This window comes from Klenkia sp. PcliD-1-E (assembly GCF_024124375.1).
GTDB lineage: Bacteria > Actinomycetota > Actinomycetes > Mycobacteriales > Geodermatophilaceae > Klenkia.
This window is the reverse complement of the sequence record NZ_JAMXRZ010000016.1, coordinates 1-49,647: the sequence shown is the minus strand read 5'-3', so window position 1 is coordinate 49,647 and position 49,647 is coordinate 1. Positions and strand designations below refer to the sequence as shown.

Annotated in this window: 42 protein-coding genes; 13 read left to right on the top strand and 29 right to left on the bottom strand. The window is 74.1% G+C overall.

Translation table 11 applies throughout. The annotated features are described in order from the left end of the window. Positions 1-1,198 (top strand): SCO7613 C-terminal domain-containing membrane protein (locus tag NH342_RS05355; RefSeq protein ID WP_253012305.1); only part of this gene is annotated, 1,198 nt, incomplete at its 5' end. A 214-nt stretch (positions 1,199-1,412) separates the two neighbouring features. Here the strand turns inward: NH342_RS05355 and NH342_RS05350 are convergent. From NH342_RS05350 to NH342_RS05310, 9 genes are all read right to left on the bottom strand, one after another. Next, complete coding sequence (locus tag NH342_RS05350) at positions 1,413-1,742, bottom strand: metal-sulfur cluster assembly factor (protein ID WP_253012303.1); 330 nt, start codon at positions 1,740-1,742, stop codon at positions 1,413-1,415. Positions 1,743-1,779: 37 nt separating this feature from the next. Further along, positions 1,780-2,235 (bottom strand): Fe-S cluster assembly sulfur transfer protein SufU, encoded by a 456-nt coding sequence (sufU, locus tag NH342_RS05345; RefSeq protein WP_253012301.1) that lies wholly within the window; start codon positions 2,233-2,235, stop codon positions 1,780-1,782. Continuing rightward, positions 2,235-3,554, bottom strand: coding sequence for a cysteine desulfurase (locus NH342_RS05340; RefSeq protein WP_253012299.1), 1,320 nt, complete (start codon positions 3,552-3,554; stop codon positions 2,235-2,237). The genes sufU and NH342_RS05340 overlap by 1 nt, the downstream gene beginning before the upstream one ends. Then, positions 3,551-4,345 carry a Fe-S cluster assembly ATPase SufC gene (gene sufC / locus NH342_RS05335; RefSeq protein WP_253012296.1) on the bottom strand — a complete coding sequence of 265 codons (795 nt, stop codon included), beginning with the start codon at positions 4,343-4,345 and terminating at the stop codon, positions 3,551-3,553. Before sufC ends, NH342_RS05340 begins: the two co-directional genes overlap by 4 nt. A gap of 16 nt (positions 4,346-4,361) precedes the next feature. Next, positions 4,362-4,697, bottom strand: a complete 336-nt coding sequence (locus tag NH342_RS05330) for a non-heme iron oxygenase ferredoxin subunit (protein ID WP_253012293.1) — start codon at positions 4,695-4,697, stop codon at positions 4,362-4,364. Further along, positions 4,694-6,019, bottom strand: a complete 1,326-nt coding sequence (gene sufD, locus NH342_RS05325; protein ID WP_253012290.1) for a Fe-S cluster assembly protein SufD — start codon at positions 6,017-6,019, stop codon at positions 4,694-4,696. The genes NH342_RS05330 and sufD overlap by 4 nt, the downstream gene beginning before the upstream one ends. Further along, on the bottom strand, positions 6,019-7,455 hold the full coding sequence (gene sufB, locus NH342_RS05320) for a Fe-S cluster assembly protein SufB (RefSeq protein ID WP_253012287.1): 1,437 nt from the start codon (positions 7,453-7,455) through the stop codon (positions 6,019-6,021). The genes sufD and sufB overlap by 1 nt, the downstream gene beginning before the upstream one ends. Then, positions 7,452-8,246 carry a metalloregulator ArsR/SmtB family transcription factor gene (locus NH342_RS05315; protein ID WP_253012284.1) on the bottom strand — a complete coding sequence of 265 codons (795 nt, stop codon included), beginning with the start codon at positions 8,244-8,246 and terminating at the stop codon, positions 7,452-7,454. Before NH342_RS05315 ends, sufB begins: the two co-directional genes overlap by 4 nt. Positions 8,247-8,371: 125 nt before the next feature. Next, positions 8,372-10,810 carry an ATP-dependent Clp protease ATP-binding subunit gene (locus tag NH342_RS05310; RefSeq protein WP_253012281.1) on the bottom strand — a complete coding sequence of 813 codons (2,439 nt, stop codon included), beginning with the start codon at positions 10,808-10,810 and terminating at the stop codon, positions 8,372-8,374. 111 nt (positions 10,811-10,921) lie between these two features. Between NH342_RS05310 and NH342_RS05305 the strand changes: the two genes are divergently transcribed. Further along, positions 10,922-11,833 carry a heme A synthase gene (locus tag NH342_RS05305; RefSeq protein ID WP_253012278.1) on the top strand — a complete coding sequence of 304 codons (912 nt, stop codon included), beginning with the start codon at positions 10,922-10,924 and terminating at the stop codon, positions 11,831-11,833. A gap of 178 nt (positions 11,834-12,011) precedes the next feature. Here NH342_RS05305 and NH342_RS05300 read toward each other — a convergent pair whose 3' ends face one another. Continuing rightward, positions 12,012-12,929: a heme o synthase gene (locus NH342_RS05300; RefSeq protein ID WP_253012276.1), complete on the bottom strand. Its 918-nt coding sequence runs from the start codon at positions 12,927-12,929 to the stop codon at positions 12,012-12,014. A gap of 208 nt (positions 12,930-13,137) precedes the next feature. On the opposite strand from NH342_RS05300, the gene tkt reads away from it, so the two are divergent. The 5 genes from tkt to pgl all read left to right on the top strand — a co-directional run bounded on the left by tkt (position 13,138) and on the right by pgl (position 19,916). Continuing rightward, positions 13,138-15,351 (top strand): transketolase, encoded by a 2,214-nt coding sequence (gene tkt, locus NH342_RS05295; protein WP_253012273.1) that lies wholly within the window; start codon positions 13,138-13,140, stop codon positions 15,349-15,351. A gap of 16 nt (positions 15,352-15,367) precedes the next feature. Next, on the top strand, positions 15,368-16,471 hold the full coding sequence (gene tal / locus NH342_RS05290; RefSeq protein ID WP_253012271.1) for a transaldolase: 1,104 nt from the start codon (positions 15,368-15,370) through the stop codon (positions 16,469-16,471). A 73-nt stretch (positions 16,472-16,544) separates the two neighbouring features. After that, on the top strand, positions 16,545-18,059 hold the full coding sequence (zwf, locus tag NH342_RS05285) for a glucose-6-phosphate dehydrogenase (protein ID WP_253012268.1): 1,515 nt from the start codon (positions 16,545-16,547) through the stop codon (positions 18,057-18,059). A gap of 28 nt (positions 18,060-18,087) precedes the next feature. Continuing rightward, positions 18,088-19,188, top strand: a complete 1,101-nt coding sequence (locus NH342_RS05280) for a glucose-6-phosphate dehydrogenase assembly protein OpcA (RefSeq protein WP_253012265.1) — start codon at positions 18,088-18,090, stop codon at positions 19,186-19,188. Then, a complete protein-coding gene (gene pgl, locus NH342_RS05275; protein WP_253012262.1) occupies positions 19,185-19,916 on the top strand; it encodes a 6-phosphogluconolactonase in 732 nt (243 codons plus the stop codon). Before NH342_RS05280 ends, pgl begins: the two co-directional genes overlap by 4 nt. Positions 19,917-19,951: 35 nt before the next feature. Here pgl and NH342_RS05270 read toward each other — a convergent pair whose 3' ends face one another. The 12 genes from NH342_RS05270 to NH342_RS05215 all read right to left on the bottom strand — a co-directional run bounded on the left by NH342_RS05270 (position 19,952) and on the right by NH342_RS05215 (position 35,121). Next, positions 19,952-20,293, bottom strand: a complete 342-nt coding sequence (locus NH342_RS05270; protein WP_308200611.1) for an RNA polymerase-binding protein RbpA — start codon at positions 20,291-20,293, stop codon at positions 19,952-19,954. Between the two features lie 186 nt (positions 20,294-20,479). Beyond that, a complete protein-coding gene (gene secG, locus NH342_RS05265; protein ID WP_374209414.1) occupies positions 20,480-20,713 on the bottom strand; it encodes a preprotein translocase subunit SecG in 234 nt (77 codons plus the stop codon). A 51-nt stretch (positions 20,714-20,764) separates the two neighbouring features. Next, on the bottom strand, positions 20,765-22,495 hold the full coding sequence (locus tag NH342_RS05260) for an ABC transporter substrate-binding protein (protein ID WP_253012256.1): 1,731 nt from the start codon (positions 22,493-22,495) through the stop codon (positions 20,765-20,767). A 43-nt stretch (positions 22,496-22,538) separates the two neighbouring features. Next, positions 22,539-23,348: a triose-phosphate isomerase gene (gene tpiA / locus NH342_RS05255; RefSeq protein ID WP_253012253.1), complete on the bottom strand. Its 810-nt coding sequence runs from the start codon at positions 23,346-23,348 to the stop codon at positions 22,539-22,541. Continuing rightward, positions 23,348-24,556 (bottom strand): phosphoglycerate kinase, encoded by a 1,209-nt coding sequence (pgk, locus tag NH342_RS05250; RefSeq protein ID WP_253012250.1) that lies wholly within the window; start codon positions 24,554-24,556, stop codon positions 23,348-23,350. The genes tpiA and pgk overlap by 1 nt, the downstream gene beginning before the upstream one ends. Positions 24,557-24,558: 2 nt before the next feature. Next, entirely contained in the window at positions 24,559-25,560 is a 1,002-nt protein-coding gene (gene gap, locus NH342_RS05245) for a type I glyceraldehyde-3-phosphate dehydrogenase (protein WP_253012247.1), read from the bottom strand. A 203-nt stretch (positions 25,561-25,763) separates the two neighbouring features. Beyond that, positions 25,764-26,744, bottom strand: a complete 981-nt coding sequence (whiA, locus tag NH342_RS05240; protein WP_253012244.1) for a DNA-binding protein WhiA — start codon at positions 26,742-26,744, stop codon at positions 25,764-25,766. A 124-nt stretch (positions 26,745-26,868) separates the two neighbouring features. Then, complete coding sequence (yvcK, locus tag NH342_RS05235; protein WP_253012241.1) at positions 26,869-27,840, bottom strand: uridine diphosphate-N-acetylglucosamine-binding protein YvcK; 972 nt, start codon at positions 27,838-27,840, stop codon at positions 26,869-26,871. Next, positions 27,837-28,751: an RNase adapter RapZ gene (gene rapZ, locus NH342_RS05230; RefSeq protein ID WP_253012238.1), complete on the bottom strand. Its 915-nt coding sequence runs from the start codon at positions 28,749-28,751 to the stop codon at positions 27,837-27,839. The genes yvcK and rapZ overlap by 4 nt, the downstream gene beginning before the upstream one ends. Continuing rightward, positions 28,748-30,718: an excinuclease ABC subunit UvrC gene (gene uvrC, locus NH342_RS05225; protein ID WP_253012235.1), complete on the bottom strand. Its 1,971-nt coding sequence runs from the start codon at positions 30,716-30,718 to the stop codon at positions 28,748-28,750. Before uvrC ends, rapZ begins: the two co-directional genes overlap by 4 nt. Before the next feature lie 3 nt (positions 30,719-30,721). Further along, on the bottom strand, positions 30,722-33,613 hold the full coding sequence (uvrA, locus tag NH342_RS05220) for an excinuclease ABC subunit UvrA (protein WP_253012232.1): 2,892 nt from the start codon (positions 33,611-33,613) through the stop codon (positions 30,722-30,724). A gap of 62 nt (positions 33,614-33,675) precedes the next feature. Beyond that, positions 33,676-35,121, bottom strand: coding sequence for an amidase (locus NH342_RS05215; protein WP_253012229.1), 1,446 nt, complete (start codon positions 35,119-35,121; stop codon positions 33,676-33,678). 51 nt (positions 35,122-35,172) lie between these two features. Between NH342_RS05215 and NH342_RS05210 the strand changes: the two genes are divergently transcribed. Both NH342_RS05210 and NH342_RS05205 read left to right on the top strand, forming a co-directional pair. Continuing rightward, complete coding sequence (locus tag NH342_RS05210; protein WP_253012226.1) at positions 35,173-35,832, top strand: MBL fold metallo-hydrolase; 660 nt, start codon at positions 35,173-35,175, stop codon at positions 35,830-35,832. Positions 35,833-35,917: 85 nt separating this feature from the next. Then, positions 35,918-36,316, top strand: coding sequence for a VOC family protein (locus tag NH342_RS05205; protein WP_253012223.1), 399 nt, complete (start codon positions 35,918-35,920; stop codon positions 36,314-36,316). A gap of 41 nt (positions 36,317-36,357) precedes the next feature. Here NH342_RS05205 and pgi read toward each other — a convergent pair whose 3' ends face one another. The 3 genes from pgi to NH342_RS05190 form a co-directional block, all read right to left on the bottom strand. Next, positions 36,358-38,031, bottom strand: a complete 1,674-nt coding sequence (gene pgi / locus NH342_RS05200; RefSeq protein ID WP_253012220.1) for a glucose-6-phosphate isomerase — start codon at positions 38,029-38,031, stop codon at positions 36,358-36,360. Between the two features lie 37 nt (positions 38,032-38,068). Then, entirely contained in the window at positions 38,069-39,883 is a 1,815-nt protein-coding gene (locus NH342_RS05195; RefSeq protein WP_253012217.1) for a glycoside hydrolase family 15 protein, read from the bottom strand. Positions 39,884-39,946: 63 nt separating this feature from the next. Beyond that, on the bottom strand, positions 39,947-41,947 hold the full coding sequence (locus tag NH342_RS05190; RefSeq protein ID WP_253012214.1) for a S9 family peptidase: 2,001 nt from the start codon (positions 41,945-41,947) through the stop codon (positions 39,947-39,949). Positions 41,948-42,016: 69 nt separating this feature from the next. Here NH342_RS05190 and NH342_RS05185 point away from each other — a divergent pair, with 69 nt between their 5' ends. Further along, positions 42,017-43,252 carry an amidohydrolase family protein gene (locus NH342_RS05185; RefSeq protein WP_253012211.1) on the top strand — a complete coding sequence of 412 codons (1,236 nt, stop codon included), beginning with the start codon at positions 42,017-42,019 and terminating at the stop codon, positions 43,250-43,252. A gap of 4 nt (positions 43,253-43,256) precedes the next feature. Here the strand turns inward: NH342_RS05185 and NH342_RS05180 are convergent, their stop codons facing one another. From NH342_RS05180 to NH342_RS05165, 4 genes are all read right to left on the bottom strand, one after another. Next, positions 43,257-44,336, bottom strand: coding sequence for a TerC family protein (locus NH342_RS05180; RefSeq protein ID WP_253012208.1), 1,080 nt, complete (start codon positions 44,334-44,336; stop codon positions 43,257-43,259). A 123-nt stretch (positions 44,337-44,459) separates the two neighbouring features. Further along, a complete protein-coding gene (locus NH342_RS05175; protein WP_253012205.1) occupies positions 44,460-45,566 on the bottom strand; it encodes a TerC/Alx family metal homeostasis membrane protein in 1,107 nt (368 codons plus the stop codon). 264 nt (positions 45,567-45,830) lie between these two features. Beyond that, on the bottom strand, positions 45,831-47,186 hold the full coding sequence (locus tag NH342_RS24095; RefSeq protein WP_253012202.1) for a cell wall metabolism sensor histidine kinase WalK: 1,356 nt from the start codon (positions 47,184-47,186) through the stop codon (positions 45,831-45,833). After that, entirely contained in the window at positions 47,183-47,863 is a 681-nt protein-coding gene (locus tag NH342_RS05165) for a response regulator transcription factor (protein ID WP_253012199.1), read from the bottom strand. Before NH342_RS05165 ends, NH342_RS24095 begins: the two co-directional genes overlap by 4 nt. Positions 47,864-47,998: 135 nt before the next feature. Between NH342_RS05165 and NH342_RS05160 the strand changes: the two genes are divergently transcribed. The 3 genes from NH342_RS05160 to NH342_RS05150 form a co-directional block, all read left to right on the top strand. Beyond that, on the top strand, positions 47,999-48,805 hold the full coding sequence (locus NH342_RS05160; RefSeq protein ID WP_253012196.1) for a hypothetical protein: 807 nt from the start codon (positions 47,999-48,001) through the stop codon (positions 48,803-48,805). After that, the gene (locus NH342_RS05155) at positions 48,802-49,338 is read left to right on the top strand and encodes a CvpA family protein (RefSeq protein ID WP_253012193.1); all 537 of its coding nucleotides are present in this window, start codon (positions 48,802-48,804) and stop codon (positions 49,336-49,338) included. The genes NH342_RS05160 and NH342_RS05155 overlap by 4 nt, the downstream gene beginning before the upstream one ends. Beyond that, positions 49,335-49,647 (top strand): hypothetical protein (locus tag NH342_RS05150; protein ID WP_374209413.1); only part of this gene is annotated, 313 nt, incomplete at its 3' end. The genes NH342_RS05155 and NH342_RS05150, both read left to right, overlap by 4 nt.

Sequence of the window (49,647 nt, the reverse complement as noted above, 5' to 3'; positions counted from 1 at the left end):
GGTCGCCGTCGCCGCGTCGCGCGGGCCGGACTGGGTGCCCCGGGACGCCGGCCTGGCCGCCGCGGCCACCCTGGTGCTGCTGGCCGCCGTCGGCACGGGGCGGGCCGGTCGCTGGGCCGACCTGGGTCTGCTGATGGTCACCACGGCGGCCGCGGCGGTGCTGCTGTCGGTGCGCAACCGGGACACCCGACCCTCCACCGTGCCCATCGCGGTCGGCACGGTGGCCCTGGCCGTCGTCCTGCTGACCAGCGAGGGCCCGGTGTCCGGCGCGGCCGTGGGGGCCGCGCTGGTGGCGGTCGCGGTGGCCGCGCTGGCCGAGGCGGTCGTCCTCGCCGTGGTGCTGCCGTGGTGGGCCGACCAGCGGGTCCGGGCCTGGGTGCGCAGCCGGGTGGGGCGCGGGTCCCCGCCGGTCACCGGGCCGGTGGACGACGTCCGCGACGCGTTCCGCGCCGCCGACACCGGGCGCTCGGCCGAGCCGGTGGGCGCCACCGAGCTCGACGCGGACTCCCCCGACGTGCGGGCCGCGGGTTCTGCGGCGGTCACCGGCTCGGTGGTGGGCCTGCTGGGCGTCGGCCTGGCCATGGCCGCCGGCCGGCCCGGGGTGACCGCGGTCCTGCTGGCCGTGCTCGGGCTGGCGCTGATGGGCCACGGCGACGTCACCCGCGGCACCCGGCCGGCCGACGTCCCGCTGGAGGAGCAGGACACCCGGGGTCGCGGCACCCGGGTGCTCGGCGGGGCGTGCCTGGTGGTCGCCGCGTGGTCCGGTGCCGCGCTGGCCGGGTGGAGCGTGGTCGAGGTCGTGCCGGTGGCCGCGGGCGCCGTCCTGCTGGCCGGGACCTGGCGGGCGCTGCCGCACGGGCCGAGCTGGTCCGCGTGGGGCCCCGGCCTGGCGACGGCGCTCGTGCCGTCGGTGATGCTGGCCGTGGTCGACCCCACCCCCGCCCGGCAGGTCGCCACCCTGGTCGCGTCGCTGGTGCTCGTGCTCGGTGGGCTGGGCTGGGCGGTGCGGGCCCCGTTCGTGCTGGGGCTGGCCGGGGTGCTGGGGGTGACGATCGGGTGGCTGGCCGACGGCGCCCCCACGCCGTGGGTGGTGACGCTGTTCGGGGTGGGTGCGGTGCTGCTGCTGGTGGGCGCGGTGCGCGAGCGCCAGCGCCGCCGCGGCGACCCGGTCCCCGCCCGGGTGCGGACCTTCCGCTAGCTGCCGAACAGCTCCCCGCGTCAGGTAGCGCCCGGCGGTGCACAACGGTGCGGTGACGGTGAGCCGCTGCACCCGCGGGTGGTCGACTGCCTGCAGTGGCTGCAACCGGTGCCACCCACGACGACGGCCGGCGCCCCGAGGGGTGCCGGCCGCGTCGTCATGCTGCCGTCGGCGGCGGGGTCGTCCCCGCGCGCCCACCGGTCGAGGGGCTCGTTCAGACCCGGAAGCCCAGGGCCCGGAGCTGCTCCCGGCCGTCGTCGGTGATCTTGTCCGGGCCCCACGGCGGCATCCAGACCCAGTTGATCCGGATGTCGTCGACCAGGCCGGGGCCGGGGCCGCCGGTGAGGGCCTGGCGGGCCTGGTCCTCGATGACGTCGGTCAGCGGGCAGGCCGCCGAGGTCAGCGTCATGTCGATGATGGCGACGTTGTCGTCGTCGACCTCCATGCCGTAGACGAGGCCGAGGTCGACGACGTTGACGCCCAGCTCGGGGTCGACGACGTCGCGCATGGCCTCCTCGAGCTCTTCGAGGTCGGCCTTGACCACGGGCGCGGCGGGGCGCCGGCGGTCGGGGTGCTCTCGGTCATGCTGCGGGTCCTCCCCAGGCTCGGGCGCTGGCGTCCTTGAGGGCCATCCAGCTCATCAGCGCGCACTTGATCCGCGCGGGGTACTTCGACACCCCGGCGAACGCGACCGCGTCCTCCAGGCTGTCCTCGAGCTCGTCGGCGACCGACTGGTCGCCCTTGGCCTGCATGAGCTTCATGAAGTCGTCACCGGTGGCCAGCGCGTCCGGCACGCTCCTCCCGACGACCAGGTCGTACATCGCCGACACCGATGCCTGGCTGATCGAGCAGCCCATGCCCTCGTAGGACACGTCGGTGAGGGTGTCGCCGTCGACCTTGACGCGCAGGGTGACCTCGTCCCCGCAGGTGGGGTTGACGTGGTGCACCTCGGCGTCGAACGGCTCGCGCAGACCGCGGCCGTGCGGGTTCCGGTAGTGGTCCAGGATGATCTCCTGGTACATGTCCTGCAGCTTCATCAGGCCTCCTCACCACGGTCAACGCCGAAGAAGCGCTGCGCATGCCGCACGCCCTCGACCAGCGCGTCGACGTCGTCGTACCCGGTGTGCACGTAGAACGTGGCCCGGGTGGTGGCCGGCACGCCGTACCGGCGGACGACGGGCCAGGCGCAATGGTGCCCCACCCGGACGGCGATGCCCTGGTCGTCGAGGACCTGGCCGACGTCGTGCGGGTGGATGCCGTCGACCGTGAAGCTGATCGCACCGCCGCGGGCCACGCTGTCGACCGGGCCGATGACGGTGACGCCCGGGATCGCCTGGAGCTGCGCCAGGGCGTACTCGGTGAGTGCGTGCTCATGCGCCTCGACGGCGTCCATGCCCAGGGCGGTCAGGTAGTCGCAGGCCGCGGCCAGGCCGACCACCTGCGCGGTCATCGGGACCCCGGCCTCGAACCGCTGCGGCGGCGGGGCGAAGGTGCTGCCCTCCATCCGCACGACCTCGATCATCGAGCCGCCGGTGAGGAACGGCGGCAGCGCCGCCAGCACCTCGGCACGGCCCCACAGCACGCCGACCCCGGTGGGCCCGAGCATCTTGTGCCCGGAGAACACCAGGAAGTCCGCCCCCAGGGCCGCGACGTCGACCGGCTGGTGCGGCACCGACTGCGCGCCGTCCACCATGACCAGCGCACCGACCTCGTGCGCCCGGTCGATGATCGGCTGCAGCGGCGGCATGGTGCCGAGGATGTTCGACTGCTGGGTGACCGTGACCAGCTTGGTCCGCTCGTTGACCACGGTGCCGAGGTCGGAGAGGTCCAGCCGGCCGTCGTCGGTCAGGCCGAGCCAGCGCAGGGTGGCCCCGGTGCGCTCGCACAGCTGCTGCCAGGGCACCAGGTTGGCGTGGTGCTCCATCTCGGTCACCACGACCTCGTCGCCCTGGCCGACCGCGTACCGGCGGAACTCCGGCTCCTTGGCCGTGGCCGCGTTCGAGAGCGCGTAGGCGACCAGGTTGATCGACTCGGTCGAGTTGCGGGTGAACACGACCTCGTCGGGCCGCCCGCCGATGAACGACGCGATGGTCGCCCGGGCCGCCTCGTAGGCCTCGGTGGCCTCCTCGGCGAGGGCGTGCGCGCCGCGGTGCGGGGCGGCGTTGACGTTCTCGTAGAACCACCGCTCGGCGTCCAGCACCTGGCGGGGCTTCTGCGAGGTGGCGCCGGAGTCCAGGTAGACCAGCGGCTTCCCGTCCCGGACCGTCCGGGCCAGGATCGGGAAGTCCGCGCGCACCGCCTCGACGTCCAGCGGGAGCGGCGCGCGCTCCGTGGCGCGCGAGGCGGTGGCGGTCATGCCGTCGCCGCCGCCGCGTCCGCGTCGGCCTTGAGGTAGGCCGCGTAGCCCTCGTTCTCCAGCTTCTCGGCCAGCTCCGGGCCGCCCTCCTCGACGACCCGGCCGGCCACGAAGACGTGCACGAAGTCGGGCTGGATGTAGCGCAGGATCCGGGTGTAGTGCGTGATCAGCAGGACGCCGACCGAGCTGGTCGCCTTGGCCCGGTTCACGCCCTCGGACACCACGCGCAGGGCGTCGACGTCCAGGCCGGAGTCGGTCTCGTCGAGGATCGCGATCTTCGGCTTGAGCAGGCCCATCTGCAGGATCTCGTGGCGCTTCTTCTCACCGCCGGAGAAGCCCTCGTTGACGTTGCGCTCGGCGAAGGCGGAGTCCATCTCCAGCGCCTCCATCTCGGTGCGCACGTCCTTCACCCAGGTGCGCAGCTTCGGCGCCTCACCCGAGATGGCGGTCTTCGCCGTCCGCAGGAAGTTCGACACCGACACGCCGGGGACCTCGACCGGGTACTGCATGGCCAGGAACAGGCCGGCCCGGGCGCGCTCGTCGACGCTCATCCCCAGGACGTCCTCGCCGTCGAGGGTCACCGTGCCGCCGGTGATCGTGTACTTGGGGTGCCCGGCGATCGAGTAGGCCAGGGTGGACTTGCCCGACCCGTTGGGGCCCATGATCGCGTGGGTCTCGCCACCGCGGATCGTCAGGTCGACCCCGCGCAGGATCGGCTTGGCCTCGTCGCCCTCGCCGACGCTGACGTGCAGGTCGCGGATCTCCAGCACGCTGCCGGTGCTCTCGGTCATCTGGGTGGTGCCTCTCTCAGTTCGCGGCCGCGGAGGTGTCGACGAGGACGTCGTCCCCCTCCACGCGGACCGGGTGGGTGGTGACCGGCTGGTTCGCCGGCAGGTTGGTGGGCGCACCGGTGCGCAGGTCGAAGCACGACCCGTGCCAGGTGCACTCGATGGTGGGGACGCCGTCGACCATCTCGACCTCGCCCCCGTCGCTGAGCGGGTAGTCCTGGTGCGAGCACAGGTCGGTGAGGGCGTAGACCTCGCCGTCGTGCCGGGCGAGCACGAGCTCGACGTCCCCGACCACGACGGGCACGGCTTCGCCCTCGCCGATCTCGCTCAGCGCGCAGGCCCGCTGGAAGCTCATGCCGGCTGCAGCTCCGACTCCGGGGTCTCCTGCTCCTCGAGACCGGGCAGGGCACCGAGCCGCTGCTCGATGGCACCCATCAGCCGGTCCTGCAGGGCCGGGACGCCGATGCGCTGGACGACGTCGGCGAAGAAACCGCGCACCACCAGGCGGCGGGCGGTCTCGGCGTCGATGCCGCGCGAGCAGAGGTAGAACAGCTGCTCGTCGTCGAACCGGCCGGTGGCGCTGGCGTGGCCGGCGCCGACGATCTCGCCGGTCTCGATCTCCAGGTTCGGCACCGAGTCGGCGCGGGCGCCGTCGGTGAGCACGAGGTTGCGGTTGAGCTCGTAGGTCTCGGTGCCGGTGGCCGCCGGTCGGATCCGGACGTCGCCGACCCACACGGTGTGCGCCTGCTCGCCCTGCAGCGCGCCCTTGTAGACGACGTTGCTGCGGCAGTTGGGCACCGAGTGGTCGACCCACAGCCGGTGCTCCTGGTGCTGGGTCTCGTCGGCGAAGTAGACGCCGAACAGGTCGACCGAGCCGCCGGGGCCGGCGTAGGTCACGTTGCTGACCAGCCGGACCAGGTCACCGCCCAGGGTCACCACGACCTGGGTGAACTGGGCGTCGCGGCCGACGACGGCGTCGTATTGCCCGCCGTGCGCCGTGCCCGGCGCCCAGTCCTGCACGCTGACCAGCTCGACCTGCGCGCCGTCCCCGAGGACGACGGCGACCGCACCGGAGTAGCGGGCCTCGCCCTGGTGGTCCAGCACGATCGTGGCCTTGGCGAACCGGCCGACCTCGATCACCGTCTGGCCCCAGACGACGTCCTCGCCGCCCTGGCCGCGCAGGGTCAGGGTGACCGGGGCGTCGAGCTGGGCCTCGGCCGGCACGCGGACGACGGTGGCGCCCCCGGCCCGCACCCGGGTGAGCGCGGCGAGCCGGTCGACCGGCTCGGGCAGGCCCTTGAGCAGCGGGTCGTCGGCGCCGACGGTGGTCAGCTCGACGCCCTCGGGCAGGTCGGCGTCCCAGTCGGGGCGCAGCCCGGACTCCGCCCCCTCCAGCAGCGGGCGGACCCGCTTCATCGGGGTGAAGCGCCAGTCCTCCTCGCGCCCGGTGACGACGGCGAAGTCGTCGGGGTCGGTGGAGGTGAAGCGCTCGGCGGGGGAACCGGTCGGGACCGGGCCGCCGTGGCTGTGCGACCCGGCCGGGCCGCCGGTGCCCGCAGCGGGCGTGGTCGGCGGGCCGGCCTGCGCGCCGACGCCGTCGGCGAACAGCTCGCTGGCCAACGCGGCGGACTCCGCGGGCCCGGCGATCGTGTCGGGGGTGTTGTTCGGGTCGGACATCAGCCGACGGCACCTTCCATCTGCAGCTCGATCAGGCGGTTCAGCTCGAGGGCGTACTCCATGGGCAGCTCCCGGGCGATGGGCTCGACGAAGCCGCGCACGACCATCGCCATCGCCTCGTCCTCGGACAGGCCGCGGCTCATCAGGTAGAAGAGCTGGTCCTCGCTGACCCGGGAGACCGTGGCCTCGTGGCCCATGGACACGTCGTCCTCGCGGACGTCGACGTAGGGGTAGGTGTCCGAGCGGCTGATGGTGTCCACCAGCAGCGCGTCGCACTTCACCGTCGAGGCGGAGCCGTGGGCGCCCTCGTCGACCTGGACCAGGCCGCGGTACGACGTGCGGCCACCGCCCCGGGCCACGGACTTGCTCACGATGGTCGAGGAGGTGTGCGGCGCGGCGTGCACCATCTTGGCGCCGGCGTCCTGGTGCTGGCCCTCGCCGGCGAAGGCGATGCTCATGACCTCGCCCTTGGCGTGCTCGCCGGTCATCCACACGGCCGGGTACTTCATCGTCACCTTGGAGCCGATGTTGCCGTCGACCCACTCCATGGTCGCGCCCTCGTGGGCCACGGCCCGCTTGGTGACCAGGTTGTAGACGTTGTTCGACCAGTTCTGGATGGTCGTGTACCGGCAGCGGGCGTTCTTCTTGACGACGATCTCGACGACCGCGGAGTGCAGGGAGTCGGACTTGTAGATCGGGGCGGTGCAGCCCTCGACGTAGTGCACGTAGGCGCCCTCGTCGATGATCATCAGGGTCCGCTCGAACTGGCCCATGTTCTCGGTGTTGATCCGGAAGTAGGCCTGCAGCGGGATCTCCACGTGCACGCCCGGCGGCACGTAGATGAAGGAGCCACCCGACCAGACGGCGGTGTTCAGCGCGGCGAACTTGTTGTCGCCGGACGGGATCACCGAGCCGAAGTACTCGCGGAACAGGTCCTCGTGCTCGCGCAGCGCGGTGTCGGTGTCCAGGAACAGGACGCCCTGCTCCTCGAGGTCCTCGCGGATCTTGTGGTAGACGACCTCGGACTCGTACTGGGCGGCGACGCCGGCGATCAGCCGCTGCTTCTCGGCCTCCGGGATGCCCAGCTTGTCGTAGGTGTTCTTGATGTCCTCGGGCAGCTCGTCCCAGCTGGCCGCCTGCGCCTCGGTGGAGCGCACGAAGTACTTGATGTTCTGGAAGTCGATCCCCGACAGGTCCGAGCCCCAGTCGGGCATCGGCTTGCGGTCGAAGAGCTTGAGGGCCTTGAGACGGCGCTCGAGCATCCACTCGGGCTCGTTCTTGCGGGCGGAGATGTCGCGGACGACGTCCTCGCTGAGGCCGCGCTTGGCCGACGCGCCGGCGGTGTCGGCGTCCGCCCAGCCGTACTGGTAGCGGCCGAGCTGGTCGATCTGCTCGTCCTGGGTCAGGGCCTTGGCGGGCTGCTGCGTGCTGGTCATGCGGGCGTCCTCTCCCGGGTGCTTCGTCGGGTGTGGCTCGGTGCAGGGCGGCCGGTGGCCGCCTGCTCGTCTGGTGAAGGGCGCGGGGCCCGGCTGGTGTTCCCGGGGACGCGACCCGGGATGTGGGTGGTGCAGATGCCGTCGCCGTGCGCGATGGTGGCCAGCCGCTGCACGTGCGTGCCGACCAGCCGGCCGATGACCGCGGTCTCGGCCTCGCACAGCTGCGGGAACTCCGCCGCGACGTGCGCCACCGGGCAGTGGTGCTGGCACAGCTGCCCGCCGCTGGAGATCGCCGAGGCCGAGGCAGCGTAGCCCTCGGCGGTCAGCGCCTCGGCGAGCACCTGCGCCCGGTCGACGGGGGCGGTGGAGGTGGTGGCGGCGCGCTCGACGGCGGTGGAGCAGCGCTCCTCCAGGCCGGCCAGCTGCTGCTCGGCGACGTCGCGGACGGCGTCGGGACCGCCGTGCGCGGCGACGAACCGCAGCGCGGTGAGCGCCAGGTCGTCGTAGGCGTGCGGGAAGCCGGCGCGGCCGGCGTCGGTGAGCACGAAGTGCCGGGCCGGGCGGCCCCGGCCGCGGACCGAGCCGGGCAGGGCCCGCTCCGCGATCCTCCCCTCGGCGACGAGGGAGTCCAGGTGCCGGCGGACGGCGGCCGGGGAGACGCCCAGGCGGCCGGCGAGCTCGGTGGCGGTCTGCGCGCCGTGCTCGAGCAGCAGGCCGGTGACGCGGTCGCGCGTGCGCCCGTCGTCGGGGCTCACCGACGGCCGGGCGGACGGCACCGCGCTGGATTCCACAACACGAGTGTGCGCTATTTCCCGGACCTCGCAAGCAAGGTCGCCCTAACCCGAACGCGCAGCCCACGGGGGGTGCCGGAGCTCTCCGGCACCCCCCGTGGCACCGCGTGCCAGGTGTCCGCAGGTCAGGCGGTCACCGGCGCCTCGACGGCGAGGTGCAGCTCGTCGTCGACCACCCCGACCCGCAGCCGCTGACCGCGCTGCAGGTCACCGGCGAGCACCAGCCGGGCCACCGGGTTGTCCAGCGCCCGCTGGATCGCCCGGCGCAGCGGACGGGCCCCGTACGCCGGCTCGTGGCCCCGCTCGGCGAGCCACGCCACGGCCTCGTCGTCCACCTGGACGTCGATGCCCTGCGCGGCCAGCCGGGCGCGGGTCTCGTCCAACAGCAGGTCGGTGATCCGGGCCAGCTGCGCGGGCTCGAGCTGCCGGAAGACCACCACCTCGTCGATCCGGTTGAGGAACTCCGGCCGGAAGGCCTCCTTCAGCCGGCGCATGACCGCGTCGCGGACGTCGCGGCCGCCGTCGTCGGCACCGGTGGTGAAGCCCAGCGGGCCGTGCGCCGCGTTCACGATGGCCTCCGAGCCCAGGTTGGAGGTCATCACCACGACCGTGTTGGCGAAGGAGACCGTGCGGCCCTGGGAGTCGGTGAGCCGGCCGTCGTCCAGCAGCTGCAGCAGCGTGTTGAACACGTCCGGGTGCGCCTTCTCGACCTCGTCGAGCAGCACCACCGAGTAGGGGTTGCGGCGCACCGCCTCGGTCAGCTGGCCGGCGTCCTCGTAGCCCACGTACCCGGGGGGCGAGCCGACCAGCCGGCTGACGGTGTGCCGCTCCTGGAACTCGCCCATGTCCAGGCGGACCATCTTGTCCTGGTCGCCGAACAGTGCCTCGGCCAGCGCCCGGGCCAGCTCGGTCTTCCCGACGCCGGTGGGGCCGAGGAACAGGAAGCTGCCGATCGGCCGGTCGGGGTCGCCCAGGCCGGCCCGGGACCGGCGGACGGCCTCGGCGACGACCTCGACGGCCTCGTCCTGCCCGACGACGCGGGCGTGCAGCACGTCCTCCAGCCGCAGCAGGCGGTCGCGCTCCTCCTCGGTCAGCTGGGCCACCGGGATGCCGGTGGCCCGGGAGACCACCTCGGCGATCTCGGCGACGCCCACCTCGGGGACGTCCGACGGGGCCTGGGCCAGACGCTCCTGCGCAGCGGTCAGCTCGTCCCGCAGCGCCGAGGCGCGCTCGTACTCCTCGGCGGCGACGGCGGCGTCCTTCTCCCGGCCCAACCGCTCGACGTCCTCCTGCAGGGCGCCCGGGTCGGTGGCCGGACGGCGCAGCCGCACCCGGGCGCCGGCCTGGTCCACCAGGTCGATCGCCTTGTCGGGCAGGTGCCGGTCGGCGACGTAGCGGTCGGACAGCTCGGCCGCGGCGACCAGCGCCTCGTCGGTGAACCGCACCCGGTGGTGCGCCTCGTACCGCTCGCGCAGGCCGCGCAGGATCTCCACGGTGTCGGCGACGCCCGGCTCGCCGACGAGGACCGGCTGGAAGCGGCGCTCCAGGGCGGGGTCCTTCTCGATGCTGGTGCGGTACTCGTCCAGCGTGGTGGCGCCGATGACGTGCAGCTCGCCCCGGGCCAGCGCCGGCTTCAGGATGTTCCCCGCGCCGGCCGAGCCCTCCGAGCCGCCCGCCGCCACCACGGTGTGCAGCTCGTCGACGAAGACGAGGACGGAGTCCGCGTGCTCGCGGATCTCGTCCATGACCTTCTTCAGCCGTTCCTCGAAGTCGCCGCGGTAGCGGGTGCCGGCGACCAGGCCGGTGAGGTCGAGCTCGACCAGCCGGCGGCCGCGCAGCACGTCGGGGACGTCCCCGGCCGCGATCTGGGCGGCGATGCCCTCGACGACGGCGGTCTTGCCGACGCCGGCCTCGCCGATGAGCACCGGGTTGTTCTTGGTGCGCCGGGCGAGCACCTCGATGGTCTGCTCGATCTCGTCGGCCCGGCCGATGACCGGGTCGATCTTCCCGTCGCGGGCCAGCGCGGTCAGGTCGCGGCCGTACTGGTCCAGCGTCGGGGTGGCCGAGGCCGGCTCCTCGGCGGGGGCGCCGGAGGCGGCGCGCTGCAGCGAGTCGGGGGTGACCCGGGCGTCGGAGAGCTCGCGGCCCGCGGGGGTGTCGGCGTGCAGGGTCAGCGCGAAGAGCAGGTGCTCGGGGCCGGTCGAGGTGGCGCCGCTGGCGCGGGAGACCTGGTGGGCGTCCAGCAGCGCGCGGCGGGCGGCGGGAGTCAGGGCGACCGGGCCGTCGGTGGGCTCGCCGACGCGCAAGGTCTCCTCCAGGCCGGCGCGCAGCCGGTCGGGGTCGGCGCCGGCGCGGGTGAGCAGGGTGCGGGTGGGCTCCTGGCCGGCCAGCGCCCACAGCAGGTGTGCGGCGTCGAGGTCGTGGGCGCCCCAGGCGGTGGCCTGGCGCGCGGCGGCGGCCAGCGTGGCGCGGCCCTCGTCGGAGAGCATCTGGGTGAGGTCGACCCGCTGCATGCCCCGGCGGGGGCCGAGGAAGGCGGAGAAGTCGTCGAGGGGAGAGGTCACGGGGTGCGCTCCTGTGGATCGGGGTCGTGCTCTGCCTCCTCCAGCGCTTCCCGGACCGGCGTCCTTCCCGTGTGCGCCCAGGGCGAACACGCAGCCACCTACCCTGGGTGCGTGCCGGTCTCCCCCGTCGTCGTCCGCCGCGTCGCCCTCGCCAACGCCGTCGCCAACGGCCTCATCGTCGTCACCGGCGGTGCGGTCCGGCTGACCGGCAGCGGGCTGGGTTGCCCCACCTGGCCCGAGTGCACCGACGGGTCGATCACCCCGACCGCGGAGCTCGCCGGGCACGGGCTGATCGAGTTCGGCAACCGGCTGCTGACCTTCGTGCTCGCGGTGGTCGCCATCGCCACCGTCGTGGTGGTCTGGCGCTCGGCCCGCCGCGACCTGCGGAGATGGGCGGTGGGCAGCTTCCTGGGCATCCCGGCGCAGGCCCTGCTGGGCGGGGTCACCGTGCTGACCGGGCTGAACCCGTGGACGGTCGCCGCGCACTTCCTGGTGTCGATGGTGCTGGTGGCGATCGCCACGACGCTGTGGCTGCGCTCACGTGAGCCCGGGGTGGGCGGCCTGCTCGTGCGCCGGCCGGTCGCCGCGCTGGTCACCGGCATCGCGGTCACCGTCGCCGCCGTCCAGGTCTTCGGGACCGTCGTCACCGGTTCGGGCCCGCACAGCGGCGACCCGGGCGCCGGGCGCACCGGCTTCGACCCCGAACTGGTCAGCCAGCTGCACGCCGACGTCGTCTTCCTGCTGATCGGGCTGACCGTGGCGCTCCTGGTGGCCCTCTACGCCACGGACTCCCCCGGCCGGGTCCGCCGGGCCGCCCGCGACCTGCTGGTCGTGGAGCTCGCGCAGGGCGTCATCGGCTACGTGCAGTACTTCACCGGGCTGCCGGTGGTGCTGGTGCTGCTGCACATGCTGGGGGCGGTGCTGATCACGGCCTTCACGGCGCGGCTGTGCTGGGCCGTCCGAGGCCCGCGCACCGAGGCCGAGGTCCAGCCCCCCGCCGACGCCTTCGCCACCACCCGCTAGCGCACCCGCAGCACCGCCGCGCCCCGACGCGGCCCCTGACGGGTCGGGGCGCGGCGATCAGCCGTGTGCCGCCGGCGGGGTGGCCTGACATCCCTGACGGTCTGTGCACCGCACGACGTCGGGCCACCGTCAGGGATGTCCGGCCACCCCCTGCCACGGGCGGCGCGAAGCACCGCGGTCAGAACAGGACGTCGAGGACCAGCGCGATCGACAGCAGGGTCATGTAGGTGATCGACACCGAGAACAGCCTCATCGGGCGGTCCGGGACGCCGGCCTTGATCCGGGCCAGCCAGGCGTGGGACTCGTAGACGTACCAGCCGCCCAGGGCCAGCAGCGGGACGAAGGCGATCAGCCCCAGCTGCGCGGTCACCGGCACCATCAGCAGCGAGACGGCCAGCGTCGCCCAGGCCCACGCCGCGGACTGCCGGGCCACCGTGACCGGGCCGGCCACCACGGAGAGCATCGGGACGCCCGCGCGGAAGTAGTCGTAGCGGTACCGGCTGGCCAGCGCCCAGAAGTGCGGCATCTGCCAGCAGAAGACGATGCCGAAGAAGACGACGGCGGGCCAGGCCAGCGAGCCGGTGACCGCGGCCCACCCGATGAGCACCGGCGCGGCACCGGGCAGGCCACCGAAGACGGTGTTGTGGTGGGTGCGGCGCTTGAGCACCATCGTGTAGAAGACCGAGTAGGCCAGCATCGCGCCGGCGGCGAGCGCGGTGGCCAGCGGCGTGGTGAAGACCCCCAGCACGACCAGCGAGATCCAGGCCAGGATGACCCCGAACGTCAGCGCCGCCCGCGGGGCGATGACCCCGGTGACCGTCGGCCGGTCACGGGTGCGCGACATGATCCGGTCGATGTCGCGGTCGTACCAGCAGTTGATGGTGTTGGCCGCGCCCGCGGCCAGCATCCCGCCCACCAGGGTGGCGACGACGAGGCCGGTGCCCGGCCAGCCGCCGGCGGCCAGCATCATCGCCGGCAGGGTGGTGACCAGCAGCAGCTCGACCAGCTTGGGCTTGGTCAGCGAGACGTAGGCCCCGACGAGTGCCAGCGGGGGGGTGCGCCGGACGACGGCACGCCGTTCGGCGATCGAGGTCACGGGTCGATCCACACCATTCGAGCCGGGGCGGGCGGAGGTCGGCCCCACTCTAGCCCCGACGCCGGGCCGGGACACCGGGCTACCACTAGGGTTCGGTCACGTTGATGGTGCGCACCCGGCGGGTAGTGCCCAGGTCGGCAAGGACGACGACCGGCAGACACACCGGCATCGCCCCGACGTTGGACCAATCCGAGGAGCACCCGCCACGATGGCAGACAAGAGCACCGAGTCCGAGGCCCCGGCCGAAGCCGCCTCCGACTCCCCCACCGGATCGCCCGCGCAGCCGAACCCCACGCTGCCCGAGGGCTTCGGCGAGCTGGACCGCACGGCCATCGACACCGCCCGTGTGCTGGCGATGGACGCCGTGCAGAAGGTCGGCAACGGCCACCCCGGCACCGCGATGAGCCTGGCCCCGCTGGCCTACCTGCTGTTCCAGAAGTGGATCAGGCACGACCCGTCCGACCCGAACTGGGTCGCCCGCGACCGCTTCGTGCTGTCCCCCGGCCACACCGCGCTGACCCTCTACACCCAGCTGTACTTCTCCGGCTACGGCCTCGAGCTCGACGACCTCGAGGCGTTGCGCACCTGGGGCTCGCAGACCCCGGGCCACCCCGAGGTCGGCCACACCAAGGGCGTGGAGACCACCACCGGCCCGCTGGGTCAGGGCGTGGGCAACGCGGTCGGCATGGCGATGGCCGCCCGCCGCGAGCGCGGCATCTGGGACCCGTCGGCCGGCCCGGCGGAGGACAGCGTCTTCGACCACACCATCTGGGCGATCGCCTCCGACGGCGACCTGCAGGAGGGCATCTCCGGCGAGGCGTCGTCGCTGGCCGGCACCCAGCAGCTGGGCAACCTGGTTGTGGTCTACGACGACAACAAGATCTCCATCGAGGACGACACGACGATCGCCTTCACCGAGGACGTCGCCGCCCGCTACGAGGCCTACGGCTGGCACGTGCAGCACGTGGCCGACAGCGAGGACCTCGCCGCGATGGACGCCGCCCTGGCCGCGGCGAAGGCCGAGACCACCCGGCCCTCGCTGGTCGTCAGCCGCTCGATCATCGGCTGGCCCTCGCCCGGCAAGCAGAACACCGGCGGCATCCACGGCTCCGCGCTGGGCGAGGAGGAGGTCGCGGCGACGAAGAAGGTGCTGGGCTTCGACCCGGAGCAGACCTTCCAGGTCGCCGACGAGGTCATCGCGCACACGCGCAAGGTCCTCGAGCGGGGCCAGGCCGCCCGCGCCGAGTGGCAGCCGGGCTTCGACGCCTGGAAGCAGGCCAACCCCGACCAGGCCGCGCTGTTCGACCGGATGCGCACCCGCACCCTGCCCGAGGGCTGGGCCGACGCGCTGCCGACCTTCGACGCCGACCCCAAGGGCATGGCCACCCGCAAGGCCTCCGGTGCGGTGCTCGCCGCGATCTACCCGGCGCTGCCGGAGCTGTGGGGCGGATCGGCCGACCTCGCGGAGTCCAACAACACCGCCGTCGAGGGCGAGCCGTCCTTCCTGCCGCCCAGCCGGCAGACCAAGATGTGGAACGGCGGCCCCTTCGGCCGCACGCTGCACTTCGGCATCCGCGAGCACGCGATGGGCTCGATCATGAACGGCATCGCGCTGCACGGCGGCACCCGCGTGTACGGCGGCACGTTCCTGACGTTCTCCGACTACATGCGCCCCGCCGTCCGGCTGGCCGCGCTCATGCAGCTGCCGGTCACCTACGTGTGGACCCACGACTCCATCGGCCTGGGCGAGGACGGCCCCACGCACCAGCCGATCGAGCACCTGGCCGCGCTGCGGGCGATCATCGGTCTGGACGTCGTGCGGCCCGCCGACGCCAACGAGACCGCGGTGGCCTGGCGGACGATCCTCGAGAACAACGACCGGCCGGCCGGGATCGTGCTGTCCCGGCAGAACCTGCCCGTCTTCGACCGGTCGGAGCTCGGCTCGGCCGAGGGCACCGCGAAGGGCGCCTACGTGCTGGCCGAGGCCAGCGGCGGCACCCCCGAGGTGATCCTGATGAGCACCGGGTCCGAGGTGCAGATCGCCGTGGCCGCCCGCGAGCAGCTGGAGGCCGCCGGCACGCCCACCCGGGTCGTGTCGATCCCCTGCCAGGAGTGGTTCGCCGAGCAGGGCCCGGCCTACCGCGACGAGGTGCTGCCCCCGACCGTGAAGGCCCGGGTCAGCATCGAGGCCGCCGTCGCCATGGGCTGGCGCGAGTTCGTCGGGGACGCCGGACGCATCGTGGGCCTGGACCACTACGGCGCCAGCGCCTCGTTCCAGAAGCTGTACGACGAGTTCGGCCTCACCGCCGAGGCCGTCGTGGCCGCCGCCCGGGAGAGCATCCAGGCCGCCGCCGACGGCGCCGGCCCCGCCTCGGGCGCCGACGTCCCCACCCACGAGAACGCCCACACGGCCGACCACTGAGCCCGGAGGCACCCAGATGAGCCAGAACGAGAACCTCGCCGCCCTGTCGAAGGCAGGAGTCGCGGTGTGGCTGGACGACCTGTCCCGCGACCGCATCCGCAGCGGCAACCTGCAGCAGCTGGTCGACGAGCACTCCGTCGTCGGCGTCACCACCAACCCCTCCATCTTCGCCGCCGCGATCAGTGGCTCGGAGTCCTACGACGACCAGCTGCACGCGATGGCCGTCCGCGGGGTCTCGGTGGAGGAGGCGCTGCGCACCATCACCGCCGCCGACGTCCGCGACGCCTGCGACCTGCTCGCCCCGGTCGCTGCCCTCACTGGCCGGGACGGCCGCGTCTCCCTCGAGGTTGCCCCCGGGCTGGCCCACGAGACCGACGCGACCGCCGCGGAGGCCGCCCACCTGTGGTGGCTGGTGGACCGGCCGAACCTGTTCATCAAGATCCCGGCCACCGTCGAGGGCCTGCCCGCGATCACCGAGTCGATCGCGAACGGCATCAGCGTCAACGTCACGTTGATCTTCAGCCTCGAGCGGTACCGGGCGGTCATGGAGGCCTACCTGGCCGGCCTGGAGAAGCGCGCCGAGGACCCCGACGCGAGCTTCGAGGGCATCGAGAGCGTGGCGTCGTTCTTCGTGTCCCGGGTGGACACCGAGATCGACAAGCGCCTGGACGACGCCGGCGCCGACCCCTCGCTCAAGGGCAAGGCCGGCGTCGCCAACGCCCAGCTGGCCTACCAGGCCTACGAGGAGGTCTTCTCCTCCGACCGCTGGGCGGCGCTGGAGGAGCGCGGCGCCAGCAAGCAGCGCCCGCTGTGGGCCTCGACCGGGGTGAAGAACCCCGACTACAGCGACACGCTCTACCTGTCCGAGCTGGTGGCCCCCGACACCGTGAACACTATGCCGGAGAAGACCATGCAGGCCTTCGCCGACCACGGCCAGGTCGGCCGCCCGGTGCCGGAGACCTACGCGGACGCCGAGAAGGTGCTCCAGTCGGTGCGCGACGCCGGGGTCGACCTGGACGACGTCTTCGCCGTCCTGGAGACCGAGGGCGTGCAGAAGTTCATCGACGCCTGGGACGAGCTCTCCGGCTCGGTCGAGGAACAGCTGAAGGACAAGAAGTAGCCCACCGGGGCCGGGTGCACCGCCGCACCCGGCCCCGCTGGTGTCCGCCACACGCACACCACCAGAGGGATCCATGACCAACCCCTTGCGCGACCCGAGGGACCGGCGGTTGCCCCGGGTCCCCGAACCCTGCGCCCTCGTCGTCTTCGGCATCACCGGCGACCTGGCCCGCAAGAAGCTGCTGCCGGCCGTCTACGACCTGGCCAACCGCGGCCTGCTCCCCACCAACTTCGCGCTGCTGGGCTTCGCCCGCCGCGACTGGGACGACGTCGACTTCGCCGAGCTGTCCCGCGAGGCCGCCCGCGAGCACGCCCGCACGCCGTGGCGGGAGGAGGTCTGGGAGCGGTTGAGCGGCTCGGTCCGCTTCATCCAGGGCTCCTTCGACGACGACGCGGCCTTCGACGAGCTGGCCCGCACCCTGGGCGAGCTCGAGGGCAGCCACGGCATCGGCGGCAACGCTGCGTTCTACCTGTCCATCCCGCCCTCGATGTTCCCGGTCGTGCTCAAGCAGATGCAGCGCACCGGCATGGCCGAGAGCACCCCGGAGCGCTGGCGCCGGGTGGTCGTGGAGAAGCCGTTCGGCTCCGACCTGCCCTCCAGCCGCGAGCTGAACGGGCTGGTCGACTCGGTGTTCAGCGCCGACGACGTCTTCCGCATCGACCACTACCTGGGCAAGGAGACCGTCCAGAACCTGCTGGCGCTGCGGTTCGCCAACACCCTGTTCGAGCCGGTCTGGAACGGCGCGCACGTGGACAGCGTGCAGATCACCATGGCCGAGGACGTCGGCATCGGCGGCCGGGCCGAGTTCTACGAACGCACCGGTGCGGCCCGCGACGTGCTGCAGAACCACCTGCTGCAGCTGCTCGCGCTCACCGCCATGGAGGAGCCCGTCGAGTTCTCCGCCGAGGAGATCCGCACCGAGAAGCTCAAGGTGCTGCGCGCGATCTCGGTGCCGGCCGACATGGCCCGCTTCGCCGTCCGCGGGCAGTACGAGCAGGGCTGGCTGGCCGGCCAGCGCGCCAGGGGCTACCGCCAGGAGGACGGGGTCGCCGAGGACTCCCGCACGGAGACCTACGCCGCCGTCCGGCTGGGCGTGGAGACCCGCCGCTGGGCGGGCGTGCCGTTCTACCTGCGCACCGGCAAGCGGCTGCCGCGCCGGGTCACCGAGATCGCGCTGTCCTTCCGGCGTGCGCCGCACCTGCCCTTCGCGCCCACCGACACCGAGGAGCTGGGCCACAACCAGCTCGTCGTGCGGGTGCAGCCCGACGAGGGGGTCACCCTCAAGTTCGGGTCGAAGGTGCCGGGCAGCGTCATGGAGGTCCGCGACGTCTCCATGGACTTCCTCTACGGCGAGCAGTTCACCGAGGCATCCCCCGAGGCCTACGAGCGGCTGCTGCTGGACGTGCTGCTGGGCGACGCCACGCTGTTCCCGCGCAACGCCGAGGTCGAGGCGTCCTGGGCGGTCATCGACCCGCTCGAGGAGTACTGGGCCTCCACCACGCCCTACCCCTACCGCGCCGGCGAGTGGGGCCCGCGCGCCGCCGACGAGATGCTGGCCTCCGAGGGCCGGGCATGGCGCCGACCGTGACCACCACCTGCCACGGGGAGGACCCGCAGTGAGCACCCTCTGGGACACCAACGGGTCGGCGATCGTCAAGGAGCTCGCCGCCCAGCGCCGCACCGGCGGCGCCGTCATGAGCGGCGTCGCGCTGACCCTCGTCGTCGTCGCCGACGAGGAGAAGGTCGCCGAGGCCGAGGCGGCCGCCGCCGCGGCGGCCGAGGTGCACCCCTGCCGGCTGCTGGTCGTGGTGCGCCGCCAGGTCGAGGCTCCCGCGCCGCGGCTGGACGCCGAGGTGCTGGTGGGCGGTCGGCTCGGCCCCGGCGAGGCCGTGGTCATGCGCATGTACGGCCGGCTGGGCCTGCACGCCGAGTCCGTCGTGCTGCCGCTGCTGGCCGCCGACGCCCCGGTCGTCACCTGGTTCCACGGCGCCCCGCCGGACCACCTGGACCGCGACGCCCTCGGCGTCATCGCCAACCGCCGGGTCACCGACAGCCTGATGGCGCCCGACCCGGTCGCGTCGCTGCACCGCCGGGCCGAGGACTTCGCCCCCGGCGACACCGACCTGGCCTGGACCCGCAGCACCTTCTGGCGCTCGGCGCTGGCCTCCACCCTGGACGCCGTGGTCGGCCGCCGCGGCGGTCCGGTGCGCGTGCTGGGCGGGCAGCTGCTGGGCGACCCGGAGAACCCGACCGCCCAGCTCGTCGCCGGCTGGCTGTCCGCGCGCTGCGGCTGCTCGATCACCGTCGAGCCCGGCCAGCGCAGCACCGGCACCAAGGGCATCGACACCGTCGTCCTCACCCTGGACCAGGACGAGGAGGTCCGGCTGACCGACGACCGCAAGGGCGGTGCGGTGATCAGCCAGCCCTACCGGCCCGACGCCACCGTGGCCCTGACCAGGCGCTCCCTCGGCGAGCTCATCGGCGAGGAGATGAAGCGGCTGGACAGCGACGAGCCCTACCGGGAGGCGCTGGAGCAGGCCACCGGCGTCACCGGCCTGGCCGACCGGTCGCCGGTGCGCGAGCACCACTGGTTCGACCCCATGCGCCCGCCCGCCCCGGCGGCCCCGACCGTGCCCGAGGACTCCGAGGGCACCGTGGCCGAGGTCGGCACGGGCGACGACGACGGCGGCGACGACGAGCCCGGGCAGACCTCGTGAGCGCCCCCGAGGTCGTCGTCCGGCCCGACGCCGACGACCTGGCGGCCACCGTGGCCCGTGAGCTGGTCGCCCGGCTCGCAGCCGCGCAGGCCGAGCACGGGACGGCGTCGGTGGTGCTCACCGGCGGCGGCATCGGCACCGCGGTGCTGCGGGCGGTCGCCGCGGTGTCCGGCGAGCTGGACTGGACCCAAGTGGACGTCTGGTGGGGCGACGAGCGCTGGGTGCCCGCCGCCGACGACGACCGCAACGAGAAGGGCGCCCGCGAGGCGCTGCTCGACGTCGTCGGGGTGCCGGCGGAGCGGGTGCACGCCATCCCGGCCGCCGACGCCGGCTTCGCCGAGCCCGAGGACGCCGCGGCGGCCTACGCGCAGGAGCTGGCCGCGGCCGGCGACGGCGCGGTGCCCCGCATCGACGTCCTGCTGCTCGGGGTCGGCCCGGAGGGGCACGTGGCCTCGATCTTCCCCGACTCCCCCGCCGTGGCCGACGAGCGCACGGTGGTCGCGGTGCGGGACTGCCCGAAGCCGCCGCCGACCCGGGTCAGCCTGGGCTTCCCGGTGATCACCGCCGCCGAGGAGGTGTGGCTGCTGGTCTCGGGCGAGGGCAAGGCCGAGGCCGTCGCGCGTGCGCTGTCGGGCCGGGAGACCCCGGCGTCGCTGCCGGCCGCCGGTGCGGTCGGTCGCCGGGCCACCCGGTGGATGCTCGACCAGGACGCCGCCGCCCAGCTGTAGGAGCGGGGCCCACCGCGAGGCGGGCCCCGCACCCCTCAGGCGCCGCGGCGGGCGCGCAGCCGCTGCAGGGCCTCCTCGAGGAGGGCCGCGCCGTCCTCGTCGCTGCGCCGCTCCCGCACGTAGGCCAGGTGCGTCTTGTAGGGCTCGATCCGCGGGGGCGGCGGGGGGTTGTCCTGGTCCTGCCCGGCGGGGAACCCGCAGCGCGGGCAGTCCCAGGTCTCCGGCACCTCGACGTCGTGCGCGAAGGCGATGCGGGTGTCGTGCCCGTTCGCGCACCAGTAGCCCACCCGCACCCGCGGGGCGGCCTCCCCGCGCTCGGACTCGCCCATCGGTCCCGCCCCGACCCGGCTGCCCCGGATCGCGCTGCCACCAGCCACGTGTGCCCCCACTCTGGAATGTGGATCGGTCCCCCGCGGTGCTGAGTCTAGGCACACCGTTGTTACGGCGGGCGCACAGATCCGCAGGTCAGAAGGGGTGTACGCGACCGAACCGCAGCCAACTGGAACGGCCCCGCTGCAGGGTCCCGCGACGTGCGGAGCGCGTCGTGGGGGGCAGCGGGGTCCTTACACCTTGAGCAGGATGCCCAGGGCGACGATGCAGACCGCCCAGATCGCGGCGGTGAACACGGTGATCCGGTTGAGGTTCTTCTCCACCACGGACGACCCGGACAGCGAGGACGACGCAGCTCCGCCGAACATCGAGGACAGCCCGCCGCCCTTGCCGCGGTGCAGCAGGATCAGCACGATCAGCAGCAGGCTGGTGAGCACCAGCAGGACGTTCAGGACGATCTCGATCACGGGTTCTCCAGTTCGAGCGGGCAGCCAGCGGTCCAGCCTACGGGACGGCGATCAGCCGCCGCCGACCCCGGCGGTGGCCGCGTCGTAGCCGGTCCAGGGCAGCATGACCACGCCGTTGTGCAGCCGCTGCCCGGCCAGCAGCTGCACCCGGTTCTCCGCCAGGGGGACCACGGCGTGGGTGGCCAGCGCGGCGTCGGCGACCGCCGCCCATGCCGACACGTCGTCCGAGGCGACCGCGGCGTCGACCAGCGCGTCGACCGCGGGGTCGGCGAGCAGGCCGTAGTTGGAGTTGCCGGGCTGCTGGCTGATCGAGCGGCTGTCGACCAGCGGCACCAGGAAGGACGCCGGGGTCGGCAGGTCCGACGTCCAGGTGGCCAGCAGCATCCCGTACTGCCCGTCGGCGATGGCCTGCGGCGAGCCGATGCCTGCGGTGTAGTACGTCGTGGGGTCCAGCGGGGCCACGGTGACCTGGATGCCGACCCGGGCCAGCTGCGCGACCAGCCGGTCGGCGACGTCCCGGCTGGTCGGGACGTCGGGCACGGCCATCGTCGTGGCGAAGCCGTCGGGCTGACCGCAGGCGGCCAGCGACTGCCGGGCGGCGTCGAGGTCGGCAGCGGGGTCGGCGTCGTCGGGCCCGCCGGGGAGGGAGCGCGGCCACAGCACCGAGGTGCGGACGGCGTCGCCGGCGCCGCCGAGGGCGTCCTGCACGTCGGCGCGGTCGACGGCCGCGGCGACGGCGGCCCGGCAGTCCGGCGAGGTCATCGGCGCGACGGTGGTGGGCAGGGCCAGCAGGCGCACCGACCCGGTGGTGACGTCGTCGACCCGGTCGGCGAGGCCCTCGTCGGCGTCGGTGCGGGCGGTGGTGGCCTCCTGCACGCCGGTGCCGGAGAGGTCGGCGTCGGCCGAGCCGGCCAGCAACGCCTGGTCGCGGTCGAGCCCGGTCAGCCCGGTCCGCACCACGACCCGGTCGGGCAGGGCCGTGCGGACGGGGTCGCTGTCCTGCGTCCAGGCCGGGTTGCGGTCCAGCACGATGCCGGTGACCGGGTCGACGGAGGTGATCGCGTAGGGGCCGGAGGAGACCGGGTCGTCCTGGTAGGCGGCACCGGTGTCGTTCTCCGCGGGCACCGGGGAGCCCAGCGGCAGCGCGAGGATGAACGGGAAGTCCGGGTCGGCCCGGGACAGCGTGAACGTGATCGTGGCGTCGTCGGGGGTGGCGATGCTGCCCAGGCCGAGCCGGTCGGGTGACTCGTCCTGGTAGGGCCCGGCGTAGAGGCTGTCGGGGTCGAGCAGGTCCAGGGCCAGCTTGGGTCCGCCGGTGAGCACGTCCACGGCGAAGGACCGTTCGATGCCGTACTTGACGTCCCGGCTGGTGATGGGTCGACCGGTCTCGAAGGTGGCGCCCGGCCGCAGCGTGAACGTCCAGGTGCGCCCGCCGTCCGGCGTCGTCCCGAGGTCGGTGGCGAGGTCCGGGACCAGCTGCTCGGTGCTGCCGGGCTCGGAGGAGTAGGTGACCAGCGTGCGGGTGTAGAGCCGCATGAGGTTCCACACCGCCGGCAGGTAGGAGCGCTGCGGGTCCAGGCTGTCCACCTGCGCGGTGACCAGCCGCAGCGTCCCCCCGGTGGCGTCGGAGGGGGCCCGGCGTCCGTCGACCCCGGCGTCCGGGGAGCCGGAGACCGTGGGCACCGCCCGGTCCGCGGGGTCCCCCCCGGTGCAGCCCGCCAGCAGACCGGCGAGCACGAGCAGGACGATGACGCGGCGGGAGCGGCGCGGGTGGGGCCTCACGGGGGCGGCGGTCCTCCGGGTGGGGGGCCGCCGCCCCTGCGGGTCAGCGGCTCTCGGCTGCGGTGCGGCAGATGGAGACGAACTCGTCGGCGTCCAGGCTCGCGCCGCCCACCAGTGCCCCGTCCACGTCCGGTCCGGCGAGGATGCCCGCGGTGTTGCCGGCCTTCACCGAACCGCCGTAGAGGATACGGACGACGTCGGCGGTCTCCCGCCCGAAACGCTCGGCGAGCCGGGCCCGGATCGCCCCGCACACCTCCTGCGCGTCCTCGGGGGTGGCCACCTCGCCGGTGCCGATCGCCCACACCGGCTCGTAGGCGATGACGATGCCCGCCACGGTGGCGGCGTCCAGGCCCTCGAGCGCCGCGTCGACCTGCGTGGTGGTGTGCGGGACGTGCTCGCCGGCCCGGCGGACGTCGAGCCCCTCCCCCACGCACAGGATCGGCACCAGCTCGTGCTCCAGCGCCTTGCGCACCTTCCTCGCCACGACCTCGTCGGTCTCCGCGTGCATCGCCCGCCGCTCGGAGTGCCCGACGACGACGTAGGTGCAGGCCAGCGCCTTCAGCTGCGCGCCGCTGACCTCGCCGGTGTAGGCGCCGGAGTCGGCGGTGGACAGGTCCTGGCCGCCGAAACCGATCTCGATCTTGTCGCCCTGCACCAGCGTCTGCACGCTCCGGATCGCGGTGAACGGCGGGACGACGACGACCTCGGCCGCCTCCAGCTCGGGCTCCTTGAGGCCGAACGCGACCTTCTGGACCAGGCCGATGGCCTCCAGGTGGGTCAGGTTCATCTTCCAGTTGCCCGCGATCAGCGGACGGCGGCCCTCGTGGACCTTCCCGGCCTTGGTGCGGGCCATCAGGCGGCCCTGTCCGACAGCACGGCCAGGCCCGGCAGCTCGCGGCCCTCGAGGAACTCCAGGGATGCACCGCCCCCGGTGGAGATGTGACCGTAGTTGTCCTCGGGCAGCCCCAGCTGGCGGACCGCGGCGGCGGAGTCGCCGCCGCCGACGACCGACAGCCCGTCGACGGCGGCCACCGCGGTGGCCACCCCCCGGGTGCCGGCGGTGAACGGCGCCAGCTCGAACACGCCCATCGGGCCGTTCCAGAACACCGTGCGGGCGCCGGCCAGCTGGTCGCCGAACAGCTCGACGGTGCGCGGGCCGACGTCCAGGCCCTTGAGCCCGTCGGGGATGGCGTCGACGCCGGTGACCGTGACCTGGGCGTCGGCGACCAGCGCCTCGGCGCAGACCACGTCGACCGGCAGGACGATCTTGTCCCCCGCCTCGGCCAGCAGCCGCCGGCAGGTCTCGACCTGGTCCTGCTCGAGCAGCGAGCCGCCCACCCCGTGGCCCTGCGCGGCCAGGAAGGTGAAGCACATGCCGCCGCCGACCAGCAGCCGGTCGACCTTCGGCAGCATCGCCTCGATGACGGCCAGCTTGTCGCTGACCTTCGACCCGCCCAGCACCACGACGTAGGGCCGCTGCGGGTCCTCGGTCAGCCGGGTGAGGACGTCGAGCTCGGTGGCGACCAGCCGGCCGGCCGCGTGCGGCAACCGGGTGGCGACGTCGTAGACCGAGGCGTGCTTGCGGTGCACGGCCCCGAAGGCGTCGTCCACGTACAGGTCGGCCAGCGCGGCGAACCGGTCGGCCAGCGCACCGCGGGCGTCGTCGTCCTTGCTGGTCTCCGCCGCCTCGAAGCGGACGTTCTCCAGCAGGCAGACATCGCCGTCCTCCAGCGCGGCCACCGCAGCCTGCGCCCCGGAACCGGCGGTGTCGGTGGCCAGCGGGACGTCGACCCCGAGCAGCTCCGACAGCCGGGCGGCGACCGGCGCCAGGCTGTACCGGGGGTCCGGCTCGCCCTTCGGCCGGCCCAGGTGGGCGGCGACGACGACGCGGGCGCCGGCCTCGCGGAGCGCCTGCAGGGTGGGCAGGCTGGCCCGGATCCGGCCGTCGTCGGTGATGACCGGGGTGCCGGTGGAGTCGTCCAGGGGGACGTTGAGGTCGGCGCGCAGGAACACACGCCGACCCTGCACACCCTCGGCGACGAGCTCGTCGACGGTGCGCATCGTCAGAGCTTCGAGCCGACGAGCGAGGTCAGGTCGACGAGGCGGTTGGAGTAGCCCCACTCGTTGTCGTACCAGCCCACGACCTTGACCTGGTCGCCGAAGACCTTGGTCAGGCCGGAGTCGTAGATGCACGACGCCGGGTCGGTGACGATGTCGGAGGAGACGATCGGCTCGTCGGTGTAGACCAGGTACGGGGCCAGCGGACCCGCGGCGGCGGCCTTGTAGGCGGCGTCGACCTCCTCGACGGTGACCTCGCGGGACAGCGTGACGGTGAGGTCGGTGGCCGAGCCGGTCGGGACCGGGACGCGCAGCGCGTAGCCGTCCAGCTTGCCCTTCAGCTCCGGCAGGACCAGGCCGATGGCCTTGGCCGCGCCCGTGGAGGTGGGGACGATGTTCAGCGCGGCGGCGCGGGCCCGGCGCAGGTCCTTGTGCGGGCCGTCCTGCAGGTTCTGGTCGGCGGTGTAGGCGTGGATCGTGGTCATCAGGCCGCGCTCGATGCCGAAGGAGTCGTTGAGCACCTTGGCCAGCGGCGCCAGGCAGTTCGTGGTGCAGGAGGCGTTGCTGATGATGGTCTGCGAGCCGTCGTACAGCTCGTGGTTGGCGCCCATGACGACGGTGATGTCGTCGTCGGTGGCGGGCGCGGAGATGATGACCTTCTTGGCGCCGGCCTGGACGTGCTTGCGGGCGTCGGCGCCCTTGGTGAAGAAGCCGGTGGACTCGATGACGACGTCCACGCCCAGGTCGCCCCAGGGCAGGTTCGCCGGGTCGCGCTCGGCGAGCGCGGTGATCGTCTTCCCGCAGACGGTGATGCCGTCGGAGCTGGAGGAGACCTCCTCGGGGAACTTGCCGAGGACCGAGTCGTGCTTGAGCAGGTGGGCCAGCACGTCGTTGCTGGTCAGGTCGTTGACCGCCACGACCTCGATGTCCTGGCCGCTGGCGGCGACCGCCCGGTAGAAGTTGCGGCCGATCCGGCCGAAGCCGTTGATGCCGACGCGTACCGTCACTGGGACCTCCGTGGGTGCCTTCGGGGTTGCTCTGCTGGGTGCCGAGCTGCGGGCGTGGGGGGTCGCGCAGGGGTGCGCGACACCGCCTCGTGGAGAACCCTAGCCGTCGGGGCCACGGCCGCAGGACGGGCCCGTCGCCGCAGGTCAGGACGGCAGCAAGACGTCCGGGACGTCTGCCGGGGTGGCACCGGGTGCCGGGCGCGTCAGGGCCCGATCATGTCGTCGGTGACGACGGACTCGGTGTCGGGGATGCCGAGGTCCTTGGCCCGCTTGTCGGCCATCGCCAGCAGCCGGCGGATGCGGCCGGCGACGGCGTCCTTGGTCATCGGCGGGTCGGCGCGCTGGCCGAGCTCCTCCAGCGACGCCTGGCCGTGCTCCAGGCGCAGCCGGCCGGCGACGAGCAGGTGCTCGGGGGCGTCGTCGCCGAGGATCTCCAGTGCGCGCTCCACGCGGGCGCTGGCGGCGACGGCCGCGCGCGCCGAGCGGCGCAGGTTCGCGTCGTCGAAGTTGGCCAGCCGGTTGGCGGTGGCCCGGACCTCGCGGCGCATCCGCCGCTCCTCCCAGGTGAGCACCGCCTCGTGGGCGCCCATCCGGGTCAGCAGCGCGCTGATCGCGTCGCCGTCGCGGACCACCACGCGGTCGGCGCCGCGCACCTCGCGGGCCTTGGCCGCGATGCCCAGCCGCCGGGCCGCGCCGACCAGCGCCATCGCTGCCTCCGGGCCCGGGCAGGTGACCTCCAGGGAGGAGGAGCGACCGGGCTCGGTGAGCGAGCCGTGGGCCAGGAAGGCCCCCCGCCACGCGGCCTCGGCGTCGTTGAGCCCGCCGGAGACCACGGCCGGGGGCAGGCCGCGCACCGGCCGGCCCCGCTGGTCGACCAGCCCGGTCTGCCGGGCCAGGCCCTCGCCGTGCTTGGCGATGCGGACCAGGTAGCGGACCCCGCGACGGATGTTGCCGCCGGCCAGCACGCTGACGCCGCTGGTGTAGCCGTAGACCTCGCTGATGTCACGGCGCAGCCGGCGGGCGACCGAACCGGTGTCGAGCTCGGCCTCGATGACCACCCGGCCGCCGACGATGTGCAGCCCGCCGGAGAAGCGCAGCAGCGCCGTCACCTCGGCCTTGCGCTCGGACGTCTTGGTGCACTCGACCCGCGAGAGCTCGTCCTTGACCATCGCCGTCATCGCCATGCGCTGTCCCTCTCCCCCTCGGCCGGCCCCCGGGTGACCGGGCGCCACCGGCGCGCCGGACCCGCTCCCGCGACCGTCGTCCCCCGATACTGCCGCACGCCGGAACCGTGCCGCGAGGGCGACCTCACGCCCGCTCCCCGCCGGTCAGCCGGGCCACGACCTGCGCCAGCGCGTCCCGGAGCAGCTCCGGGTCGTGCCGGGCCGCGCCGTCCCGGGCAGCCACCGGCGCAAGGACCAGTTCCGCCCCGCACGCCCGCACAGCTGACAGCAGACCACGCCGGTCAACAACCGCACCCGCATCCGCGACCACGGTGTGCAACGGCACGCCCTGCAGGTGCTCGACCAGCACCCGCAGGTGCTCCTCCGGGGAGAACCCGTCGGTCTCGCCCGCCTGCGGCTCCAGGTTGAGCACGACCACTACGTGCGCCGGGGTCGCGGCCAGCGCCTCGCGCAGCCGCGGCACCAGCAGGTGCGGCAGCACCGAGGTGTACCAGGAGCCGGGGCCCAGCGAGACGACGTCGGCCCCGGCGATGGCGGCCAGCACGTCGGGGTGCACCGGCGGGTCGGCCGGGGTGACCCGGATCGACCGGACCCGGTCCGGGCTGGCCGCGATGGCCACCTGGCCGCGGATGTGCCGCGACCGCTGCGGGTCGTCGGGGTCGACGGTGTCGACGATGGCGACCAGGTCGAGCGGGACGTCGGCCATCGGCAGCACCCGGCCCCGGGCGCCGAGCAGCTCGCAGAGGGTGTCCAGCGCCCGGACCGCGTCGCCGCGGTGCACCTCGGTGAGCCCGGTGAGCACCAGGTTGCCGACCGGGTGACCGGCCAGCACTCCGCTGCCACCCAGCCGGTGCTGCAGCAGGGTCGCCATCTCCTGGGTGCGCGGGTCGGACCCGGCGAGCGCGGCCAGCGCCATCCGCAGGTCACCGGGCGGCAGCACCGGCATCTCGCGGCGGATGCGGCCCGACGAGCCGCCGTCGTCGGCGACGGTCACCACCGCGGTGAGGTCGCGGGCCAGCGGCTGCCACGCCGCCAGCGCCGCGGCCAGCCCGTGCCCGCCCCCCAGCGCGACGACCGAGGGACCCTGGTCGCTCACTCCCGGCCCAGGTCGCGGTGGCGGGCGCTGGCGGTGACGCCGTCGCCGGACAGCCGCCGCGCGAACTCCTCGGCGATCGCCACGGACCGGTGCTTGCCGCCGGTGCACCCCACCGCCAGGGTCAGGTACTTCTTGCCCTCGCGCCGGTAGCCGGGCACCAGGATGCGCAGCACGTCCTGGTACCGGTCGAGGAACTCGGCGGCGTCGGGGGCGCCCAGCACGTGGTCGCGCACCGCGGCGTCGCGGCCGGTCAGCGGCCGCAGCTCGGGCACCCAGTGCGGGTTGGGCAGGAACCGGGCGTCGACGACGAGGTCGGCGTCCAGGGGCAGCCCGTACTTGAACCCGAAGCTCAGCACGGTCGCCGTCAGCTCGGGCGCCGCCCCCTCGCGCAGGAACGCCGCCTCCAGCGTGGCCCGCAGCTGGTGCACGTTGAGGTCGGAGGTGTCCACCCACAGGTCGGCGTCGCCGGCGATGCCGGTGAGCAGCGCCCGCTCGGCCGCGATGCCGTCGGACAACCGCCCGGACCCCTGCAGCGGGTGCTCGCGGCGGTTGGACTCGTAGCGTCGGACCAGCACCTCGTCGCGGGCGTGCACGTAGACCACCCGCGGCCGGTGACCGGTGTCCGACAGCGACCGGATCGACTCGGCCAGGTCGCTGGAGAAGGCCCGGCTGCGCACGTCGACCACCGCGGCGAACCGCCGCACGTCGCCCCGGGACCCCAGTTCGACCATCGGGGCGAGCAGCGCCGGTGGCAGGTTGTCCACGACGAAGAAGCCGAGGTCCTCCAGGACCCGTCCGGCGCTGTTCTTGCCGGCACCGGACAGGCCGGTCACCACGACCACCTCGAGGGGGACGGCGTCCTGCGGCTCGGTCGGGTCGGCCGGGGGTGGGGTCCCGGGCAGGTCGGTCACGAGGCGGCTCCGGTGGTCTGCGGGGTCGAGCTGCCATCATCGCCGGTCGGGGCGTCGTCCTCGGCGCTGGGTGGCTCGGCCACGGCCGCCAGTACGGCCTCGGCGGTGCGCCGGCCGATGCCCGGCACCCGTACGAGGTCCTCGACGGTCGCCGCCCGCAGCCGCTTGAGCGACCCGAACTCCTTCATCAGCGCCTTGCGCCGGGTGTCGCCCAGGCCCGGGACGTCGTCCAGCAGCGACACCAGCATCCCGGCCGACCGCTTCTGGCGGTGGTAGGTGATCGCGAACCGGTGCGCCTCGTCGCGGACCCGCTGCAGCAAGTACAGCGCCTCGGAGGTGCGCGGCAGGATGACCGGGTCGGGGTCGTCGGGCAGCCACACCTCCTCCATCCGCTTGGCCAGCCCGCACACGGCGACGTCGTGCACGCCCAGCTCGGACAGCGACCGGGCGGCGGCCGCGACCTGCGGCTGGCCACCGTCGACGACGAGCAGGTTGGGCGGGTAGGCGAACCGGCGCGGCCGGCCCTCCTCGGCGGCGATGCCCTGCTCGTCCCGGCGGTCGGCCTCCTCCTTGAGGTGCCGGGCGAACCGTCGGCGCACCACCTCGGCCATCGCCGCGGTGTCGTCGGTGCCCTGGGCGACCTGGAACCGCCGGTAGTCGCTCTTCTTGGCCAGGCCGTCCTCGAAGACCACCATGCTGGCCACCACGTTGGTGCCCTGGACGTGGCTGACGTCCATGCACTCGATGCGCAGCGGGGCGTCGGGCAGGTCCAGGGCCTCCTGCAGCTCGGACAGCGCGAGCGACCGGGCGGTGAGGTCACCGGCCCGCTTGACCCGGTGCCGGGCGAAGGCCTCCTGCGCGTTGCGCTCGACGGTCTCCATCAGCGACCGCTTGTCCCCGCGCTGGGGCACCCGCAACGACACCCGCGAGCCGCGCAGCTCCGACAGCAGGTCGGCGTAGACCTCGTGCTCGGAGGGCAGCTCGGGCACCAGCACCTCGCGGGGCACCGCGTCGGCGCTGACGTCGCCGGCCCCGCCGCCGTAGACCTGCAGCAGGAACTGCTCGACCAGCTGGCCGGTGGTGACCTCCTCGACCTTGTCGATGATCCAGCCGCGCTGGCCGCGCACCCGGCCGCCGCGGACGTGGAAGACCTGGACGGCGGCCTCCAGCTCGTCCTGGGCGAAGGCGACGACGTCGGCGTCGGTGCCGTCGCCGAGGACGACAGCCTGCTTCTCCAGCGCCCGGCGCAGCGCCCCGAGGTCGTCGCGCAACCGGGCCGCCCGCTCGTACTCCATCTCCTCGGCGGCGCGGGCCATCTCGCGCTCGAGCCGCCGGATGATCTGCTCGGTGCGCCCACCCATGAAGTCGCAGAAGTCCTCGACGATCCCGCGGTGCTCCTCGGCGGAGACCTTCCCGACGCACGGCGCCGAGCACTTGCCGATGTAGCCCAGCAGGCAGGGCCGGCCGATCTGGCCGTGCCGCCTGAACACCCCGGTCGAGCAGGTGCGCGCGGGGAACACCCGGGTCAGGGTGTCCAGCGTCTCGCGGATGGCCCAGGCGTGGGCGTAGGGGCCGAAGTACCGCACACCCTTGCGCTTGGGGCCGCGCATGACCTGCAGGCGCGGGAACTCCTCGTTCAGCGTGACCGCCAGCGAGGGGTAGCTCTTGTCGTCGCGGTAGCGGACGTTGAACCGCGGGTCGAACTCCTTGATCCAGTTGTACTCGAGCTGGAGGGCCTCGACCTCGGTGCCGACGACGGTCCACTCCACCGACCCGGCGGTGGTGACCATCTGCCGGGTGCGCGGGTGCAGCCCGGCGATGTCGGCGAAGTAGCTGTTCAGCCGCTGCCGCAGGCTCTTGGCCTTGCCGACGTAGATGACCCGGCCGCCGGGGTCGCGGAACTTGTAGACCCCCGGGGACTCCGGGATGCTGCCGACCGCCGGCCGGTAGGTGGACGGGTCCGGCACGGGTCATCTGGCCCTGGAGCGGACGCGCTTCTTCGGTGCCGCAGCCGCCGCGACGCGGTCGGGGTCGAGGATGTCGGCGAGGAACCGGCCGGTGTGGCTCTCGGGGATGCCGGCGATGACCTCCGGCGTCCCCTGCCCGACGACGGTGCCACCGCGGAACCCGCCCTCGGGGCCCATGTCGATCAGCCAGTCGGCGCTCTTGATGACGTCCAGGTTGTGCTCGATGACGATGACCGAGTTGCCCTTGTCGACCAGGCCCTGGATGACCAGCAGCAGCTTGCGGATGTCCTCGAAGTGCAACCCCGTGGTGGGCTCGTCGAGGACGTAGACCGTGCGGCCGTTCGAGCGCTTCTGCAGCTCGCTGGCCAGCTTCACGCGCTGCGCCTCGCCGCCGGACAGGGTGGTGGCCGGCTGGCCCAGCCGGACGTAGCCCAGGCCCACCTCGGTCAGGGTGCGCAGGTACCGGGAGATGGCCGGGATGGCGGCGAAGAAGTCCGCCGCCTCCTCGATCGGCATGTCCAGGACCTCGGCGACCGTCTTGCCCTTGTAGTGCACCTCGAGGGTCTCCCGGTTGAACCGGGCGCCCTTGCACACCTCGCAGGGGACGTACACGTCGGGCAGGAAGTTCATCTCGATCTTCAGCGTGCCGTCGCCGGAGCACGCCTCGCAGCGGCCGCCCTTGACGTTGAAGCTGAACCGGCCGGGCTGGTAGCCGCGGATCTTGGCCTCCTCGGTGGAGGCGAAGAGCTTGCGGACGTGGTCCCAGACGCCGGTGTAGGTGGCGGGGTTGGACCGCGGGGTGCGCCCGATCGGCGACTGGTCGACACCGACCACCTTGTCCAGGTGCTCCAGGCCGGTGACGGTGCGGTGCCGGCCCGGGACCATCCGCGCCCGGTTGAGCTGGTTGGCCAGCACCGTGTAGAGGATGTCGTTGACCAGGCTGGACTTGCCCGAGCCGGAGACGCCCGTGACGGCCACCAGCAGGCCCAGCGGGAAGGTGACGTCGACCCCGCGCAGGTTGTGCTCGCGGGCGCCCTTGACCACCAGCTCGCGGCCCGGGGTGGGCACCCGCCGCTCCGCCGGGATCGCGATCTCGGCCCGGCCGGACAGGTAGGCGCCGGTCAGCGACCGCTCGCTGGCCAGCAGCTCGGGCAGCGTGCCGCTGACCACGACCTCGCCGCCGTGCTCCCCGGCGCCGGGGCCGATGTCGACGATCCAGTCGGCGGTCTTGATGGTGTCCTCGTCGTGCTCGACGACGATGAGCGTGTTGCCCATGTCGCGCAGCCGCACGAGGGTCTCGATGAGCCGGATGTTGTCCCGCTGGTGCAGCCCGATCGACGGCTCGTCGAGGACGTAGAGCACCCCGACCAGACCGGAGCCGATCTGGGTGGCCAGCCGGATGCGCTGCGCCTCGCCGCCGGCCAGGGTGGCGGCCGGCCGGTCGAGGGAGAGGTAGTCCAGACCGACGTCGACCAGGAAGGACAGCCGGGCCTGGATCTCCTTGAGCACGCGGTCGGCGATGGCCCGCTCCCGCTCCCCCAGCATGAGCGCGCCCAGCCACTCGGACGCGTCGCCGATGGACAGGCCGGTGACCTCGGCGATGGACCGGCCGTCGAGCTTGACCGCCAGGATCTCCGGCTTGAGGCGGGTGCCGTGGCACACCGGGCACGGCACGTCGCGCATGTAGCCCTCGTACTTGTCGCGCATGAAGTCCGAGTCGGTGTCCTCGTGCCGGCGCTCGAGGAAGGGCAGCACGCCCTCGAAGGCGGCGTAGTAGCTGCGCTCGCGGCCGTAGCGGTTCTTGTAGCGCACGTGCACCTGGTCGGGCGAGCCGTGCAGCACCGCCTTCTGCACCTTGGCCGGCAGCCGCTCCCACGGGTCCTTCATGGAGAAGCCCATCTGGTCGGCGAGCCCGCCGAGCAGCCGGATGAAGTACTCGTTGCTCATCGACCCCGCCCACGGCGCGATGGCGCCCTCGGCCAGGCTCTTCTCCGGGTCGGGGACGACCAGCTCCGGGTCGACCTCCTTGCGGGTGCCGATGCCGGTGCACTCGGGGCAGGCGCCGAACGGGGAGTTGAAGGAGAACGAGCGCGGCTCCAGCGCCTCGAAGCTCAGGCCGTCGTCGATGCAGGCCAGGTGCTCGGAGAAGGTGCGCTCGCGCTCGGGGTCGCCCTCCTCGCGGTCGACGAGGTCGAGGACGACCAGGCCACCGGCCAGGCCCAGCGCGGTCTCCACCGAGTCGGTCAGCCGCCGCTTGGCGCTCTCCTTGACCGTCAGCCGGTCGACGATCACCTCGATGGTGTGCTTCTCCTGCTTCTTGAGCTTGGGCGGCTCGGTGAGCGGGTGCACGACGCCGTCGACCCGGACGCGGGAGAAGCCCTGGGTCTGCAGCGAGGAGAACAGGTCGACGTACTCGCCCTTGCGGGCCCGGACGACGGGTGCGAGCACCTGGAAGCGGGTGCCCTCGGGCATCTCCAGCACCTGGTCGACGATCTGCTGCGGGGTCTGCCGGGAGATCGGCTTGCCGCAGTTGGGGCAGTGCGGCTGACCGGCGCGGGCGTAGAGCAGGCGGAGGTAGTCGTAGACCTCGGTGATGGTGCCGACGGTCGACCGCGGGTTGCGGTTGGTGGACTTCTGGTCGATCGAGACGGCCGGGGACAGGCCCTCGATGAAGTCGACGTCGGGCTTGTCCATCTGGCCCAGGAACTGGCGGGCGTAGGCCGACAGGGACTCGACGTACCGGCGCTGGCCCTCGGCGAAGATCGTGTCGAAGGCGAGGCTGGACTTGCCCGACCCGGAGAGCCCCGTGAACACGATCATCGCGTCGCGGGGCAGGTCGAGGTGGACGTCCTTGAGGTTGTGCTCGCGGGCGCCGCGGACGACGAGCCGGTCCATGTGGGTCCCTGTCTGTGGTGGTGTGCGAGAGGCGTGCGGGGGTGCCACCGGCAGCGCTGTGCTCAGCTGCCGGCGGCGGGGTCGAAGACGGGGGCGTGCCGACGCCAGGGTCCGTGGCGTTCCAGCTCCGCAGCCAGCCAGAGTAGTCGCGTCTCGGCCCCGGGGGGGCCGACCAGCTGGACCGCCAGCGGGGTGCCGGTGCTGCGCAGGCCGGCGGGCAGGACGAGGGCCGGCAGCCCCGCCAGGTTCCAGGCCGACACCCAGGGCGCCCACCGCGCGTTGGCGGTCACGTTGGCCAGCCAACCGCGTTCGTGCCAGGGCCGGGCGGCCAGCGGCGGCCCGGTGACGACCGGGGTGAGCAGGACGTCGACCCCCGGGTCCGCGGTGGCGGCCGACCCGGCGAACCAGCCGGCGACGCGGGACCGGAACCGCTCGGCGTCCGCCGGCCGCAGCAGCCCGGCCCGCCGCACCCAGCGGCCCAGCCGGGCGTGCGCGCGGGTGCGCGGCTGCAGGGAGCGCGGGTCCAGGCCCCGGTGCTCGGCGTCGTCGGCGGCCCCGGCGAACCACCGGGCGAGCACGGCCAGCCCGGCCGACAGCGGGACCGGTGGGTCGCGGTGCACCACGGTGTGGCCCATGGCGGTCAGCCGGGCGGCCACGGCCTCCAGCGCGGCCCGGCCCTCGGCGTCCGGCCGGGAGCCGGGCACCGGGGTGGCCGTCGACAGCGCCACGGTGAGCGGGGTGGCGTCGTCGTCGGGCGGCTCGGTGGCCGCGCCGTCGGCGAGCACGGCGTGCGCCAGTGCCAGGTCGGCGACGGTGGTGGCCAACGCACCGTTCTCGGCCATGCCCGACCAGGAGTCGGCACCCAGCAGCGAGGGCACCGTGCCCCGGCCGGGCTTGAGGGTGACCAGGCCGCAGGCGGCCGCGGGGAGCCGCAGCGAGCCCAGCCCGTCGTTGCCGTGGGCCAGCGGCACACCGCCGGAGGCGACCGCGGCGGCGCTGCCGCCCGACGAGCCCGCCGGGGACAGCGCGGTGTCCCAGGGGTTGCGGCTGACCGTGCCCGGCCCGTCGGTGGTGGCGAAGACGCACAGCTCGGGCACCCGGGTGATGCCGACGACCACCGCCCCCGCGGCCCGCAGCCGCGCCACGACCGGGTGGTCGGTGGTGGCCGGCGCCCCGGCGAGCGCGGTGCCGTCCGTGGTCGCCTCGCCGGCCACCGCCACGTTGTCCTTCACCGCCACCGGCACGCCCGCGAGCGGCAACCGGGAGCGGTCGGCCCGGGCGTCGACCTCGGCCGCCTCGGCCAGCGCGGCCTCGGCGCGCAGCACCCGGTAGGCACCCACCCGGGCCTCGACGGCGGTGATGTGCGCCAGGTGGGCGCGGACCACCTCGACGGCGCTGACGTCGCCGCGGCGCACCCGGGCGGCGAGCTCGACCGCGGGCAGGCCGACCAGCCGCCGGGTGGTCTCCCGCGCGCCCCCGGCGCCCTCCGTGGCTAGGTTGGCGTCCACGCCGTCGAACCTAGACGGACCCACCGACACTCTCAGATCGGAGCGTGCAGCGTGAGCCAGTACACCGGCGACGTCGAGGTCGGCGGGCCCGCGGACACCCGCGACCTGGGGGCCCTGACGGTCACCAAGCTGGCGGTCAGCGAGATGGCGAACAACGCCTACCTGCTCACCTGCACGGCCACCGGCGACGGCGTCCTCGTCGACGCCGCGGCCGAGCCCGAGGCGCTCCGGGCGCTGGTCGGCGACACCCGGCTGACCGCTGTCGTCACCACGCACGGCCACTGGGACCACCACCGCGCGCTGCCCGAGCTGGTCGCCTCCAGCGGCGCCGCGACGATGGCCCACCCCGCCGACGCCGCCGACCTGCCGGTGCCCGTGACCCACCCCGTGGAGCACGGCGACACCGTCGCGGTCGGCGACCAGGTGCTCGAGGTCGTGCACCTGCGCGGGCACACCCCCGGGTCGATCGCGCTGGTCTGGCGCGGCGGCGAGGCCGGCACGCACGTGTTCACCGGCGACAGCCTGTTCCCCGGCGGGGTCGGCAACACGCAGAAGGACCCGCAGCGCTTCACCCAGCTGCTCGACGACGTCGAGGAGCGCCTGTTCGGCGCCCTGCCCGACGAGACCTGGGTCTACCCCGGCCACGGCGAGGACACCACCATCGGCGCCGAGCGCCCGCACCTGGCGGAGTGGCGCGCCCGCGGCTGGTGAGCACCTGCCCGACCGGGTAGTGGCGTCGCCGTCGCGGCGGGTGTCAGCTGGGGCGGTCCCGACACCGTCGTCCGGAGGTCCCGCCGTGCCGTTCCCCGCCCTCGCCCACGTGGCCGTCACCGTCACCGACCTGGCCCGCAGCACGGCCTGGTACTCAGCCCTGTTCGGCAGCGACCCCGTGCTGGACGAGGACGAGACCACCGGCGGCTTCCACCACACCGTCTACGCCCTCGACGGGGGCGGCCTCTTCGGCCTGCACACCCACGCCGCCGGTCAGACCGCCGACGCGTTCGACGAGAAGCGGACCGGGCTGGACCACGTGGCCTTCGCCTGCGCGGACCGCGCCGACCTGGAGCGGCAGGCCGCCCGGCTGGACGAGCTCGGCGTCCCGCACGGCGGGGTGGTCGACGCACCCTACGGCTCGGGGGTGTCGTTCCGGGACCCCGACGGCATCGCGCTCGAGTTCTTCGCCCCGCCCGCCTGACCTCGCGCCCCGGGCCGGTCCGGCCGGCCCGGGGACGCCGATCACGCCCGGTGGGCGAGGTACCAGTCGATCAGGCCCTGCGTGGAGGGGTCCTGCGACCGCAGGGCGTCGTCGTCCCCGGTGAGGGCGGGGGCGATCTGCAGGGCGAGCTGCTTGCCCAGCTCGACGCCCCACTGGTCGAAGCTGTCGATGCCCCACACCGCGCCCTCGGCGAAGGTGATGTGCTCGTAGAGCGCGATCAGCTGCCCGAGCACCGACGGGGTCAGCGACGCCGCGATGATCGAGGTCGTCGGCCGGTTCCCGGGGAACACCCGCGCCGGGACGACGTCCTCCGCCGTCCCCTCGGCCCGGACCTCCTCGGCGGTCTTGCCGAAGGCCAGCGCCTTGGTCTGGGCGAAGAAGTTCGCCATGAACAGCGCGTGCACGTCGGTGTCGCCGTCGGTCAGCGCGTGCTGCGGGGTGGCGAAGGCAACGAAGTCGGCCGGGATGAGCCGGGTGCCCTGGTGGATCAGCTGGTAGAAGGCGTGCTGGCCGTTGGTGCCGGGCTCGCCCCAGAACACCTCGCCGGTGTCGCAGGTGACCGGCCGGCCGTCCCACCGCACGGACTTGCCGTTGCTCTCCATGGTCAGCTGCTGCAGGTAGGCCGGGAAGCGGTGCAGGTACTGGCTGTAGGGCAGCACGGCGTGGGTGTGCGCGCCGAGGAAGTTGACGTACCAGACGTTGAGCAACCCCATGAGCAGCGGCACGTTGCGCTCCAGCGGGGTGGTGCGCACGTGCTCGTCGACGGCGTGGAAGCCGGCGAGGAACTCCGCGAACCGCTCGGGACCGACGGCGACGGCCAGCGAGGTGCCGATGGCGGAGTCCACGGAGTAGCGACCGCCGACCCAGTCCCAGAAGCCGAAGGCGTTGTCGGGGTCGATGCCGAAGTCGGCCACCTTGTCCAGCGCGGTGGACACGGCGACGAAGTGCCGGGCGACCGCCTCGCGGCGGGAGGTGTCGTCGTCGTCGATCTCCCCGGCCAGGCCGTCCCACAGCCATTGCCGGGCCAGCCGGGCGTTGGTCAGCGTCTCCAGCGTGCCGAACGTCTTGGACGCCACGATGAACAGCGTGCTGGCCGGGTCGAGGTCGGCCGTGGTCTCGGCCAGGTCGGTGGGGTCGATGTTGGAGACGAACCGGCAGGTCAGGCCGGGCTGCCGGTAGGCCGCCAGCGCCTCGTAGGCCATCACGGGCCCGAGGTCGGACCCGCCGATGCCGATGTTGACCACGGTGGTGATGCGCTGGCCGGTCACCCCGGTCCACTCCCCCGACCGGACGGCGCGGGCGAACTCGTAGACCTTGGCCAGCTCGGCCTGCACGTCGGCGTCGACGTCCTGCCCGTCGACGGTCAGCGGGTCCAGCCCGGCGGGACGGCGCAGCGCGGTGTGCAGCACGGCGCGGTCCTCGGTCACGTTGATGTGCTCACCGGCGAACATCGCCTGCAGCCGGTCGAGGACGCCGGTCTGCTCGGCCAGGTCGCTCAGCAGCGCGAGCGTCTCGTCGGTGACGAGGTTCTTGGACAGGTCGACGTGCAGGTCGGCGACGTCCATCGTCAGACGCTGCGCGCGACCCGGGTCGGCGTCGAACCAGCCGCGCAGGTCGGGGGTCGTGGCGTCGCGGTGGGCCAGCAGGGCCGACCAGGCGGCGGTGGAGGTGGGGTCGTGCGAAGGGGCGGCCACGGAGCTCTCCTGGGGTCGGTCGGGGACGGCGACGACGCTAGGGCAGCCGGGGGGCACCCGCGCGGGCAGCACCGACCGGGTGGTCGCTGCGGGCCTGCCGGCCCTCGTCGAGCTGGACGGCGCTGACCACCAGGGCGAAGTGGCTGAACGCCTGCGGGGTGTTGCCCAGCTGCCGGCCGGCGTCGGGGTCCCACTCCTCGCTGAGCAGGCCGAGGTCGGAGCAGCAGCCCAGCAGCCGCTCGAACAGCGCCTCCGCCTCCTCGCGCCGGCCGATCCCGTGCAGGGCGTCGACCAGCCAGAACGAGCAGGCCAGGAAGACGCCCTCGGTGCCGGGCAGCCCGTCGCCGCTGCTGTCGGGCCGGTACCGCAGCACCAACCCGTCGCGGGTCAGCTCGCGCTGCACGGCCTCGACGGTGGCGACGACGCGGGGGTCGTCGGCGGGCAGGAAGCCCACCCGGGGCACCAGCAGCAGCGCGGCGTCCAGCTCGGTGGAGCCGTAGGACTGCACCAGGTGGCCGTCGTGCACGCCGTGCTCGAGCACCTCGGCACGGATGGTGTCGCGGACCTGCGCCCAGTGCTCCACCGGGCCGGGCAGCCCGTGCTCCTGTGCACCGCGGACCATCCGGTCGAAGGCCACCCAGGCCATCACCTTCGAGTGCACGAAGTGCCGCGGCTCACCGCGCTGCTCCCACAGCCCGGAGTCCGGTTGCCGCCACTGCCCCTCGAGGTGGTCCACCAGCGCGCGCTGCAGGTCCCAGGCCTCCTCGGGGGCGCCGAGGCCGGCGGCGCGGGCCAGGTGCAGGCCGTCGAGCACCTCCCCGACGACGTCGAGCTGCAGCTGCTGCGCGGCGGCGTTGCCGACGCGCACCGGCCGGGACCCCTCCCAGCCGGCCAGCCAGTCCAGCTCGGACTCGGGCAGCCGCCGGGTGCCGTCGACGCCGTACATGATCTGCAGGTCGGCGGGGTCGCCGGCGACCGCGCGCAGCAGCCACCGGCGCCAGGCCTGGGCCTCGTCGGTGTGCCCGGCGGCCAGCAGCGCCTGCAGCGTGTAGGTGGAGTCCCGCAACCAGCTGTAGCGGTAGTCCCAGTTGCGCGGCCCGCCCGGCTGCTCGGGCAGCGAGGTGGTGACGGCGGCGACGATGCCACCGGTGGGGGCGTGGGTCAGGGCGCGCAGGGTGATCAGCGACCGGGTGACGACGTCGGCCCAGCGTCCGCCGGCCCGCTGCCCCTCCCCGACCCAGCGCTCCCAGCCGGCCACGGTGTCCCCCAGCGCCCGCTCGGGGTCGACCTCCGGCGGCGAGCGGTGGTGGCCCGGCGTCCAGGTGAGCACGAACGGCACCGTCTCCCCCGCCCGCACGGTGAACTCCGAGACGGTCGTGCGGTCCCGGCCCTCCAGCGGCGCGGGCGTGGACAGCCACAGCGCATCCGGGCCGGCCAGGGCCTGCCAGCGCCCCTCCACCCGGCGCACCCAGGGCACGACCCGGCCGTAGTCGAAGCGGACGGCCAGCTCGCCGCGCACCGCGACCTCGCCGGCGACGCCCTGCACGATGCGCACGACGTCGGGGTAGCGCCCGCGCAGCGGCATCAGGTCGACCACCCGCACGGTGCCGGTGGGGGTGTCCCACTCGGTCTCGAGCACCAGGGTGTCGCCCCGGTAGCGCCGCCGGGTGCACCGGCCGCCGTCGGCCGGACCGATCCGCCAGTGCCCGGCCGCGTCGGTGTCCAGCAGGGCGGCGAAGCAGGCCGGGGAGTCGAACCGGGGCAGGCACAGCCAGCGCAGCGACCCCTCGGCGTCGACCAGGGCGGCGGTCTGCAGGTCCCCGATGACGGCCAGGTCCTCGATCGCGGTCATGCCGCGATCATGGGTCCGCCGAGCCCGCGCGGCGCGCCGTACCAGGAAGTCCACAGGCGGACCTCAGGCCGGGGCCTCCCCGGCCGGCAGCGCGGCGGCGGTGCTGTTCTGCGCGGTCGGCAGCCAGCGGCCCCACCACCGCAGCACGTGCTCCAGCCGGGCGAGCCGGTGCCGCGGCCGGCCGCTGCGGGACAGCTCGTGCCCCTCGCCCGGGAACAGCAGCAGCTCGGTGGGCACACCGCGCCGCTTGAGCTCCACGAACAGCCGGGTGCCCTGCTCCAGCGGGCAGCGCCAGTCCTCCTCGGAGTGCACCACCAGGGTGGGGGTGGTGATCCGGTGCGCCCCGGCCATCGCCGACTGGGCGGCGACCCGCTCCGGGTCGGTGCCCAGGTACTGGTCGGGGAAGAAGAACCCGATGTCGGAGGAGCCCACGAAGCTGACCGGGTCGTTGAACGCCCGCTCGCTGATCGCCGCGGCGAACCGCTGGGTGCGCCCGACCAGCAGGGTGGTCATGTAACCCCCGTAGGAGCCGCCCATGACGCCGACCCGGGTGTCGTCGAGCTCGGGCTCCTGCAGCGCCTCGTCGATGAAGGCGAGGACGTCGTCGGCGTCCAGTTCCCCGAAGTGCTCCTTGACGGCGCGGCTGTGCTCCTCGCCGTAGCCGGAGGAGCCGCGGGGGTTGCACTGCAGGACGGCGTAGCCGGCCGAGGCGTAGACCTGGGTCTCGTCGAACAGCGACCAGCCGTACTGGCTGTGCGGACCGCCGTGCACGGTGAGCAGCACCGGGTGCGGGCCGGGCCCGTCGGGCACGGTGATCCAGCCGTGCACGGGGTAGCCGTCGGGCGCGGTGGCGGTCTTCTCCCGCATCGCGTGCAGCCGGCCGGTGCCCTGCAGCTGGGCGCCGAAGCCGGTGAGCAGCCGCCGGCGGCCCGGGGTGATGGCCAGCAGCTCCCCCGCCGACCGGTCGTGCGCGACGGTGGCGACCACGACGCCGCCGCCGACGCCGATGCCGCGGGTGGTGTACGGGCCGTCGACCAGGGCCTCCGGCTCGCCGCCGGCCAGCGGCACCCGCAGCAGCTCGACCGCCCCCTGCTTCTGCACCCCGACGAAGGCGTCCCCGCCGGCCACCACGACCCGGCCGAAGTCCTGGCCGAGGTCGTGCACGGCCGGGTCCAGCAGCGGCTGCGGGTGCCCACCGGCGGCGTCCACCCGGCACGGGACGGTGCCCCGGCCGACGAAGTCCAGGCCGTCGGGGCCGAGGTCGGGCTGGGCGGCCAGGTAGAGCGTGCGGCCCTCGAGGTCGTCGGGGTCGTAGGTGGGCGCCGAGCAGGCCGACCGGCTCTCGGTCACCCGGCGCAGGTGCGAGCCGTCGGGCCGGCAGGCCCACACGTCGCGGACGAGGTCGCGGTCGGCGCGCGGGTGGCGGGCGGAGACGAAGACCAGCTCGGTGCCGGCCGGGTGCCAGGCGACGTCGGTGTCGTCGTGGTCGCCGGACGTCACCTGCACGGGCTCGGCGACCGGCACCTCGTCGTCGGCGTCGTCGTCGGGCAGGTCGAGGACGAACACGTGCTGGCGGCGGTCGGTGGTGAACCCGACGTCGTCGGAGCGGTACTTCAGCGTGGTGATCAGCCGGGGCGGCTCGGCGGCCGGGTCGATGCCCTCGACCGTGCCGTAGCGGCCGTGCTCGGGCACCCGGGCCGTGTAGGCGATCCGGCGCGAGTCGGGCGCCCAGACCGGGGCGCCGGCGCCGAGCGGGTGGTCGGTCAGCCGGCGGGCCTCGCCGCCGCCGGTGGGCAGCAGGTGCAGCTGCGGCCTGCCGCCGCTCTCGGCGCCGAGGAAGGCCAGCCACCGGCCGTCCGGGGAGAACACCGGCGCGGAGTCGCGGTGGCCGTGGGTCAGCGGCCGGGCGGGCGCGGAGCCGTCGGTGGGCACCGCCCAGAGCTGGCTGCGGTACTCGTCGCCGTCCAGGTCCAGCCGGGTCACCGCGACCACCGCGGTCGACCCGTCCGGGGACACCGTGGCGGGCCCCGGGGTGCGCAGGCAGGCGAGGTCGTCGGGCCGCATGGTGCAGACGCTAACCCAGCCCCGCCGGGGGTGATTCCGTGAGCCGGGCTCAGTACCTACGCTGCGGGCATGACGACGCGGCGCGTGTTCACCGGCGGACTGGTCCTCGACGGCACCGGGGCGCCCGCCGCCCCCGCCGACGTCGCGGTGCAGGACGGCCGGGTGGTCGAGGTGGGGCCGGGTCTGGACGGCGACGAGGCGGTCGACTGCACCGGCGCCACCGTGCTGCCCGGCCTGTTCGACTGCCACGTGCACGTGCTGATGAGCGGGGTGGACACGCTGCGCCAACTGCAGACCCCCTACAGCCAGGTGTACTTCGAGGCCGCGCGCAACCTGCGGCGCACCCTGGCCCTGGGCATCACCTCGGTGCGCGACGCGGCCGGGGCCGACCTGGGCGTGGCCGAGGCCGTCCGGTCGGGCCTGGTCCGCGGCCCGCGGATGCAGATCTCGCTGACGATGATCAGCCAGACCGGTGGGCACGCCGACGACTGGCACGTCTGCGGCGCGGAGACCCCGCTGCTGCCGCCCACCCCGGGCCGGCCCAGCGGCATCTGCGACGGGCCCGACGAGGTGCGGCGCACCGTGCGCACCCTGGTCCGGGCAGGCGCCGACGTGCTCAAGGTGGCCACCAGCGGCGGCGTCCTCTCGCCCCGGGACGACCCGCGGCACGCGCACTTCCGGTCCGCCGAGCTGGAGGTGCTGGTCGAGGAGGCCACCGCCGCCGGGCTCGCGGTCATGGCCCACGCACAGGGCGCCGACGGCATCAAGAACGCCGTCCGGGCCGGCATCCGGTCGATCGAGCACGGCATCTTCCTCGACGACGAGGCCATCGAGCTGATGGTCGAGCACGGCACCTGGCTGGTGCCCACGCTGTCGGCACCGCGGGCGGTGCTCGCCGCGGTGGCCGCCGGGGCCGCCCTGCCCCAGGCCGTGGTGGACAAGGCGGTCGCGGTGCAGGCCCAGCACGACGCGTCGGTGTCCCGGGCCCACGAGGCCGGCGTCCGGGTCGCGATGGGCACCGACTCCGGGGTCGGCCCGCACGGTGAGAACCTCGGCGAGCTCCAGCTGATGCGCGACCGCGGGATGTCGGTCGAGGAGGTCTGGCACGCCACCACGCTGTCGGCGGCCCGGCTGCTGCGGGTGGACGACGAGCTGGGGTCGCTGGAGCCGGGCAAGCGGGCCGACGTCGTCGTGCTCGACGGCGACGCGGCCGACCTGGGCGGCCTGGCCGGCCGGGTGCGCGAGGTGTGGCTGGACGGCGAGCGGGTCGTCGCCGGCGGCCGGGTCGCCGACCCGGCCGCCTGAACCGCTACTGCTCGGTGCTGCGCTGCGCCCGCGCCTCGGCGTCCCGGCGGGCGTCCGGCTCGTCGGAGCGGCCGGTGGGCTGCTGCTCGGGGTCCACGCCGGTGCCCTCGGCCGGGGGCAGCTGGCCCCGGGTCTTGAGCAGCGAGGCGATCGTGGCGACCACGAGGACGCCGAGGATGACCACCAGCGAGAGCCAGATCGGGATCTCGGGGACCGCCTCGACCGGCTCGCCGCCGTTGATGAACGGCAGCGAGTTCTCGTGGATCGCCTCCAGCACCAGCTTCACGCCGATGAAGGCCAGGATCACCGCCAGGCCCAGCGACAGGTAGACCAGCCGCTTGAGCAGCCCGCCGAGCAGGAAGTACAGCTGGCGCAGGCCCATGAGGGCGAAGACGTTGGCGGTGAAGACGATGAACGCCTCGCGGGTGAGGCCGAAGATCGCCGGGATGGAGTCCAGCGCGAAGAGCAGGTCCGTCGTCCCCAGGGCCAGGAAGACCACGATCATCGGCGTCCAGAGCTTCTTGCCGTCCCGCTGGACGCGGATCTTGTTGCCCTCGAAGTCCTTGGTGAGCGGCAGGACCGTGCGCAGCCGGCGGATGAGGGCGTTCTCCTCGTAGTCCTCGTCCTCGCCGCGGTTCCGGACCAGGTTGATCGCGGTGTAGACCAGGAACGCGCCGAAGATGTAGAAGACCCAGGTGAAGCGCTCGATCACCGCGGCGCCGAGCAGGATGAAGATCCCGCGCAGCACCAGGGCGATGATGATCCCGACCATCAGGACCTCTTGCTGCAGCTTCCGGGGCACCTGGAAGCGGGCCATGATGATCACGAAGACGAAGAGGTTGTCGACCGAGAGCGAGTACTCGGTCAGCCAGCCCGCGTAGAACTGCGTGGCGAAGTCGCCGTCGGTGACCAGCAGCAGCACCAGGCCGAAGACCAGGGCCAGCGCGACGTAGAAGGTCACCCAGATGCTGGCCTCCCGCACCGAGGGCTCGTGGGGACGGCGGGCGACGAGGGCGAGGTCGGCCAGCAGCAGGACGGTGAGCCCCACGAACGTGCCGATCTCGAACCAGACGGGGAGCTCCACGTCGGGCCAGGGTACGGGCGCGCCTGGGCCCACGCTGTGCGTCGCACCGTGGTGTCGGACGCACAGGAGCCCCGCCGGACGGGGTCCGGTGGGGCTCCTGGGTGGTGCGGGGTGGTGCCGGGATCAGCCCTCGCGGCTGCCGTCGGTCACCGCGGCGGTGCGGCCCGACGGCGGGGCGTCGGCGCGGGCGCCGGCCGGGCTGCCGTCGCGGTCGCCGGGACCCTGGGCGTGCAGGCCGTCGCGCCCGGCGCCCTTGTCCTCGAGCCCGGTCGGGCTGGTGATGCCGCGCTCGGCGTCCTTCTTGTTCTTGCGGAGGCTGAGCACGGTCGTGACCACCAGGGTCGCCAGGATGACCAGCAACGACAGCCACGTCGGGATCTCCGGGATCAGCGTGATGTGCTCACCGCCGTTGATGAAGGGCAGCTCGTTGGTGTGCAGCGCGTGGATGACCAGCTTGATCCCGATGAAGCCCAGGATCACCGCCAGGCCGTAGGCCAGGTAGACCAGCCGGTCGAGCAGGCCGTCGATGAGGAAGAACAGCTGCCGCAGGCCCAGCAGCGAGAACGCGTTGGCGGTGAAGACCAGGAAGGTCTCCTGGGTCAGGCCGAAGATCGCCGGGATCGAGTCGACGGCGAAGATGATGTCGGCGGTGCCGATGGCGATCAGCGCGATCATCAGCGGGGTGATGAACCGCTTGCCGTCGACCTTCGTCGTCAGCTTGTCCGAGTGGTACTCGTCGGTCGTCGGGACGACCTTGCGGACGAACCGCAGGACGCCGTTCTCCTTGTACTCCTCGTCCTCGTCGTGGCCGCCGCTGCGCGCCTGCACGACCGCGGTGTAGATGAGGATCGCGCCGAAGAGGTAGAAGACCCAGCTGAAGTTCTCGATGGCCGCGGCGCCGACGAAGATGAAGACGGTGCGCAGCGCCAGCGCGAACGCGATCCCGAACAGCAGCACCTTCTGCTGCAGCTCCCGCGGCACGCCGAAGCTGGCCATGATGATCACGAAGACGAAGAGGTTGTCGACCGACAGCGCCTTCTCGGTGACGTAGCCGGCGAAGTACTCACCGCCGTACTCGCCGCCGGCGAAGACCAGCACGCCGACCCCGAACAGGATCGCGATGCCGACGTAGACGGCCGACCAGGTGGCCGACTCCTTGAGCGAGGGGGCGTGCGGGGTGCGCACGTGGCCGACGAAGTCGAAGACGATCATCCCGACGATCGCGGCCACCGTGACTGCCCACACCCAGAACGGGACGTCCAACGTGTGCCTCCGGTGTCTGTAGCAGAACGCCGGAGGTCTCTCCCACCGACCCGGGGGTCGGCCGGCAGTGCCGGAGGTCGATGGCGACCTCGTGCTGACGACAGCTGCCGCGGGGGATACTCCCCTCCACGCGAGCCGGTTGTGCGCGACGGACAGCGTGTGCAAACGCCAACCATCTCCGCGGCACGGCTCGTCCGGGTGAACGGGCGGGCCGCGCGCCGGGTTCCCGCATCAGCTCGTGACGGCGGTCACCGGCAGCTGCACCCGGAAGCAGGCGCCGCGGTCGACGGGCAGGCAGACGACGTCGCCGCCGTGCGCGCGGGCCAGCGCGCGGGCGATGGGCAGGCCGAGCCCGGCCCCGCCGTCCCTGCTGCGGGCCGCGTCCAGGCGGACCAGCCGGTCGAAGACCCGCTCGCGCTGGTCGGCGGGGACGCCGGGCCCGTCGTCGACGACGTCCAGGCACGCGTGCTCCCCCTCGGCCCGGACCAGCACCTCGACGTGGCCTGCCGGACCCGCCGCCCGGACGGCGTTGCGCAGCAGGTTGTCCAGCACCTGGCCGACCCGGTCGGGGTCGACCTCGGCGGTGACCGGGTCGCCGGTCACCGCCACGGGCCCGCCGACCCGCTGGGCGCTCCCCCGGGCCAGGGCCAGCAGGTCGGTGGGGCGCCGGTCCAGCGGTGGCGGGTCCCCGCTGTCGAAGCGGGTGACGTCGAGCAGGTCGGCCACCAGGCGTCCCGAGCGCTGCAGCTCCCGGACGGCGCCGGCCAGCAGCTCCTCCCGGCGGTCGCGGTCCGGGTCGGTGCGCAGCACGGTCTCCACCGAGGCCTGGACGGCGGCCAGCGGCGTGCGCAGCTCGTGGGCGGCGTCGCCGAGCAGGTCCCGCATGCCGGACTCGGCGCGGCGCGCGGTCCGCTCGGCGCCCTCGAGCTCGTCGAGCATGTCGTCGAAGGCGGCCGCGGTGGCGCCCAGCTCGGTGTGCGGCCGGTCGGGGCGCAGCCGGCGGCCGCGGTCGCCGGAGGTGATGGAGCGGGCCACCGCGGTCATCCGGCCCAGCGGCCGCAGCCCGAGCCCGACGGTGGCGCTCACCAGGACGGCGGCGAGGGCCAGGGTGGCCGCGGCCCCGACGACGAGGACCCACCGCAGCTGGGTGACCGCGTCGGTGATCGGTCCCTGGTCGGCCAGCAGGGTGAGCCGGGCGCCGTCGGCGAGCTCGGTCTGCAGCACGTAGGCGTCACCGGTGTCGACGACGGCGCCCTGCCGCGGCGGTGGCCCCGGCCGTCCGGGCGGTCCGGGCCGCGGCCGTTCCAGCTCCCCCACCTGCTGCCCGTCGGCGGTCTCGATCTGGGCCTGCACCGTGTCACCGGTGACCGCGTCGAGGACCTCCTCGTCCGTCCGGCCCTGGGCGACGAGCTCCGCGGCGATCTCCGCGCGGTCCACCAGCCGCTGGCGCAGGTCGCTGCGCAGGTTCGCGCCCAGCACCAGGTCGACGGTGACGCCGAGGACGACGAGCAGCACCGCCAGAAGGCCCAGCACCCACAGGCTCAGCCGACGCCGCAGGGACGCGGTGCGCAGGGTCGGTGCGGTCACGTCCGCACCGTGTAGCCCAGCCCCCGGACGGTGTGCACCAGCCGTGGCCCGTGCGCCTCGAGCTTGCGGCGCAGCGCGCTGACGTGGACCTCGACCAGGTTCGGGTCGTAGTCCCCGTAGCCCCAGACCTGGGTGAGGATCTGCACCTTGGAGACCGTGCGGCCCCGGTTGCCCACCAGGTAGCCCAGCAACCGGAGCTCGGTCGCGGTCAGCTCGAGGTCCGCGCCCGCCCGGGTCGCGGTGCCGGCCGGCTCGTCCACGACCAGGTCCCCGACCTCCACGGCGCCCGGCCACCGGCCCCGGCGGTTGAGCACCGCCCGCACCCGCGCGACCAGCTCGGCCATCGCGAAGGGCTTGACCAGGTAGTCGTCGGCGCCGGCGGCGAAGCCGGCCAGCCGGTCGGGGACGGCGTCGCGGGCGGTCAGGACGACGACGCCGGCGTCCCCGGCCCTCCGGACGTCGGCGGCCAGCGCCAGCCCGTCCCGGCCGGGCAGCATCACGTCCAGGACGACGAGGTCGGGGCGGAAGCCGGCGAGGTCGGTGGCGAGGCTGCTGCCGTCGGCGCGGCCCTCGACCGCGCAGCCCTCGTCGGCCAGCGCGGTGACCACGGCGTCCCGGATGGCTGCCTCGTCCTCCACCACCAGGACCCGGGGCCGGGGTGTTCCGTCGCTGCGCACGGCAGCGATGGTGCCTGCCCCGGGCTGAAGGTGCGCTGAAGAACCGGCCGCTTCAGGGTGGGTTCAGGCGAACCGCACACGGTGGGGACAGCGCCGCCCCGATCCGGGGGTGGCACCCGACCCGAGGAGGACCCCGTGTCCCGATCCGCCCGCACCCCCCGTTCCCGCCGCTGGACCGCGGCCGTCGTCGGCGGCGCCGCCACCGGCGCCGTCCTGCTCGGCGGCGGCATCGCGCTGGCCGACGGCTCCGGTTCCGGTTCGACCGGTGCGCCGTCGACCGACCAGGGTCCCGGCGACCGCGGCCCCGGCGGGGAGCGCGTCGTCGGCACCGTGACCGCGGTGTCGGACTCGTCCCTGACCGTCACCGACGACACCGGCGCGACCCACGAGCTGACGCTGTCCGACGAGACCCGCTACGGCGGCCCGGGTGGTCCTGGTCCGGACGGCGGTGCCGGCCGCGGACCGGACGGCGGCCCCGGTCGTGGCCCCGGCGGTGGTCCTGCTGGCGAGGGCAGCGGCCGGGACAGCGGCGAGGACAGCGGCCAGGACAGCGGCCAGGGCGAGGGCAGCACCCCGTCCGACGGCAGCACGCCCTCCGACGCCCCCGCTCCCCCGGCCGCGCCTTCCGACGGGGAGGTCCCCGCGCCGCCCGCGGGTGACGCCCCCGACGCCGGGTCGGCTGCGGACATCGCGGTCGGCGACCGGGTCGAGGTCCGGGTGTCCGACGGCGCGGCGCTGGCGGTCCGGGAGGTGGACGCGCACGTCGACGGCACCGTCGTCGCGGTCGACGGCACCGACCTGACGGTGGTCACCGTGCCGGGGCTGCGGGTGGACGTCGACGCCGCCGCCCTCTCCGACCTGCCCGCGGTGGGCGACGAGGTGCACCTGCACGGCTCGGTGACCGACGACGGCACGACGGTCGTCGCCGACGCGGACCGGTGACCCCGGTGGTGGGCACCGGCTGGGTGGACCTGGTCCTGGTGCTGCTGGTCGTGCTCGGCGCGGTGGGGGGCTGGCGGCGCGGCGGACTGCGGCTGGCCGGCTCGGTGGTCGGGCTCGTGGTGGGCCTGGCCGTCGGCACCGCGGTGGTGCCGGCGCTCACCGGGTCGCTCCAGGCCGGCACCCGGGTGGCGGCCACCGTCCTCGGTGTGCTGGTCGTCGCGGCCCTCGGCTCCGGCCTGGGCCGCGCGGCCGGCGGCCTGCTGGCCGGACTGGTGGCCCGGCTGCACCTGGGGGTGCTGGACCGGCTGGCCGGTGCGGTCGGCGGTGCGGTGCTCGCCCTGGTCGTGCTGGGTCTGGGCCTGGCGTTGCTCGCTGACGGCCCGGCCGGGGTGGTGGGCGGTGCGGGCGCCTGGCTCACCGCGGCACGGGACTCCCAGGTCGGCGGGTGGGCCGCGGACGCCGCCGACCAGGCACTGCGGGTGGTGCGGGGGCAGACTCCCGACCTGCACCTGCCGACGGGAGGACCTGGGTGAACGCGCGGGACGGGGAGACCTCGCAGTTCCCGGCGGTCGGGCCGGACCTGCCCGGCAGCCGGCGACCGACGCACGTGGTCGGGCCGTGGGCGCTGGGCACCCGGGACGAGACCGCGACGTTCCCCGCCGCTCCGGCGCCTCCCCCTGCGCCGCCCCCGCAGGATCGGCGGCCGCGCCGCCGGACCGGTGCGCTGGTCGCGGGCCTGGCCGCACTCGCGGTCGTGCTGGTCGTGGGTGTCGTGCTGGGCGTGGTCCTCGGCGGTGGGTCCACGGCGGGCGACCCGGCCGGCACGACCGCGCCGAGCACGG

Excerpts from the sequence above, each read along its gene's own strand:
- pgk (WP_253012250.1), bottom strand. The coding sequence starts at position 24,556 with ATGCGCACCGTCGACGAGCTCGTCGCCGAGGGTGTGCAGGGTCGGCGT.
- sufB (WP_253012287.1), bottom strand. The coding sequence starts at position 7,455 with ATGACCAGCACGCAGCAGCCCGCCAAGGCCCTGACCCAGGACGAGCAG.
- whiA (WP_253012244.1), bottom strand. The coding sequence starts at position 26,744 with ATGGCGATGACGGCGATGGTCAAGGACGAGCTCTCGCGGGTCGAGTGC.
- NH342_RS05185 (WP_253012211.1), top strand. The coding sequence starts at position 42,017 with ATGACGACGCGGCGCGTGTTCACCGGCGGACTGGTCCTCGACGGCACC.
- tkt (WP_253012273.1), top strand. The coding sequence starts at position 13,138 with ATGGCAGACAAGAGCACCGAGTCCGAGGCCCCGGCCGAAGCCGCCTCC.
- NH342_RS05340 (WP_253012299.1), bottom strand. The coding sequence starts at position 3,554 with ATGACCGCCACCGCCTCGCGCGCCACGGAGCGCGCGCCGCTCCCGCTG.
- sufC (WP_253012296.1), bottom strand. The coding sequence starts at position 4,345 with ATGACCGAGAGCACCGGCAGCGTGCTGGAGATCCGCGACCTGCACGTC.
- NH342_RS05195 (WP_253012217.1), bottom strand. The coding sequence starts at position 39,883 with ATGACCGCGATCGAGGACCTGGCCGTCATCGGGGACCTGCAGACCGCC.
- tal (WP_253012271.1), top strand. The coding sequence starts at position 15,368 with ATGAGCCAGAACGAGAACCTCGCCGCCCTGTCGAAGGCAGGAGTCGCG.
- sufD (WP_253012290.1), bottom strand. The coding sequence starts at position 6,019 with ATGTCCGACCCGAACAACACCCCCGACACGATCGCCGGGCCCGCGGAG.
- sufU (WP_253012301.1), bottom strand. The coding sequence starts at position 2,235 with ATGAAGCTGCAGGACATGTACCAGGAGATCATCCTGGACCACTACCGG.
- uvrA (WP_253012232.1), bottom strand. The coding sequence starts at position 33,613 with ATGGACCGGCTCGTCGTCCGCGGCGCCCGCGAGCACAACCTCAAGGAC.
- NH342_RS05190 (WP_253012214.1), bottom strand. The coding sequence starts at position 41,947 with ATGCGGCCCGACGACCTCGCCTGCCTGCGCACCCCGGGGCCCGCCACG.
- zwf (WP_253012268.1), top strand. The coding sequence starts at position 16,545 with ATGACCAACCCCTTGCGCGACCCGAGGGACCGGCGGTTGCCCCGGGTC.
- tpiA (WP_253012253.1), bottom strand. The coding sequence starts at position 23,348 with ATGGCCCGCACCAAGGCCGGGAAGGTCCACGAGGGCCGCCGTCCGCTG.
- NH342_RS05330 (WP_253012293.1), bottom strand. The coding sequence starts at position 4,697 with ATGAGCTTCCAGCGGGCCTGCGCGCTGAGCGAGATCGGCGAGGGCGAA.